Here is a 57,671-nt window from a genome sequence, read left to right on the forward strand (position 1 = left end):
CATCGGCCGCGCGAGCCGGTGCGCGCAAGACTCCGAGGACCATGAGGGTGGAGGAGGCAGTCGCCATGCCGGAGGCCGAGCGGGACGACGTCGACGCCGGAGTCGACGTGGATGATCTTGACCACGACGCCGAACACGAGGACGGCCAGTGGCGGCGCGTGCACAGTGACGACGCTCGTGCCGGCCGTCGCTACCGGCCCGGTCGCGGCGGGTTCGACCCGGAGGCCGCCGAGCTCGCGGCCCGCGCCAAGTACGTCCACCGGCAGCGCCTCGTGCTGGCGATGCTGCTGGGCGCGGTGGTGACCGCGATCGTCGCCGTCGTCGCGTGGACCCCCGCGTGGTGGATCCACGGTGCCATCGACGTCGGGCTCGTCGGTTACCTGACCTACCTGCGTCGTCAGGTCCGCATCGAGGAAGAAGTCCGGCACCGCCGGCTGGCGCGGCTCAACGGCGGCCGCGCGGACGAGCGGGGCGACCTCGACGGCGAATGGGAGGACCGCGAGCTCGAGGACGAAGCCTTCGCCGAGGAGGAGCTGGTCCGCGACCGCTTCTCCCGGGACGAGTTCGTCGAAGAGGACTTCGCCGAGTTCGACGACGAGAGCGCGGGTGGATCGCGGAGGGATCGGCGTCCACAGGGCTACCCGCACCCCACCCGTGCCGAGGTCGTCGAGCTCGACGACGAGGACCCCATGTTCGACGAGCTCGACGAGCGCACCTGGGCGCCGTACCGGAAGGCTTCGGGCGAGTAGACCCCCGGACTGAGGGGGCGTGCTGAGTGCGTCGGAGCGGTTGCTACGCTTGTCACGTACTCAGCAAGGGGCTGTGGCGCAGTTGGTAGCGCATCTCGTTCGCAACGAGAGGGTCAGGGGTTCGAGTCCCCTCAGCTCCACCGAGGACCGTGGAGAACATATTCATCCGAAGCCCTGACCAGCGATTGTCGCTGGTCAGGGACTATTTGGTGTCTCCCGGCCCGGGTGTGCGTCCGCCCGTCGACAAGCCTCCGCACGTCACGTCGCTGGTGCCGAGTCAGGCGGCGAGCCGGTCGGCGATCCAGACATTGATGATCGACTGCCGAGTCGCTTCGCCTCGCGGTCCGGCGACTCGAGCATCCACGCCGGGAAGTCCACAATCGCTGCCCGGGGCCCTCGACAGAGTCAGGGGCCGAGGTGGCCCAGGGAGACGACGTTCACGCCGTCGTCCCGCGTATAGCTGGTGCTACCCGCAGTGAGAACGTTGAGGGACGCCAGTTGCTCCGAACGCTGCTGGGACACCTTCTCCGCGAGTGTGCGTAGGTGGTCGGCGGCCGTGTCGATGTTCTTGCTGCCACCGATCTTGACCTCGAACGCGGCCCACCTGCCGTCGTTGAGTTCGACGATCGCGTCGATCTCGAGACCGCTGCCGTCCCGGTAGTGATAGATCGAGCCGCCGAGTGGTTGTGCCAGGACACGCAGATCACGTATGCACAGGGACTCGAACAACAGGCCCAGGGTATTGAGGTCGTCGAGCAGCGCACGAGGACCCGCAGCAAGCGCGGCGGCAGCGAGCGACGGGTCGATGAAGTGCCACTTGGGCTGCGCGCGCAACCGGGCCTTGGATCGCAAGTGCGGCGCCCAAGCAGGCTGTTCCTCGATCACGAACACTCGAGTCAGCGCGTCGATGTATTTGCGGACCGTCTGGGCCGACACCTCGGTTCCGGATTCGTCGATCTCGGCTTCCCGGCTCAGTTTCGACGCGGAGATCTCGGTCGCGGTGTTGCGTGCCAGCGCCCGGATAAGGGCCCGCACGCGGAGCGGGTCGGTGCGGAATTCGGCGCCTGGGAGGTCCACCCGCGCGATGTCGTCCAGGTAGCTCCCCAGGTAGTCCTGTGGCGAGCGATTCGGCTGCGCCACCAGGGCGGGCCATCCGCCGCGGACCAGCGCGAACGCATAATCCTGAACTGTGGGCCCGCCGATTCCGGCAACGGTTTCCCCCGAGAAGAGTCCGCCGAAACTTACTGTCCCGGTGGTCTCGCCGCTCTCGCTCAAGGTCATCGGGCGTAGCGTGACCCTGCGAAAACGACCGGCGCCGCTGTGCCGGGTGATGTCGTCGGGCGGGGTCGCGGAACCGGTGAGGACGAACTGTCCCGGCTCGGCTCGCTCGTCGACTTCGTGCCGAACTGCGTTCCACAAGGTGGGTGCGAGTTGCCACTCATCGATGAGACGGGGGGTGGCGCCGGACAGTACGAGACCGGGAGACGCTTCCGCTATCGACGGCAGGTGTGGGTCGGAGTCCAATCGGACGGAGCTTTCTGAAACCTGTAGACCGGTCGTGGTCTTCCCGGAAGCACGGGGTCCCTGGATGATCACGGCGCCGAACGTGGTCAGGGAGTCACGGACAAGATCATCGACGACGCGATCACGATAGGTTCTCACCAGGCCATTATAACTTATGCAGGGATTTCAGTATCGCATCTGCATGAATCCGAGTATCACTCTTGCAGGGGCCCGTAGCTCCCCTGCTGAGCACCACGCACCTGGCGATCGCGATCTACGAGGAGCGGCCGGGCGCCTCTCGCTCGTGACCGTGACTTGACCAGCCCGTCCGCCTACTCCTGCTCGGCTCCCTTACGGGTCGTGAACGGCAGCACGAGTCGGGACTGGTGAGTGGCGTCGCGGTAGATCTTGTGGGCGACGGGGCGACCGACCGGAAGGTGGAAGGCGTCCGGTGGCAGCAGCGAGTTGTGCTTGTCGGCCAGCGGTTCGTTGTTCGACAGCTCCACCTTGAGGCGGTGGCCGGGCTTGAACGTCGCCGCGAACGGGTACAGCCGCAGCACGTATTCCTCGATCTTTCCGGGTTCCACCGGCACGGCGCGGGTGTGTGGATGGTGCGGGTTGCCCTCGGTGGTGCGGTCGTCGAGCTCGCGATGTGAAGCCTTGAGGTAGCCGCTGGTGATCAGCTGGTGCGAGCCGTCCGGCCCTTCGTCCCAGAGACGCAGGATGAAGTTCGTGTCCTCTTGGTCGATCTCGGCGAACAGGTGGGCCGCGCCCGTGCCGATCAGCTCCGTGTCCCGCTCGAACGGCGCGGTGTTCCAGCTGAGGATCTCCACGGTGTCGGTCACCGTGAGCGGCGCTTGGTAGAAGCCGTCCGGGGCGGCGTGTGCCGCGTCCAATCCTTCGGGCTCGAAGGAGAGCGTGTGGCGCGGGCGCAGGTACAGCGACCGGTACTCCACGTCCTTCGGCGGCCACTGGCTGCCGGTCGCCCACTCACGCGAGCCCTCGACGAAAGTCGTGACCTCCGGCTCGTCCATCACACCGTTGTCGATGCCCTTGAGCCAGTAGTCGTACCACCGGAACATCTTGTCGTGTTCCTCGACGAACGGGCGCGACTGCATCGGCGGGTACGGGCCGATGTCCAGCTTTTTCGGACCCCGCACCGTGTTGAACAGTTCGATCGTGCCGTCGATCGTCCAGCCCCGTCCTTGGTCGATCTGCAGGTAGACGGGAATGTCGATGTTCGGGGCCAGGCTGATGGGGTTGCGCTCCTCGTACCACTCCCCGTCGAGGTTGTTCATCACGATGTCGAACCAGAACTCACGGTTCTTCGGGTACTTCAGCACGTGCACCAAGTTCGGCCATGCGGCCACGTCCGGGTCTTGCAGGCGTGCCTCGACCAGCTTGTCGAGCTCTTCGGCGGCGTACAGCTCCTGCATCCGGGACTTGACGTTGGTGTGCGCGATACCCGAGTCACCGCCGCGTCCCTCGCGGGCTGCACGCGGCATGAACCACATGATGCCGCCGTGGTAAGTGGTCTCGTAGAAGTCGAAGTGGCCGCCGCTGACGAAGATCGCCTTGAGCTGCGGCGGGCGCTCGGCGGCGGCGAGAACCTGCATGGAACCGAAGTACGAAATGCCGATCATGCCGACATTGCCGTCACACCAGGGTTGCTCGGCGACCCATTCGATGAAGTCGTAGGCATCCTGGCCCAGCGGGACACCGCCCGCGTTGTAGTTGCCGACCATCTCGCCGCCGGAACCGCCGGAGCCCCGCAGGTCGCCGATCACGTGGACGTAGTCCTCCGCGACGACGCGCGAGATGTCCCCCGCCTCGATGCAGCCGTCCCACAACGGACTGGGACGGCGCTGCGGCGGCATGGTGAGGGCGAAGGCCTGCAGGTCCTTGCCGTACGGGCTCAGTGCTACCAACGCGGGACGCGGCTTGTCCGTCGTGCCGTGGTAGGCGTCGGCGACGAGTGTGACTCCGTCCCGCGTCGGCACCTGAAGATCGGTGCGGACGGCGATGGTGTTCCCACCGGCGTCCAGCGTCGAGTAGCCGGTCATGGGCTCGTAGCTCCTCTCGTCACGGGTTCCGGTCGAACTGCTCGCGATAGCCGTGCATCGTCGTGAAGAACGGTGACGGTTCGAGCGTGGGGTCCCCCTGGTAACCGAGTTCCTCGGCGACCGGGGCGAACGGCGAGTACACCGAGTCCGTCTCCCGCAGACCCTCGTGCAGGTACCGGTGGGCGGTGGCGCTGATGCGGGCCTCGATGTCCAGGCTTTCCTCAAGCGCCAGTTGAGACTGCTCGCTGTCGAGCTCGACGCCGTGAGGTGTCCCGTCGGCCGTGCGGTACGGATGGCCGAGGTACAGGTTCCTGGGGCGGATCTCGTCGCGCAGGTACCGCAGGCTCGATCGGTACGCGGCCGGGTCCTCGTAGCCGGGGAAACCATTGGCCGCCCCGTGGATCTGGGCGGCGTCGCCGACGAAGACGGACCGCTGCCCGTCCACGGCGTAGGCGACGGATCCGGTCGTGTGGCCCGGAATGTGGTGCACGGAGACGGAGACGTCCCCGCCGAGCGAGAGGTTTTCGCCGCCTTTGAGTAGCACGGTCGGCTCCATCTCTCCTGAGATGACCGCCTCCGCCGCTTCCGTCTGCTTCTCCACGCCGTTCGGGTCGTGCAGGTATTGCTCGCGCACCTGCACGTACTGGTCCACGTGGGCGCGCCGCGAGCGCAACAGGTGCGCGTCGGCCTCATGGATCACGACCCGAGCGCGCCGGCCGGTGAGTTCCCACAGGGCGTGCGCGCCGCCGAGATGGTCGATGTGGCCGTGGGTGAGCAGGATCCAGCGGACGTCGGCGATGTCGCGGCCGAGGCTCTCGAGCGCCGGGGCCATCCCGTCGGCGGGTGACGAGGCGATCCCGGTGTCGACGATCGCCGGCTCGGGTGCGTCGATGAAGAAGGTGTAGAGACCGAATCGGCCCCAGGGCGAGACCAGGGGATGGATACTCACTTCGTGGGTCATGACTCTCCTTCTCGGGAACAACGCGTTCACGAGGTCCGTGTCATCGCTGGTTCAGGAACTCGCTCGTTTCCTTGAAAACCCGGTGATACTCCGGAATCCAGGCGAAGTTGACGACGAACCCGTGGTTGGCACCCGCATAGCGACTGACCGTGGTGCGCACACCCGCTTCGTGCAGCCGACGACCGTAGAGTTCGCCCTCGTCGCGCAGCGGGTCGTATTCGGCAGTGATGATCAGAGCGGGAGGCAACCCGGCGAGGTCCTCGCGTTTGATGGAGGAGACGAGGGGATCCGACGGGTCCGCGCCGCTGTCGAGGTAGAACGAGTTGAAGGGCTTCAGGCCAGGCGTTTCGAGGCCGTACCCCTGGGCGTTCTCCCGCAGCGACGTATAGCGGTCGACGTCGAAGTCCAGGTCGACGGAGGGGTAGAACAGGATCTGGTGCGTGACGCGGTCGAACCCGTCGTCGTGAGCCATCGCCGCGACGGCGGCCACGAAGTTGCCGCCCGAGCTGTCACCGGCGACGGCGAGGTTCCCGCCGTCCCACTTCAGGAACTCGCCCTGCTCTGCGGCCCACCGCACCACCGCGTAGCAGTCCTGCAGGCCCGCCGGGTATGCGGCCTCCGGGGCCAGCCGGTAGCCGACCGAGACGACCTTGTGCCCCGTCTCCTTGGCCAGTGACCGCGCGACGCCGTCGTGAGTGTCCAGACTTCCGGAGAAGAACGCGCCGCCGTGGAAGTACACGAGCAGGCCGTAGGAGTCTGCCGCTACGGGCGTGTAGATCCGCACGGGTACGCCCGGCGCGGTGGCGTCCTCGACGGCGTGCAGAGGCAGGCGATCTTCGAGCGGCGGGACTTGCTCCGCCTCGGCCGCGCGCATCGCCTGCGGGTCCGGCGGTGCGCTGTGGTCCGGCGCGGGGAGAGTGGCGAGCACCTTGGCGATCTCCGGATGCACGGTCATGTCCCTTGTCGTCCTTTCTGCGTGTCGTCCTGAAACTGGCGGGCGACCCCCTCGGGGTCTCGGGTCGCCCGCCGGTATGCGCCCCCGAGGGACTCAGAGCGCATTTAGAACTGGCGTTTGTGCCCGTAGGGCACGGTCATACGTGACCAGCCTCGGCAGGGTGAGGGGCTCCGGCGTTCCAGTTCGTGCCTCGCAAGGCTGGGGTTCTCGCCGCGTACGTGTGGTACTCAAGAGGACCCCAACGCCGCGAGGCGCGAACTGGGGCGCCGGTCCTGGACCACCCACCCCAGTTTCCAGATGCACTCCTTAGTCGATGGATTCCTTCTCGGGGAAGGCTGTCTTCAGGCCCTCCTTGGAGTCCCATTCCTGTCGGGAGACGTGCTGGAGTGCGTCAGTGGTGGGCTTGCGTCGTGATTCGTAGAGCGCCAGCGCGTTCTTCACGGAGTCGGCCTCCTGCAGGGCTTCGGCGAGGGCACTGGAGTCCTGGATCGTCTGGTTCGCCCCCTGTCCCTGGTGGTGCAGCATGGCGTGGGCCGCGTCCCCGATGAGCACCACCGAGTCCGTGTGCCACCTGTCGAGGGAGTCGATGTCGTACACACCGCGGCTCGTGACCGCGGCCGGGTTCAGGTTCCGCGCGATTTTCTGCAGGCGCTCGTCGAAGCCGGTCAGCAACCCGGCGATCTCGTCGACGGTCACCTCCGGGCGCCAGCTGTCGTCGTCCGAGGGCGCCGTGATGTCGAAGGACACCTGGTCGCGGTGACGCAGTGGCAGGAAGTAGACGAGGGAACCGTTGTCTCCCTGATACATCCGGAAGTTGTCATCCGCGACCAGCCCGTACGTGTCGTCCGCGGAGATGACCGCGCGGTGTGCGTGGGCATGGGCGAACACCGGCTCGACGTCGGCGAACAGCTGCGCCCGCACCGCCGAGCGGATGCCCTCCGCACCGACCACCAGGTCGGCGGTCTCCTTCCCGCCGTCCTCGAAGGTCACCGTCGAGCGGTGTCCGTGGTCCTGAATGGACACCACCTTGTGGCCTAGGTGGAGCCGATCCGCGGGGATGTGTTCGACGAAGGTGTCGATGAAATCGCTGCGGTGAATCAGGCGGGTCTTGTTCTGCTGCTCGTACTCGTGGGTCTTGGGCCATTCCTCGCGCAGGACGACCTCACCCCGGCCGGTGAGGATCTCGAAGTAGTCGCTCGCCGAACTCACGGACGCCATCGCGTCGAAGATCCCCCACCTGCGGAAGACCTCCACCGTCGGTGGACGCATGCCGATACCGGCGCCGACCTCCCGGATGGCGGTCGCCTGTTCGTAGAGGTGGACGTCCACGCCCAGCTTGTCGAGGAACACCGTCGCGGCGGCGCCGCCGAATCCGCCACCGATGACGGCGACCTTCAGGCCCTCGAGCTCCGCAGTCTTCATGTCGCTTTCGCTTTCTCATGTCCAGCGCGCGTCCGCGCGGTCGGTTGACTGGATGGCGATCGGTCCGCCGGTCAGGTGCGCATCGTGAGGAAATCTGCGGGATTGTCCTCGAACAGTGTCGTGATGCTCGCTTCGTCCATTCCGGCGTCACGCAGGTCGGGGACGAGGTCTTCGAACAGGTAGTTCACCGTGTGCCCCTTCACTCCCGGCCAGCCGAGCGGGCTGCAGTTCGCATCGGCCGAGACCAGGAGCTGGTCGAGATACCCTTTGTGCACGAGGTTGATGAAGTGTTCGAGGCGCTCCTGGCGCGGGCGGGCCCAGAAGGGCGGGTCCTCGATCTCCGTCTCGTAGCCGAACGTGTCGAAGCCGATGCGGCCGCCTTGCCCGAAAATCCACTCGTGCGGCGTGTTCGGCGCGTTCGGACCGTCGTCGGCGTGCCCGAACAGCACGCGATTCAGCGGCAGCCCCTCCTCGGCGAAGATGTCGACCGCCGGCTGGGGATCGATCGCGAGGTGGGTCAGGATCGGCACCCCGGTCGTCACGGCCGCGCGGGCCGCCGCGCGGTAGATGCGTTTGTCCAGCTCGGTCATGCGCCCACCACGACTCACGCCCACCTTGATGACTCCCGCGCGGCTGCCGGTGTCGCCGATGCCCTCGGTGATCTCGTGGACGAACTGCCGCCTCAGGTAGTCGACGCTCGCCCGGGCGAAGAACGGCAGGGCGGTGTCACCGCCGACGAAACCGGTGCAGGCGACGATGTTGACGCCGGTCTTCGCGGACAGGGACTTGTAGTAGTCGACGTCGCGGCCGTTGCAGATGCCGGTCACGTCGACGAACGTCCCGCCGCCGTACTCGCGGAACCGGCGCAGCTTCGGGACGGTCGCTTCGTAGTGCTCCTCGGGCGTCTTCCACCACTGGGTGTCGAGTTCCGAGCCGGGCATGCCGTACCCGATGTGTTCGTGGACGGCGACGATCCCCAGCTCCTCAGGGGAAATCGCACCCAGGACGGTGTTGACCTTGGACATGGTTCTCACTCCCAAACTCACAGGGACGGGCCGTCGCCTCAGCGCAGCGTCAGCAGCTCGCGCGGGTTGTCGACGAGGATGCGGCGGGTGTCTGTGTCACTGAGACCGAGCGATGTCGCCAGGGGAACGAACGTCGAGCAGACGTAGCTGTACGGAATGTCGTATGCGGGTTCGCCCTTCGCGACGCCGATCGCGTTGCACGACAACAGGATCCGGTCGCCGTATCCGGCCTCGACGAGATCGAGCACCAAGGCCGCGCGCTCGCGGTCACTGACGTGGGAGTCGTCTTCCAGTCCCACGTGGTCCACGGCGACAAAGGCTCCACGGCGGGCGAGGGCGAGCGCTGAGTCGTCCGCGATCGCGTCCTTGCGATCGAGCCCGCCGACGACGACGCGGTCGGCCGGGAGGTTCTCATTCAGGACGACGTCGAGATCGCGGAGGGCGTCCTCGCCGTACCGGATGGAGATCGGCACGCCCGTGGTCAAAGCGGTCCTGGCCGCCCCACGGAAAAGGCTCTCCTCGGTGGCGGTCATGCCGTGGCGATCGGCCGCGGTGGCCACAAGGCCGGCGGCGCCCCGCCGCTGCACGCGTGGGACCACCATGCCGTCGGTGATCTCCCTGCTGAAGAGATCGGCGAACTTCTCGGCAGGCCACGGCGTCGGCGGGTTGGTCTGCGGCGTCAGGAAGTAACCGCCGAGCATCTCCTCCGGCCCCATGCCGGTGGACGCGACGATGTGCACCCCGGTGGAGCGCGAGAGCGCCTCGTAGAGCTTCACGTCGCGGCCGTGGAACATGCCCGTGCTGTCCACAATGGTCTTGCCGCCGTGGTCGCGGAAGTCGGTGAGCTTGTTCGCCAGGATCTCGAAGATCTCGGCACGGTCCATGGTGACGTCGAAGGCGTGTTCGGCGCCTGGGACCACGGAGAGCAGCGCCTCATGGATCGCGACGACTCCCAGGTCGCCCGCCGGAACGGGACCGAGGACCGTCGTGACGGTGTTGCTCCCGGCGCTCTTCGTTCCCGTCATCGGCACTTCCTTCCGTCGCAAGGCTCGTGATGCCCGCCGGGCGGACGAGGGTGGCTAGAGCACGGTGAACCGTGTCATTTCAGTTTACACGATGTCAAACAAAAAATCGCCATGTATAGTTTCGGCCCAAGGCGGTCGATCAGGTGCTGATGGGGGAGAGTTGAGGTCGTGGCGAGCCTTCGTGAAGCACAGAAGAAGATGACCCGGCGTCTGCTGCTCGACGCCGGGCTCGAGCTGTTCACGGCCAAGGGGTACGCCGCGACGACCGTGGACGAGATCGCCAAGGCGGCCGGAACGACCCGCGTCACCTTCTACGCCTACTTCCCCTCGCGCAGCGACCTGATGAAGGCCCTGATCGACGAGCAGCTCAACGAACGCCTGGAGCGGATCCGCTCGGACCGGCACGGCTCCACGGCCTTGGACCTCGTCGCGGCGGTCAGTGACGGTGGCCGCGAGGCGATCCGGCACTGGCTCGCGGACAGTGTCGAGCGCTGGCCCTCGATCCGCGTGATCATCCGGATCGGCCGGGACGCGGCTGCGGTCGATCCGGAACTCCGCGACTTCGTCGAGCGCTGGTTGGACGAGTCGATCAGTGACATCGCGGACGGACTGGCCCGGGCGGGCCGGTTCGAGCCGCACCAGCGCCATTTTCGCGGGGTGCTGGCGATGGCGCAGCTCGACTACGTTGCCCAGCACTGGGACGACGTCGACTGGAAGCTCACCGAGGAGCAGATGCTCGACGAGCTCACCGACAGCTGGTTCGAACTCCTAGGCCGTCCCTGAGAAACGCGCAGCGCGATCGTTCCCGTGGCGGATCCCGCGCCTGCGTCGGCCCTGCGAGGCGGGGCGTGAGTCTTTTTGGTGGTCATAGCAACCAAAAAGACTCACGCGCCCGCGTACCTGTCCGCAGGGTGGGGCGTTGAACCGTAGTACCTGCGAACAACCTGAGCCAGGAGGCCTCCCGTGCGACGAACCGTTCCCGCGATCGCCGCGCTGAGCCTCACGGCCGCGCTCCTGGTCCCGGTTCCGGCACTTGCCGTCCCCGCGAACGACGATCTGCGCGAAGTCATGCTCGTCGGCAACAACTGGGAGGGCACCGCCGACGTCATCGAATCGACCGAGCCGTATTCCAAGATCGGCCGGATCGACATGATCCCGGACGAGGACGAGCGGCTCCACGAGATCTACAGCGATCCGGTGAAACTGGGCTATTACCTGGGAGTTCGACACACCGCCGGCGAGGGGAACGACCAACTCGTCGACGACTTGTACTCCACTCCGGACGGGCGATCCGTCGTCGCCTCGCGTCCCAGTTTCGCCGACGTCGTCTCGATCGACGTCGTCACCAACGAGGTCAACTGGCGCTTCCCTGTAGCCGGGCACCGCGCCGACCACATGGCGGTGTCGCCGGACGGGGAGCGGGTCGCGGTCTCGGCCTCCACCGGCAACACCGTGCACGTACTCGACATCCGCACCGGTGAGGAGCTCGGTTCGTTCCCGACCGGCGACAAGCCGCACGAGAACGTCTTCACCGACGGTGGGCGCTACATCTGGAACATGGCCATCGGCGACGTCTTCACGCCCACCGATCATCCCTCGCTGGATTTCACCAAGGGCGACCGCAAGATCACCATCGCCGACACCGAGACGCACGAGGTCGTTCGCGAGATCGACATGCGGGAACGCCTCGACGCGATCGGACTCGAGGACTTCTCGGACTCGGTGCGTCCGGTCTCGTTCACGCCGGACGAGTCGACACTGTACTTCCAGGTGTCCTTCTTCAACGGGTTCCTGGAGTACGACGTGGACAGTGACCGCATCACCAGGGTCAAGGAACTGCCCAAGAACCCTGAGACGGACGAGAACCGCACCACCTGGGTCAACGACTCGCGACACCACGGTATGTCGATGAGCCCGGACGGCAGCAAGCTCTGCATCGCGGGCACCGTGGACGATTACGCGACCACAGTGGACACTGAAACGTTGGAAGAGGGGCCGCTCGTGTTCGCCGGAAAACCTTACTGGGCCACCGTGAACGGCGACGGCACGCAGTGCGTTCTGTCCGAGAGCGAGCGTGACTCGGTCTCCATGATCGACTTCGAGAGCGGCCGCAAGGTCGCCTCCGTCCCGGTGGGCGACCATCCGCAGCGGATCAGGGTCGGCCACGTCCCGGAGGCCTGGACGGGACCAACCTCGTAGCCGACGACGTGGCCTGCCGCGGCCGGACAGGCCACGTCGTCGACGTCAGTCTCAGCCTGTCTTGATCGCGGAGACTTCGAGCTCCAGGGTGACCTTGTCGCTGACGAGCACGCCGCCCGTCTCCAGTGCGGCGTTCCAGGTGATACCGAAGTCCTTGCGGTTGATCACGAGCGCGCCGTCGAAGCCCACGCGGACGTTGCCGAAGGGGTCGGTGGCCTGGCCTTCGAAGCTGAACGGCACGGTGACCGACTGTGTCACGCCCTTGATCGTGAGGTCTCCGGTGACGTCGAAGTTGTCCTCCCCGGTGGGGGCGATCCCGGTGGTCCGGAACGTGATCTCCGGGTAATCCTCCATCGCCAGGAAGTCGTTGCTGCGCAGGTGGCCGTCCCGGTCGTCGTTGCGGGTGTCGATGCTGGCCGCCTGGATGGTGAGCTCGGCCGAGGACCGGCTCGGGTCCTCGCCGTCGAGAGTGGCGGTGCCTTCGAACTCGTTGAAGGAGCCGCGCACCTTGGTGACCATGGCGTGCCGAGCGACGAAGCCGATGCGGGTGTGGGCCGGGTCGAGCGTGTACTTGCCGGTCAGCTCGGTGCGGTTGGTCGGGGTGGACATGAGGTGAACCTCCATTTCGTTGATGCGTCAACTAGATAATGCTCCAACATTGGTGACGTGTCAACTATTCCGTTACGCTGTGGGCGTGACGGAACCACGGTGGCTCGACGAGCGCGAGCGGAACGCTTGGCGCGGCTTCCTCGACATGCACGCCCAGCTCAGTGCACGACTGCACCGACAACTGCAGGAGGAGGCCGGGCTCTCGCTGGCCGACTTCGAGGTGCTGGTCCACCTCACCGACCAGCCCGAACCGCGCATGCGCATCGGCGAACTCGCCACGGCCATGCAGTGGGAGAAGAGCCGACTGTCCCATCACATCGGGCGCATGCAACGCCGTGAACTGGTGGCGCGCGAAGACTGCCCGAGCGACGCGCGGGGCGCGTTCATCGCGCTGACCGAACAGGGCAGGGCCGTGATCGAGCGCGCGGCGCCCGCGCACGTGACCGCCGTGCGGGAGTGGGTTTTCGATCAGCTCTCGAGCGAGCAGGTCGCCGCGTTGGCCGCGATCTCCGAGAACGTCGTGCGTCGCCTGAACGGACGAGACTGACGCCCGCTCAGTCGGGGTCGGGATCGTCGGCTCGGTCTGATTCCCGGCTGCGCTTGTACTCCTGGTAGAGCGGTGCGTACGTGTCGGTCGTGGCGTCCATCTGATCGGCCAGCGCCGCCGTGGCGCCCGTGAGTTGCCCGAGGACGTCGTTGATCAAGGCGTCGGTCCGCGGGTCGCCGGTGTTGATCGCGGCGGCGTGGTGTGCGCCGTCCTCGGCCTGCATACGCAGGCGTGTCGCGCTCAACCGGAGCTCGTCGAACGAGTGCTCCATCCGATCCTGCCCGTCGTACGAGACGTCGTCCCGATCCATCCGCCGCTCCCTTCGACGGACCCAGCCTAGCCCGACGATCCGACCGGGTGCTCCGGATCACCGAGCCAAATTGCCGGATGCGGTGAATCCGGGCGACGAGGTCTCGTCGAGTCGGAACATCGGGTAGTCGCCCCCGAACCGGTTGTCCAGCACCGTTGCGTCTTCGGACTCGTCACGGATGCTGATCCCGAGGCGGCTCTGCGACGCGCGGAAGTCGTTGCCGGTGACCTCGACGTGCGGGAACCACCGGATGAGTACGGCCGGGGAACCCGCCGTCGCGCAGACGTTGTTGTGGAACCGAAGCGTGTGCGAGCGGCCGACGGCCCCCAGCGAGCCCGCGTCCTCGGCCGAGGCGGCCAGGCACTGGTGGTCCACGTTGACACAGCGGTTGTTCGTGATCTCGACGTCGACCGTCGGCGGCCGCTCCCGGTCGTCGGTCCAGAAGCAGGTCGTCCGAGGTGGACGCGGGTACCCGTCGTCCTTGATGTCGCGCACCGTGTTGCCGCTCAGGACGTGGTCGGAGCCGAAGAAGTGGATGCCGTCGGCGTAGCCTCCCTCGCGAGCCACGATCGTGTTGATCTCGTTGTTCCGCACCGCGATTCGTTCACCGTCGATGCTGATCCCGACGCCTCCGGCGCGGGCGACCGCATTGCGTTCCAACAGTGAGTCCGTGCAGCGAGTGCAACTGATGCCCTCGTCGGCCGCGTCCAGGACCGTGTTCCCTCGGGCGGTGAGCCCGTCTCCTTCGAGGACGAGTCCGTCGCCTGCTCGCGTCGTGAACCCGTCGACCGTGACGTGATCGGCGGCCACCGCCACCGACTGCACGACCGTCGTGTTGCCGAGCAGAGTGATCGGCTGCTGCGGAGTACCGGAGTTCTGCAACGTCAGGTCGGTCTCGGCGAGTTCTGCGCCGCCGAAACACACGGTGCTGCCGGGTTCGGCGGTGGTCAGCGCGGCCGTCGCCTCGTCGGGCGTCGTTGCCCACGCGGTGCACTGGTCCGGACCGGGCTCGGCCGCGCGGCGGTCCGCCTCACGCAGCGGCGACGGGGCCTGGACGGCGGCAGGTGGAGGCGGGGCGAGTTCGGCGCCGCCCGTGCACGCGGTGAGCACAACGACCGCGGCGACCGCCGAAAACCCTCCTCCCCATGCGCGCATGGCCTCTCCCCTCGGGGTGATCAGCCTCCCGGCTCAGGTTAGGGCGCCTCTCCCGAGACCGCTGCGTGAGCCTTTTTGGTGGTTATAGGCACCAAAAAGACTCACGCCTGTGTCGCCCCGATAGCCCAAGGAAGATTTCCGGTTGAACAGGTAATATACGAAAGAACCTTGATACTGAGTCCGAATCTGATGTAGCAAATACGTCGACCAGGGGGTCACGGTCACCACCGTGGCCAGGGAGACGCCGGGAGGCCGCACATGACCGCTCAGCACGAGACCGCAGCCCGCACCCACGGGGTCGGCGCCCGAAACGCCGTCGACGCGCTCCGCACGCAGGTGACCGGGGACCTCATGGACATCGTCGTCGACCTCGACTCGGGCAACGGCTGCCGGTTGCGCGACCTGCGGGACGGCACCGAGTACCTCGACATGACCATGTTCTTCAGCTCCGCGCCGCTGGGACACAGCCATCCGGGCCTACACACCGCTGAGTTCGAGGCGTCGCTCGTGCGCGCCTCGCGCGTCCGCCCGTCCAACCCGGACTTCGCCACCGTCGAGCAGGCGGACTTCGCCGCCACCCTCACCCGCGTGTACGGCGACCCCGCACTGCCGTTGCTGTTCTTCATCGACGGCGGCGGCCTCGCCGTCGAGAACGCCCTCAAGGTCGCCTTCGACTGGAAGACCAAGCACAACGCGGCGCGCGGTATCCCGATGCGCGGCTCCCGCGTCCTGCATCTGGAGCGCGCGTTCCACGGGCGCACCGGCTACACCATGTCGCTGACCAACACCGACCCGAACAAGGTCCGCGACTATCCGATGTTCGACTGGCCGCGCATCCCGAGCCCCGCCGTCGACCCGGGAACCGACTGGGACCGCGACGAGCTGCTGCCTGCCGAACTCGCCGCACTCGACGCCGCGCGCCAGGCCTTGTACCGCCACGGCGCCGAGGTCGCGTGTTTCGTCTACGAGCCCGTGCAGGGCGAAGGCGGCGACCGGCACCTGCGTCCGCAGTTCCTCAAGGCGATGCAGCAGCTGTGCCACGAGCACGACGTGCTCACCGTCGCCGACGAGGTGCAGACCGGCGGCGGCCTCACCGGCCACGCCTGGGCGTATCAGGGCCTCGGTCTCGAACCGGACCTCGTCGCCTTCGGCAAGCGCGTCCAGGTGTGCGGTGTCATGGGAGGGCGCCGCGTGCTCGACATCCCCGAGAACGCGTTCCGGGAGCCCAGCCGCATCAGCTCCACCTGGGGCGGTTCGCTGGTCGACATGGTCCGTGCGACCCGGATCCTCGAGATCGTCGAGGACGAGAACCTGCTCGACCACGCCCGCGCCATGGGCGACCAGCTGCTCGCCGAACTCACCGACCTCGCAGTGGAGTTCCCGCAGCTCGTCGGCAAGGCGCGTGGGCGCGGTCTGATGTGTGCGATCGATTTCCACGACCCGGCGATGCGTGCCGAGGCACTCCGGGTCGCCCGCGAGCAGCACCGCACGTTGTTCCTGCCGTCCGGTACGCACACGCTGCGCTTCCGGCCGCCGATGTCGGTGCGCGCCGACGAACTCAACGAGGCGCTCGCCGCCTTCCGCAAGACCCTCACGGCCCTCGCCTGAACCCGATCGTGTGGAGCGAACGGCACTTTCGCCTCGTGTGGTGGGGCGAGAGTGCCGTTCGCTCCGGTGTCGCGGTGACCGTCACCGCCAGGACGGCAGCCACATCTGGGCCTGCCAGTGCGCCTCGGTGATCGGATCGGCGTTGAGGATCGGCCACAGCCACACGAAGTTCGCCACCACCAGGCCGAGATACAACGCCACCGCCAGCAGGCCGGTCCGGCGCCGCTCGAACCCGCCGCGCGTGGAGCCGAGGATCTCGCCGAGCACCAGCACGATCCCGAGAACCAGGAACGGCGCCAGCGGCGTCGCGTAGAAGTAGTACATCTGCCGGTCCAGGTTCGTGAACCACGGCAGGAACCCGGCGCCGTAGCCGACCAGCACGGCGGCGTAGCGCCAGTCCATGCGGCTCGTCGCGCGCCACACGGCCCACCCCGCGACCGGCAGGGCGAGCCACCACATCGCGGGCGTGCCGAGCAGCATCGTCGCCTCGACACAGGTTTCCCGCCCGCAGCCGGGCACATCCGACTCGTAGTAGTAGAGCATCGGCCGCATCCCCATCGGCCACGACCACGGCTTCGACTCCCACGGGTGGGGGTCGTTGGCCGGCGTCGACAGTCCGGTGTGGAAGTCGAGCACGTTGAGGTGGTAGTAGAACAGGGACCGCAGCGCGTCTGGCAGGAAGGCCATGCCGACGTCGGACTCCGTGAGCGCCGCGTGTCTGTCGGTGGCGGTCTCGCTGGCGAACCAGTTGAACCACGTGGCGAAGTAGACCGTGATCGGCAGCGCCACCAGCGACGCCAACGCGGGCCTGGTGTCCCGGACGAGTGCTCCGACCCACGGGCGCCGGACTCCGGCGGTGCGTCGGGCGAGCACATCCCAGAACACGCTGAGCAGCCCGAAGGCCACGATGTAGTAGAGACCGTTCCACTTCACCCCGCAGGCCAGCCCCAGCAGCAGCCCCGCGGAGAACCGCCACCACCGGAACCCGAGCCTCGGCCCCCACGTCGACACCTCGGCTCTGCCCTCGGCGACGACCGTCGCGAGCCGGCCGCGGACCTGGTCGCGATCCACCAGCAGACACGCGAAGGCCGCGAGCACGAACGCGGCCTGGAAGATGTCGAGCATCCCCACCCGGGACTGCACGTGGCTCAGCCCGTCACAGATCAGCAGTACCCCGGCGAACGCGCCGAGCATCGTGGACCGGGTCATGCGGCGCCCGATGCGGACGATCAGCAACACCATCAACGTGCCCGCCAGCGCGGAGGCGATCCGCCAGCCCCACGGGTTGTACCCCAGCGCCCACTCGCCGAGAGCGATCAGTTGTTTGCCGACCGGCGGGTGCGCGACCAGCTCGTAGCCGGGGTTGTCCTCGTAGCCGCCGTTGCGCAGCATCTGCCACGCCTGCGGCACGTAGTGCTTCTCGTCGAAGACTGGGGTGCCGTCGTCGGTCGGACTGCCGAGTTCCCACAGCCGCACCAGCGCGGCCACGGCGGTCAGGGCCAGCGTGACCAGCCAGCTCCACAGCCGGTCGGCAGGCATCGCCGGGGTGAGCAGCCGCACCCGGTCGTCCTCGCCCGGGCGGCGCGCCGCGGGGACGGAGCCGATGGCGACTGGGTCGTCGTCGGCCGTCCGGCGGCCGCGCGGCGCGAGGACACTCACGCCCGAATCGTATGCGACCCGCCGGAACGCGCCGCTGCCCTCCGCACCAGCCCGCGCATTCGCGGCCGTTCGGGGCGGGAACGGGGTCGATAGGGTCGACGGGTGGACGTTGCTACTGATCCGGGGCGGCTAGTGCTCGCCGCGACACCGCTCGGCGACGCACGGGACGCCTCGGCGCGGCTCGTCGAGGCGCTCGGTTCCGCCGACGTCGTCGCCGCCGAGGACACCCGCCGAGTCCGCTCGCTGGCCACGGCGCTGGGCGTCACTCCCGGCGGCCGAGTCGTCAGCTACTACGACGCCGTCGAACAGGCCCGGAGCCCGATGCTCCTCGGCGCCCTCCGCGAAGGGCGGACGGTGCTGCTGGTGACCGACGCCGGGATGCCGAGCGTGTCCGACCCCGGCTACCGGCTCGTCTCGGCGTGTGCGGCCGAAGGGCTGATCGTGACCTGCCTGCCCGGTCCTTCCGCCGTGACCACGGCGATCGCGGTGTCCGGGCTCGCGTCGGACCGCTTCTGTTTCGAGGGGTTCCCACCGCGCAAGTCGGGCGAGCGGCGCCGCTTCCTCGGCAGACTCGTCGCCGAGGAACGGACCAGCGTGTTCTTCGAGGCGCCGCACCGCCTCGCCGACACGCTCGCCGACGCGGCGCACGTGCTCGGCGAGTCCCGGGAGGCCGTCGTGTGCCGCGAACTCACGAAAACCTACGAGGAAGTCCGCCGAGGCACGGTGGGCGAACTCGCGGCGTGGGCGGCGGAGGGAGTGCGCGGTGAGATCACCGTTGTCCTCGCCGGTGCCACCGCGCAGGCTCCCGACGACCCCGACCAACTCGCTCCGCTGGTCGAGCAGCGCGTCGAGGACGGTATGCGGGTCAAGGACGCTGTCGCGGAGGTCGCCGAACTCGCCGGGGTCCGCAAGCGCGCGCTCTACGACGCCGTGATGGCCGCTCGCCGAAGCTGAGCCCCTCGGAGGTCGGTCAGGCACGGTGCGGCGACGGGTTTCCGCTGCCTACGCAACTCGGCCACTGGCGCGCCGAGGTTCCGCTACGCACCCTTCCACGCAGATCACTCCGCGCAACCACAGTGCTCAGCCCCGGAGCAGCGTGAGCAGCGGCGCCGCCTTCGTGAGGCACTCGTGCCATTCGGCGACCGGGTCCGAATCCGCGACGATGCCGCCGCCGACCCCGAGGTGCATCGCACCGTCCGCGTACTCCAACGTGCGGATCGCGACGTTGAGTTCCATGCCCGCGACCGGCGAGATCATGCCGACCGTGCCGCAGTAGACGTCCCGTGGCCGCGCCTCCAGTTCCGAGATGAGTTCCAGCGCCCGCACCTTCGGGGTGCCCGTGATCGAGGCGGGCGGGAACGTCGCTGCCAGCACTTCCGCGTGCGTCACCGACTCGGGCACCCTCGCGTGCACGTCCGACACGAGATGCCAGACGCCGGGATGGGGTTGCACGTCGAGCAGCTTCGGCACCGTCACCGTTCCCGGGGTCGCCACCCGGCCGAGGTCGTTCCGGGCCATGTCGACGATCATCACGTTCTCGGCGACGTCCTTCTCGGAGGCGCGGAGCAGCCGGGCGTTCTCGTCGTCCTGCGCGCCGCGTCGCGGCAGCGTGCCCTTGATCGGGCTGGTGTGGACCTCGCCCCCGCGTCGCCGCAGGAACAGCTCCGGCGACAGTGACGCGACCGCGCCCCAGCCGCCCGCGACGTAGGCCGCGCGGGCCGGGCGCAGCGACTCGCTGCCCGCCGCGAACACCTCCAGCGGGTCACCCTCGAACGGGAGGGAGAACCGGCTGCAGATGTTCGCCTGGAAGATCTCGCCCGCCGCGATCTCCTCGATGCAGCTGCGCACCGCCTTGCAGTGCTCGTCCGGGTCCGGGGTGGCCACCGGGCCCGCCGTCCACGTGCCGCGCGCGTCGCCGCCGTCGGTGACGTGGTCCAGCGACGCGCACACCGCGCGCATCCGCTCGTCGTCGTGCAGTGCCTCGAACCACCACTGGCCGGTCGAGTCCCGCCGCAGGACATGGTCGGCCCAGCCCCACGCCGCGGGCGGCAGCACCCTCGGCGCGCTCCACATTCCGGGGTCGGTGAGCCCGTAGCCGAGGTAGCCGATCCAACCGCCACCCACGACGCCACTCGCGGCGTCGTCGACGCGAGGCAGGTCGTCGAGCGTGCCGAAGGCGTCCTCGCGCGGCGCCACCACCACCGACGGCGCGAGTACGGCGCTGTGGCCGAACCACTCGCCGGTGAGCGCAGCGGGCGGCGCGAGGCCCTCTCGGTGCGCGCGCGCCGACAGCCGTCGCAGCACCTGTTCGGCGCTTGCCGAGCCGCCGAGCGGCCGGACGAGGAGTCCCATTCGCCCAGTGTCGCAAACCCGATGGATCACTCTGCGTCCTTGTGTGCTGCGTCGATGCGGCAGCGAGGTGCGATGATCCGTACCGTGACGCGCATGGTGACCGTCACCGGTGCGACGCGACTCACTCGGATCACGGGGGAGGAGTCCTGCAATCGCACCGCCGCCCGGTTCGACGTCCACGCCACGGATCTCGGCATCCTGTGGGACGACGGTCGCGGTGGAGTGGTCGCCGCCTTCGGCGACACCTACGGCGCGGGCTGGGGCGGACACGGCGCGGGACCTCCGCGCGCCGACTGGCGCGCCAACGTCCTCGCGCGGTCGACGAACACGGACCTCGACCGGGGGCTGCTGTTCGATTCGGTAGTGGAGCGGGCGTCCGGCGGGGCGGGGCAGATTCTCAGCGGCGACACCCGAGCCCGCGAACACACCGTGATTCCCACGGCGGGAATCGCGATCGGTGAACGCAACTTTCTGCACTACATGTCAGTACGGCACTGGGGGATGCCCGGCGTGTGGCACACGAACTACGCGGGCGTGGCCTACTCCGACGACGGCGGCCGGACCTGGACGAAACCCGCGAGCGCGGTGTGGCCGAACCACGGCCAGCGTTGGTACCGACGCTTTCGGCGCCGTGACCAGGGCGGTCACCCGTTCCAGATGATCGGCTACGCGGGCGTCGTCGACGGATACCTGTACCTCCTCGGCACGCCGAGCGGGCGGTTCGGGGCGGCGCGCCTCGCGCGAGTGCGCACGGCCGACGTGCTCTCGGCGGAAGCCTACGAGTACTGGTCGGACGGAACCTGGCAGGACGACCCGTTCGCGGCCGAGCCCGTCCTCGCGCCGCCGGTCGCCGAGATCTCGGTCCAGTTCCACCGGCATCTCGGGCTGTGGTGCGCCACGTACCTCGACGAGCATCGTGCGGCGCTCGTGTTGCGGACCGCCCCGGAACTCACCGGGCCGTGGTCGGCCGCCCAGGTCGTCGTCGCCGGACGGCAGTACCCGGCCCTCTACGGCGGATACCAGCACCCGTGGGGCGTCGACGGCCCGTCCGTGTACTTCACGCTCACTCGATGGGGGCCTTACAACGTCGACTTCTTCCGCGCCGACCTCACCTGAAACGAGGCGAACGGCACTTCCGCCTCGTCCTCCGGGGCGAAAGTGCCGTTCGCCCCTTCCGTCGGTGGCGGAGCGACCGCCCTGCGCGGAAACGAAGTGGTCCGCGACAGTAGGCTGAGGGCATGACCGATTCCGTGTTGACCGCTGTGGCCTGGCCCTACGCCAACGGCCCTCGGCACATCGGCCACGTCTCCGGCTTCGGTGTGCCTTCGGACGTTTTCTCCCGCTACCAGCGGATGGCCGGCCGCAACGTCCTCATGGTCTCGGGCACCGACGAACACGGAACGCCGATCTCGGTGCAGGCCGACAAGGAAGGCCTCACGCCACGGCAGCTCGCCGACAAGTACAACCGGCTCATCACCGAGGACCTGCAGGGCCTGGGCCTGTCCTACGACCTGTTCACCCGGACGACCACCAGCAACCACTACAGGGTCGTCCAGGACCTGTTCCTCGCCCTGCACCGCAACGGTTACATCCAGCCCCGCACCACGACCGGCGCGGTCAGCCCGTCCACCGGACGGACCCTGCCGGACCGCTACATCGAGGGCACCTGCCCGATCTGCTCGTACGACGGGGCTCGCGGCGACCAGTGCGACAACTGCGGCAACCAGCTCGACCCCACCGAGTTGATCAGCCCCGTCTCCCGCGTCAACGGCGAGACGCCGAAGTTCATCGAGACCGAGCATCTGTTCCTCGACCTGCCCGCGTTCAGCGACGCGCTCGGCACGTGGTTGTCGACCAGGACCGACTGGCGGCCCAACGTCCTCAAGTTCGCCCTGAACCTCGCCGAGGACATGCGGCAACGCCCGATCAGCCGGGACCTGGACTGGGGTGTGCCGATTCCACTGGACGGGTGGCGTGACCAGCCGATGAAGCGGCTGTACGTGTGGTTCGACGCGGTGATCGGCTACCTGTCCGCGAGCATCGAGTGGGCGCAGCGCATCGGCGAGCCGGACGCGTGGCAGCAGTTCTGGACCGACCCCTCGGCCCGCGGCTACTACTTCATGGGCAAGGACAACATCACCTTCCACGCCCAGATCTGGCCGACCCTGCTGATGGGGCACAACGGCCACGGAGACAAGGGCGGGGAGCAGGGCCCGTTCGGCGCGCTCAACCTGCCGGACGAGATCGTCTCCAGCGAGTTCCTCACCATGAGCGGCTCGAAGTTCTCGACCTCGCGCGGCACCGTCATCTACGTCCGCGACTTCCTCGAGGAATTCGGTCCGGACACCCTGCGCTACTTCATCTCGGTCGCCGGTCCCGAGAACCAGGACACCGACTTCACCTGGGACGAGTTCGTGCGGCGCACCAACTTCGAGCTCGCCAACGAGTGGGGCAACCTCGTCAACCGTGCGGTGTCGATGGCCGCGAAGAACAACGGCGCCGTCCCCGCACCCACCCGGCCGGACCCGGCGGACGCCGAACTGACCAGCCTGTCCAAGGCCGCGTTCGACACCGTCGGCCGTAACCTCGAGCACTCCCGGTTCCGTGCCGCGTCACAGGAAGCGATGCGGGTGGTCTCGGCGGCCAACAAGTACCTCTCGGACCAGGAACCGTGGAAGCTCAAGGACGACCCGGACCGCCGCGACGCGGTGCTGCACACGGCACTGCAGGTCGTCTCCGACGCGAACACGCTGCTCACGCCGTTCCTGCCGCATTCGGCGCAGAAGGTGCACGAGCTGCTCGGCGGGTCGGGAACGTGGGCGGCGCAGCCGGAGATCCACGAGGTGTCCGATTCGGACACCGGGAACGCCTACCCGGTGCTCATGGGCGAGTACGCCGCCGAGCAGGCACGGTGGGAGTCGCGCGCCGTCGAGGTCGGCACCCCGTTGGCGAAGCCGACGCCGTTGTTCGCGAAGCTCGATTCCGCACTCGGCGAGACCGGGCCTGCCTGGGCGCCGATCCGTAGCGAGGCCTGAAATGGGTTCGCGCGAGAAGCGGGAGCGCCCGCCCGTTCCCGAGGCCCTGCCCGTGCCTGCCGTCGACGCCCACACCCATCTCGACGCGTGCGGCGCGACGACGCCCGAGCAGGTCGTCGAGGTCGTGGACCGTGCCGCGACAGCCGGGGTGACCCGGGTCGTCACCGTTGCCGACGACCTCGAGTCCGCGGCCTGGGCGGTGCAGGCGGCGAGCTGGGACGAGCGGGTTTTCGCCGCGGTGGCCCTGCACCCGACCCGCACCACGGGTTTCGGGGACGCCGAACAGCGTGAGGTCGAACGTCTCGCGCAGCAGCAGCGCGTCGTGGCGGTGGGCGAGACCGGGCTCGACTACTACTGGGACTACGCACCCGCCGCAGATCAGCAGGAGGCGTTCCGCTGGCACATCGACCTCGCCAAGCGGATCGGCAAGCCGCTGATGATCCACGACCGGAACGCCCACGAGGACATCCTGCGCATTCTCGGTGAGGAGGGCGCGCCGGAGACGGTGGTGTTCCATTGTTTCTCCGGGGACGAGGACTTCGCACGGCGCTGCGCCGACCAGGGATTCGTCCTGTCCTTCGCCGGAACCGCCACGTTCCGCAACGCGAACGCGCGCGGCCTGCGCGCCGCGGCACAGCAGGCTCCCGCTGATCAGGTCCTGGTCGAGACGGACGCTCCGTTCCTCGCGCCACACCCGTACCGCGGGCGGCCGAACGAGCCGTACTGCGCGAACTACACACTCCGGGACTTGGCCGAACTCCGTGGCGTGACAGCGGAAGAACTCGCGGTGACGACTTCGGCGAACGCCGCGCGGGTGTTCCCATTCCATCAGGTGGTCGCAGGCTGAACCGCCGTCACCGACGGTTCTCCTGCCGGGGCGCGCCGAACCGGGTCCGGTTGCGTGGCTCTGCTGTCCGAATACGGTCCACTGTGGAAGCCGGGATGGGGAGAACGCGGCGGAAAAGCGCTGGTCATCGCCTGTTGTCCGGTGTGGTTCGCGGTGCCGGAGTGACGATGCTCCGGTCCGGAACAGCCCCAGGCGTCTGATGAGTCCTCTGCCCGGAGCGACAACAGTCAGGACGGTCATGGCACTCGAGCACAGTGCAGCACTCCGGACCGCAGGGATCGCCGTACTCGTCGCGCTCGTCACGGTGGGTGGCGCTCCGATCGCGGCGGCTGCCGAGGCACCGCGTGCGAAAGTCGCAGGCAGCGTGTGGGACCGGCTCGCGTGGTGCGAGTCGACCGGGAACTGGTCCATCGACACCGGAAACGGCTACTACGGCGGCCTGCAGTTCAGCCTGCCCACATGGCGCGACTACGGCGGTCCCGAGTACGCGTCGTACCCGCATCGCGCGTCCAAGGCGCAGCAGATCGACGTCGCCACGAAGGTTCGCGACGACCGTGGCGGGTTTTCCGCCTGGCCCGCCTGCGCGAGCACGCTCGGCCTTCCGACCTGAGCCACTGTGGTCAGTGCACACCGGACACTCTCGCGGCGAGAGTGTCCGGCCGAGGCAGGCTCCGGCGTGTCGGATCGGCAGTACTCGGTTGTGATCCTGGTAATTCTGACGTGGTCGGCGAGGCCACGGTCGGTGTGCTTTCCCATCGCGTGTTTCCCGGTATGAGAATCGTGCCGCGGGACGTCTTCGCGGTAACCTCATGTGCGCGTTGCAGGTCAAGTAAAGTCCACCGAGGACAGATCGCCGAACGTTGATGTTACTGCCAAGGCGAAATGTGACCGGTTGCTCACTCCGGTGATCACCGGGTCGTCACGCACCGTCGCGGCCGGCTCGGCATTGCGGTGTAACCCAGGTCACACCGAGGAGATCGGCTCTTGGCTCCGCCTTCGGGATCACGCTACAGTCACGGCCTCGTAACCCCATGGCAGGAGCCGGCGGGTTGCACCCGCTAGTCGCCGCCGGAACTTCGTCGGGGAGGTCGGGCTGTGGTCGCGAGACCCACAGCGCGGCTCAACGGCGCGGACTACGGGGATCGGATGCAAACGAAGCACGAAGGTCGTGCCTGGACGGTGTGTGAGGAGTTCGTGAGCGACATGGGATCGTTCGGCGAACGCTTGGACATGCCGACGGGACACCGACCTTCGGCCTTCCGGAGGTAACGAACCCTGTGAACGGACGCGGCACGCCCGAGAGCCCTACGCACGGCTATTGGGCCGATTCCTTCGACTCGGCGACGGACTGGTTCTCCCCGGTCGCCCACCCCGACACTCCGACCGCTGTCGGTGTCATGGAGCCCACCTTCTCGGGCCACGACCTCGACGCGGCTTTCACCCGGGAAGCGCACCCGGTGACCGGCCACTCGGGCGTCCCGGCCGATGCGCTCGACATCACCGAGGCCGACGTCCTCGAAGCGCTCGGCCCGGACGCCGACGAGCTACTCGCCAGCGCCGACGTCGACGTCGCCGAACTCATCCGGCTCATCAACGCCGAGACGGTCGTCCTGCCGCCGCTCGTGCTCCCGGAGTTCGAGTCCGACGAGGACGAAGCCCCGCAGTTCGCCGCGGCCGTCAGCACCTGGAAGCGGCGCTTCCTCAAGGGTGCCGTCGCCGCCGTGATCCTCTCGCTCACCGGCGGGGGCGGCGCCGCCGCCGCGATGGACAAGTCCGTCACCGTCGAGATCGACGGCGAGACCCGTCAGGTCAACACCTTCGACTCCACCGTCGGGGAGGTCCTCCAGGACGAGGGCGTCACCGTCGGCAAGCACGACGCGGTGAGCCCGTCGCCGCAGTCGGAGATCCAGCACGGCGACACGATCACCCTGGATCAGGGCCGCCTGCTGAAGATGACCGTCGACGGCGAACCCCGCGAGGAGTGGGTCCGCTCGGTCACCGTCGGCCAGGCACTGCGCCAGCTCGGCATCCCGGACCAGGGTGCGTGGACCTCGGCGGACCGCTCGATGGCGGTTCCCGAGAACGGCATGAACCTGGCCGTCAAGACACAGAAGAACATCACGATCACCGACGGCGGAGGCGCGCCGCGCGAGCTCAGCACCAATGCCGTCACGGTGGACGAGCTGGTCAAGGAGCAGAACCTCGCGCTGGGCGCCGAGGACTCGATCAGCCCCGGCGGCGGCGAGAAGGTCGTCGACGGCGCTGCGATCCAGATCGACCGGCTCACCAGCTCCGTGGTCAACGTGACGACCCCGATCGAGCCGCCCGTCAAGGAGATCGAGGACGACTCGATGCTCAAGGGCGAAGAGAAGGTCCAGGAGCAGGGCACTCCCGGCGAGAAGATCGTCTTCACCCGCGTGTCGGAGCGCAACGGGGAGGAGACCGGCCGCGAGATCGTCGGCGAGAAGGTCGTCCGCGAGGCCAGCGAGCGCGTCGTGCTGGTCGGCACCAAGACCCCGCCGGTGAGCAGCGGCGGCGGTGCCGGCGGCAACACCGTCTGGGACAAGCTCGCGCAGTGCGAGTCCACCGGGAACTGGTCCGCCAATTCCGGTAACGGCTATTACGGCGGTCTCCAGTTCGACCAGCAGACCTGGAGTTCCTTCGGCGGCGATCAGTACGCCGCGTACCCGCACCAGGCGAGCCGTGAGCAGCAGATCGAGATCGCGACGAAGGTCCGAGACTCCCGCGGTGGCTACGGTGCCTGGCCGTCGTGCTCGTCCAAGCTCGGCCTGAGCTGACTCGCGAGCTTCCGGTCCGGTCCCCGGCAGTGTCAGGGACCGGGCCGGTTATTGTTCTCGGGTGCAGTCGGCGGAGAAAGTGCGGTTGCTCGGCCCGGCCGATGTGCGCCGGCTCGCCGGGGAACTCGGCATGCGCCCGACGAAGAAGCTGGGGCAGAACTTCGTCCACGACGCGAACACGGTGCGCCGGATCGTGACGGCCTCCGGAGTTCGGCCCGAGGATGTCGCGCTCGAAGTCGGTCCGGGACTCGGGTCGTTGACTCTCGCACTGCTGCCTGCCGCGCGGTCGGTCACCGCGGTGGAGGTCGACCCGACCCTCGCCGGGCGGCTGCCGACCACGGTCCACGAACACGCGCCCTCGCTCGCCGACCGCCTGCACGTGGTCGAGGCGGACGCGATGCGGGTGCGCGCGAAGGAACTCGGCCCGGCGGCGCCGACGGTGTTGGTGGCGAACCTGCCGTACAACGTCGCGGTACCGGTCGTGCTGCACCTGCTGGCCGAGTTGCCGTCGCTGCGGTGCGGGCTCGTCATGGTGCAGCAGGAGGTCGCCGAACGGATGTCGGCGGGCCCCGGCGGCCGCACGTACGGCGTGCCGAGCGTGAAAGCCGCGTGGTTCGCCGAGGTGCAGCGGGTCGGGCCGGTGTCGCGTTCGGTGTTCTGGCCCGTCCCCAACGTGGATTCCGGCCTGGTGTCGTTCACGCGGACGTCGCCGCCGTCGACGACGGTGTCCCGCGCGGAGGTGTTCCGGGTGGTCGACGCCGCGTTCGCCCAGCGACGCAAGACGTTGCGGTCGGCGCTGTCGAGCTGGGCGGGCTCCGGGGCGGAAGCGGAGCGGCTCCTGCTCGCGGCAGACGTCGACCCACGTGCTCGCGGTGAACAGCTCCGCGTGTCCGACTTCACCCGCATCGCCGAAGCAGCCGCCACCCCCTGACCTGCCGGGTGGCAAATTCGCGCGAATTTGCCACCCCTCCATCCACAGGTGACGGAGTTGTCCACAACCCGGCGTGGTCACTCGATGGAGTCCGAGACGCGGGACGCGGTGCTCCCAGCACTGTTCACAGTCTTTGTGGTTCGGCCGGGGCGAGCCCACGGGCCTCCCGCGACTCAGTGCCACTGCTGGCAAATTCGCGCGAATTTGCCACCTCGCTGTCCACAGGGGGTCTGGGGTGTCCCCACCTGGTTGGGGGGTCGGGGTGCGGGGAATGGAGAACGCATACGTGTGGTTGTTCGTCAAGGTCCCTGGGTGACGGCCGAGGAGCGGCGGGTCCGGTGGGGCTGGCCAGGAGAGATCGATAGTTACTGAGGGTTGTCGCACGGGGCCTCGAACGAGGCTCTTGCCGGGTGTGACGTGCAGAACAACCTCGGAACGTGACAAGGATCAACTTGCGTCGCCGACGTCGAGTGGGGTCTACTATTCGAGAAATCCATCCCGAGCGGCCGAGAGATCTGGCTCGTCGACGCCGCAGCAACCACCCGTTCGCGGGTAGGTGCTACCGCCAGGACCGATGGAGTGAGCGGTGTTGATGAACGTGAGCGCGAGCGAATCCCCGACCCGGTGGGCGTTGCGCGAGACGCAGTCCCTGATCGGATTCGACCTCACCGAACGCCGCGTGATCGACCACGGACGACGGACCACGTCCGGCTGTCGCTGAGACGAGCCCGATCGCGCTGCCATCGTGGCCGCGTTTCCCTTCTTCCCTTGCTAGAGCCATTCCCCGGCCCGGGCGCCTCAGCGGGCGCCTGCGACCGCACGAACTGATGCGGAGCCGATTGTGATCACAGTCGAGAACATCACCAAGTCCTTCACACAGAACGGCGAGACCGTCGTCGCGCTCGACGACGTCTCGATGGAGGTGTCGGCGGGCGCCGTGTGCGGGGTCGTCGGCCCGAGCGGAGCGGGAAAATCCACACTCGCGCGCAGCATCGCGCTGCTGGACAAGCCGGACCGGGGTTCGATCAGGGTCGACGGCGTCGACCTCCTGTCCCTCGACGGCAAGCAGCTCCGTGCGGCGCGCCGCCAGATCGGGGTGGTGCCGCAGGGCGACTCGCTGCTGCGGCAGCGCACCGCTGCGGGCAACGTGGCGCTCCCACTGGAGGCCGCGAACCTCTCCCCACAGGACCGCCGCAGCCGCGTCGGTGAGCTGCTCGACCTCGTCGGTCTCACCGACAAGGCCACCGTCTACCCGGACCAGCTCTCCGGTGGGCAGCGGCAGCGCGTCGCGGTCGCCAGGGCGCTGGCGGCCAAGCCCTCGGTGCTGCTGGCCGACGAGCCCACCTCCGCGCTCGACCCGCAGACGACCGACTCGGTGCTCACCGTTCTCGACCGTGCCCGTTCGGAGCTGGGTGTGACGGTGCTCGTCGTCACCCACGACATGACCGTGGTGCGCCGGATCGCCGACGATGTGGCGGTGCTCGACGGGGGACGCGTGGTGGAACACGGCAACGTCGTCGACTTGGTGTCGGAACCGGGCAGCTACGTCGGCAGCACGCTGCTGCCGCAGACCGACCAGGCTGAGCAGCTCAAGCCGTCGGTGAGCGGCCACGACGTCGTCGCCGAGGTGGTCCTCGTCGGCTTCGCCGCCGTGGGCGCCCTGCTGCCGGAGGCGTCGAACCGGTTCGGCATCGACCTGTCCATCCTCGGCGGCGGACTGACCCGTCTCGGCGACACGCCGGTCGCGAAGTTCCGGGTGGGCCTGACCGGTGAGGGCTCCGAGTCGGCGTTGAAGTGGATGATCGAGCGGGACGCGCACGTGCGCCGCGCGCCGGCGAAGGTCGAGGTCGCCGCGTGAGCGACTCCACTCCGTGGCTCGAAGTTCTCGAAATGATCGGCCCGGCCACCGGTGAAACGGTGTACATGGTGGTCGTGTCGACGATCCTGGCGGTGCTCGGCGGTCTTCCGCTGGGGGTGCTGCTGCACCTGACCTCGCCGTTCGGGCTGGAGCCGCGCCCGGTGCTCAACCGGGTGCTCGGTGTCGTGGTCGACGTGACGCGCTCCGTGCCGTTCGTCGTCCTGCTGGTGGTGCTGGCCTCGTTCACCCGGCTGCTCGTCGGCACGTCCATCGGTAGCACGGCGGTGATCGTGCCGCTGACGATCGGCGCGATCCCGTTCTTCGCGCGGTTGACGCAGAACGCTCTGCGGGAGGTCGGGTTCACCGTCGTCGAGGCCGCGATCACCACCGGCTCGAGCCGGTGGCGGATCGTGTGGACCGTACTGCTCGGTGAGGCGCGGGCGGCGCTGGTCGGTGCCGTCGGCGTCACGGCGGTGGCGTTGATCGGCTACGCCGCGATGGCCGGTGCGATCGGCGGCGGCGGGCTCGGCACGACCGCGATCCAGGACGGCTACCAGGGCTACGACGACCGCGTGCTCTACAGCTCGGTGGTCGCGCTCGGTGCGCTCGCCTGGGGCATGCAGTTGCTGTCCGACTTCGCTGCCCGAACCGTCGACCGCCGGCGCGCCGCCACAACGTAGTGGTTACTCGGATCGAGGCTGCGGTCGGGCTCACTGCGCCCACGGTTTTCCTGCCGGTCTACGCAGACCGGGCACCGGCGGGTTCTCACCTCGCGACTGGCGGGGACAGCGTCGACGTGATGTCGACGATCCCGCAGCCGGCCGCGAGGTGAGGGTCCGCCACTGAACCCCCAAACCCTCCACGCCTTCGTCTTCCCTGTTCCCCCTCACTCCGCGCCGCGACCGCGATGCGGAGTCCGCTCGACGTGCCCGGGACCCGGGCGTGTCTTCACGAAAGGACGCGCGAAACCATGCGCTTTCGGATCGCAGCAGCGCTGCTGACCACGGCCGCGATCGGGCTCGCCGGGTGCTCCACCGGCGCTCAGGCTTCCGACCCCAACGGGCCGTTGCGGGTGGCGGTGAGTCCGCAGCCGCACGGCGAGATCCTCGAGTTCGTCGACGAGGAACTCGCCGAGCGGGCCGGACTCGACCTGGAGATCGAGACGTTCAGCGACTACAACCGCCCGAACGAGGCCCTGACGCAGGGCGAGCTGGAGGCGAACTACTACCAGCACCAGCCCTTCCTGGACGAGTACCGGACCGAGAAGGGTGGCGAGTTCGCGTGGGTGCAGCCGGTGCACCTGGAGCCCCTCGCGGTGTACTCGAAGGAGCACCGGTCGCTGCAGGACCTGCCGCAGGGCGCGAAGGTCACGCTCTCGAACGATCCGGCGAACCGGTTGCGCGGCTTGAAGCTGTTGGCGGACAACGGGGTTCTGAGGTTGAAGCCCGAGGTCTCGGAGAGCGCGCGGGTCGAGGAGGCCGTGGCGGAGAACCCGAAGAATCTGGAGCTCTCGACGCTGTCCCCGGACCAGCTGCCCCGGACCGTCGAAGAGGCCGACGCCGCGATCGTCAACGGGAACTACGCGTTGAAGGCGAACTTGAAGAACCCGGTCGCGATCGAGTCCGCGGAGGGGAGCCCGTACGTCAACGGGCTGGTCACGACGCCGCAGCTGAAGGACGACCCGCGGGTCGTCAAGCTCGCCGAGCTGCTGCGCTCTCCGGAGGTGGCGGAGTTCATCCGGCAGAACTACACGAAGGAGACGGTCGTCCCGGCTGCCTGACCGCTGCTCCCGCCGTCACGAACTCGCGCGAGAGCGCGCCCCACGTCCGCATTGTGTGCCGAGCTGTGCGCGGACGTGGGGCGCGGTAGCCGCGCGAGCGACGTGCCGTCGGACGAGGGAGGCACGGGACGCCGTAGGACACGTACTCTGGATGGGTGCTGTCCGTGGTCCCCACACCCATCACCGTTCGCGTCCCGGCCAAGGTGAACCTGCACCTCGCCGTCGGAGACAGCCGCCCGGACGGCTATCACGAGCTGGTGACGGTTTTCCAGGCGCTGTCGATGACCGACGACGTCACCGTCGTCTCCGCCGACGAGCCCGGCCTCGAGGTACACGGTGAGGGCGCCGAGTCGGTGCCGACCGGCCCGAGCAACCTCGCGTGGAAAGCGGTGCGCATTCTCGCCGAACACGCCGGGCGTGATCCGGAGGAGCCGGGCGTGCGGGTCACCCTCCACAAGGGCATTCCGGTCGCAGGCGGTATGGCCGGGGGGAGCGCGGACGCGGCGGGGGCGCTACTGGCGCTGAACACCCTGTGGAAGCTGGAACTCCCCCGTGACGAGCTCGCCGACGTCGCCGGGCGGCTCGGTAGCGACGTGCCGTTCGCGCTGCAGGGCGGGACCGCACTGGGCACCGGGCGCGGTGAACGGCTGGTACCGGTGCTGGCGCGGCACACTTACCACTGGGTGATCGCCCTGGACCGGGACGGCTTGGAGACACCCGCGGTCTACACCGAGCTCGATCGGCTGCGGGCGGAGCCGAAGGCCAACCAGGTCGGCGACGTCGAGCCGGTCCTGGAGGCGCTGGCGTCCGGGGATCCGCGCCAGCTCGCCCTGCTGCTGGGCAACGACCTGCAGTGTGCGGCGGTCTCGTTGCGCCCCGGCCTGCGCCGGACGTTGCGGGCCGGCGTGAACGCCGGTGCGCTCGCCGGCATCGTCTCCGGTTCGGGGCCGACCTGTGCGTTCCTGTGTACCGACGCGGATTCGGCGGTGAAGGTCGCGGCGGAGCTTTCCGGCGCCGGCGTGTGCCGCACGGTCCGCGTGGCCCAAGGGCCCGCTCCCGGTGCCCGGGTGCTCAGCGATGAGCGCGCCGACCGGCCCACGCCGCCTCAGGTGCACGCGTAAGAGGTTGCGCGGATTGAGGGGTGGCGTTCAGTCACCGTGCGACGTCCGGTTCTCCGCTGGCTGTGCGGACCCGCCACGGAACCACCAACCCAGATCACTCCGCGCACCTTCTCAAGGAATCTCCGTTCCGGCCTGCTCGTTCCCGGTGTGCGGCCGGTGCCGCGGCACGAGCCGAGTCCGAAAGGAATCATGAGCAACCTGATCAACCTGGAATCCGTGCACTTCAGCCACGGAGTGAAACCGCTGCTGGACGGCGTGTCCCTCGGCATCGCCGCGTCGGACCGGATCGGGGTCGTCGGCCTCAACGGGGGTGGGAAGACGACGCTGCTGGAGGTGCTCTCCGGAACCGAGAAGCCGGACGAGGGCCGCGTCAGCCAGTCCCGTGATCTGCGGCTGGCTGTCGTCACGCAGCGCACCGAGCTGCCGGAAGCCTCGACGGTCCGCAACGCCGTGCTCGACCCGCACGGTTTCGACGCCGAGCACGAGTGGGCGGCCGACCCGAAGGTGCGCTCGGTGCTGGGCGGGCTCGGCATGACCCGGCTGGGGCTGGACACGCCGGTGGAGAACTTCTCCGGTGGTGAGCGCCGTCGCGTGGCGCTCGCGGCGGCGCTGGTGCGGGAGCTGGACGTGCTCGTGCTCGACGAGCCGACGAACCACCTCGACGTCGAGGGCGTGCGGTGGCTGGCCGACCACCTGCTGGAACGCCGCTGCGCGTTGGTGATCGTCACCCACGACCGCTGGTTCCTGGACGCGGTCTGCAACCGCACGTGGGAGGTCGTCGACGGCCGCGTCGAGCAGTACGAAGGCGGTTACGCGGACTGGGTGTACGCGAGAGCCGAACGTGCCCGACTCGCTCAGCAGGCCGAGGAGAAGCGCCGCAACCTCGCCCGGAAGGAGCTGGCGTGGTTGCAGCGCGGCGCGAAGGCCCGCACGTCGAAGCCGCGCTACCGGGTGGAGGCGGCCGAGGCCCTCATCTCCGACGTCCCGCCCGCGAGGGACACCGTCGAGCTGGTCAGCTTCGCCCGGCGGCGTCTCGGCAAGACGGTGATCGAGCTGGAGGACGTCGACCTGAGCATCGGCGACCGCGCGCTGCTCAACGGTGTGACCTGGCGGATCGGCCCGGGTGACCGAGTGGGCGTGGTCGGCGTGAACGGCTCCGGGAAGACGACGCTGCTGAACCTGCTCGCCGGTGAGCGGGGACCGGACGCCGGACGCCGGATCGAGGGCAAGACGGTACGTCTCGCGCACCTGAGCCAGGAGCTGCACGATCTGCCGGGGAACTGGCGGGTGCTGGAGGCGATCGAGGACGTCGCCGAGCGGGTCACGTTGGGCAAGTACGAGCTGACGGCGTCCCAACTGGGGGAGAAGTTCGGGTTCGGCAAGGGCAGGCAATGGACGTCGGTCGCCGATCTCTCCGGTGGGGAGAAGCGGCGACTGCAGCTGGCGCGGCTGCTGATGGCCGAGCCGAACGTGCTGGTGCTCGACGAGCCCACGAACGACCTCGACATCGACACGTTGCAGCAGCTGGAAGACCTGCTGGACACCTGGCCGGGCACGCTCGTGGTCGTCTCGCACGACCGGTACCTGGTGGAGCGGGTGTGTGACACGGTGGTGGCGCTGTTCGGTGACGGCCGCGTGACGGATTTGCCCGGTGGGATCGACGAGTATCTGACGCGACGCCTGTCCCTGCTGGAAGCCGAGTCGGGTTCGCTCGGCAAGCAGGCGGGCGGGGTCGCTGCGAAGGCATCGGAGCAGGGCTTGTCCGGTGCTCAGGAACGGGCCGCTCGCAAGGAACTGTCCAAACTCGAACGGCAGCTCGACAAGATCGGCAAACGAGAGGACGACATGCACGTGCGTCTCGCGGAGGCGGCGACCGAACCGGAACGTCTCCAGGAGCTCAACGCGGATCTTCGCGCCTTGCAGAGCGAGAAGGACGACCTCGAGACGCGGTGGATGGAGCTCGCCGACCAGCTGGACTGACGGCTCGGCGCTTGGCTGGTGGAGTCCATCGAGGACTGAGAAAGCATTGTGGAACTGGCAGTTGTGCCCGTAGGGCACGCCTCTCACGTACTCAGCCTGAGCAGGGTGAAACGCTCCGACGCACCCGCCCCGCGGCCGTGAAATGTGACCCAGTGCACGTAGGCTGTGTGGGTGAGCCTTTTCGTGGACGCACTCGTCGCGGCGGCGCGGGACAACGAGGGAGCCGGAGCGCGCGGCCTGACCACCGGCGAGCCTGCCGAGCCGCGCCGACGCACGTGGGGACAGGTCCACGCCGAAGCTCGCGCGTTCGCGGGCGCTCTGCGCGACGGGCAGCCGCGGGTGCGTCCCGGCGACGCAGTCGCCGTTCTCGCCGCCGACCCCGCGTTGGTCGCCCCGGCCGTGCAGGCGGTGTGGCTGGCGGGAGGCAGCGTCACGATGCTGCACCAGCCCACGCCGCGCACCGACTTGAATCGCTGGGCCGCCGACACGCTGCGGGTGCTCGACATGGTCGACGCGCGGCTGGTGTTGCTCGGGCCGCCGTTCGACGACGTCGCGCCGGTCCTCGACGAACACGACGTCGCCTACCGGCAGCTCACCGAACTCGGCGGTGGCGAGCCGTTGCCCGTGCCTGTTCCCGCGGAGGCGGACACGACAGCGCTGCTCCAGCTCACCAGCGGTTCGACCGCGGAGCCGAAGGCGGTACACATCACCCACGGCAACCTGCACGCGAACATGCTCGCGATGGTCGAGGCGGCACGGTTGCGCCCCGAGGAGGACGTCCTCGTGTCGTGGCTGCCGCTGTTCCACGACATGGGGATGGTGGGCTGTCTGACCGTGCCGATGGCTACCGGCCTGGAGACGGTCAAGGTCACTCCCGCGGACTTCCTCGCCGCACCGACGCTGTGGATGGAACTCGTCAGCTCACACGGCGCCACCGTGACCGCCGCACCGAACTTCGCCTACGCGATCACCGGACGTCGACTGTCCTCGATGGACGACGGCTCCCTCGACCTGTCGCGGCTGCGGTTCGCGCTCAACGGCGCCGAACCGATCGACCCGAAGGCCGTCGCCACGTTCACCGACGCCGGGGTCCGGTTCGGGCTCGACCCGAGTTGTGTGGTGTGCGCGTTCGGCATGGCCGAGGCGACGCTGGCCGTTTCGTTCGCCGACCTCGATCGCGGACTCGAGGTCGACACCGTCGACGCGGAAGCGCTCGAACACCGGCGTGCGGCGGTCCCGGCCGAGCCCGGCTCGCGGTCCACCCGGCAGTTCCCGCTGCTCGGGAAAGGACTGCCCGGCATCGAGGTCTCCGCCGTCGACGACGAGGGCACGGTCCTGACCGAGCGGGAGGTGGGTGAACTGCGGATCCGGGGCGCGGCGGTGACTCCCGGCTACCTCACGGTGGACGGCCCGCTCGCCGCGCAGGACGACGAGGGCTGGCTGCTCACCGGCGACGACGGGTATCTCGCCGACGGGCAGGTCGTGATCTGCGGGCGCCGCAAGGACGTCATCATCATGGGCGGCCGGAACCTGTACCCGGTCGATGTCGAACGCGCCGCGGACGAGGTCGACGGTGTGCGGGCGGGCAACGCCGTGGCCGTCCGGATCGAGGCGGGCAGCAGGCGGGAGCGTTTCGCCGTGATCGTGGAATCCCGATCCGCTGGCGACGAGCAGGCCGATCGCGACCTTCGCAAGAACGTCGCCGCGAAGATCCTCGACGCGGTCGGGGCCCGGCCGTCGTCGGTGGTCGTGGTCGCGCCGGGCACGTTGCCGAAAACCCCGTCCGGCAAGCTCCAGCGCTCCGCCGCAGGAGACCTGCTCGACCGGTAGTCGGCCCCGGTCAGTGGAACCGGTTCTGCGCCGCCTCGAGCCCCTGCGCCGCCACCGCTTCCACGGCGTCCGCGCAGTGGTCGATGAACCAGCCCAACTCCTTGGACTCCGCCCGGGAGAAGTCCTTGAGCACGTAGTCTGCCGCGTCCATCCGGCCCGGCGGGCGGTCCACCCCGAACCGCACCCGCAGGTACTCCTTGGTTCCCAAGGACTTCGTCATCGAACGCAGGCCGTTGTGGCCGTTCTCGCCGCCGCCGCGCTTCAACCGCACGGTCCCGAACGGCAGATCCAGCTCGTCGTGCACCACGATCAGTTCCGTCGCGGGCACCTTGTAGAACTTCGCCACCGACGACACCGCGCCCCCGGAGAGGTTCATGAACGAGCGCGGCTTCGCCAACACCGCCCGGCACGGGCCGAGCCTGCCCTCCACGACCTCCGCACCCGACTTGTGCGCCTTGAACTTGCCGCCGACACGAGCGGCGAGCTCGTCGAGAACGAGAAACCCGATGTTGTGCCGGTTGCCCTCGTAACGGGGACCGGGATTGCCCAGGCCCACGATCAGTGCGGGCCCGGCAGATTCGACAGCATTCACGACGAAGGTTCCTTGAATGTCTGAACAAAAGGTCTTGCGTGGTGGGTTGGGTGGCGGAACCTCAGCGCGCTCCTCGCTGCGGGATCGATTTCTTGAGTAGCGGCCTACGCGGCGAAATCGCTGTCCTCGCGAGGAGAGCGCTGAGAACCCGCCGGTGGTCCGGCTGCGTACGTGGTGACGGCTCAGCGGCTCCGCCGCTGACAAGACACGAGTCTGCCCGGCGGCGTACGCAGGCCCGCCACTCCACCACCAACGCAGATCAACCTGGGTGTCCACCGAGATTTCCCCGGAGAGACGTACGGCGCGCCGCCCGTGTGGGGCGACGCGCCGCGGCAGGCTGTGCCCGACGTCGCGGGGTCAGGACTCCTCGGTCTCCCCGGCGGACTCGGTCTCCGAGTCGGACTCGTCCTCGACGACGCCGGCACCCTCGGTGTCGATCTCCGACTCCATCTCGGCCTCGGTCGGTGCCTCGGTGACGTTGACGACCAGCGCCTCCGGGTCCGCCTGCAGCTCGGTGCCGCGCGGCAGGACCACCTGGGAGGCGACGAACTGCGTACCCGACTCGGCACCGTCGATGGAGATCTCGACCTGCTCCGGGATGTGCAGCGCCTCGGCCTCGACCTGGATCTCGGTGAGCTCCTGGGTGACCAGGGTGCCGGGCGCGGCGTCGCCGTTGACGACGACCGGCACGTCGACCGTGACCTTCTCGCCGCGGCGGACCAGCAGCAGGTCGACGTGCTCGATGTAGTTCTTGATCGGGTGCGCGGTGACGGTCTTGGTCAGCGCGAGTTCCTTGCCGGAACCCGACACGTCCAGCGTCAAGACGGCGTTCTGGCCGTTCTCACGAAGCGCACGGGCGAACTCGACGGTCGGCAGCGACAGGTGCTTCGGGTCGGAACCGTGGCCGTACAGGACCGCGGGGATCTTGCCCGCGCGGCGGGTGCGGCGTGCGGCACCCTTTCCGAACTCGGTGCGCGGTTCGACGGAAAGACGTACCTCGGACACGGTGCTCTACTCCTCGTGACGGGCGAATACGTGGCTGGGCGGCTCGGCGAACGGCGGCGGGGCGCGACTGGTGAGAGCGACAGCGACGGTCGGCCAGGCCACGCGACACGAACGTGTCGCGGCGCCGACAGCAGTCGGCTGCACCTGCCGCCGCGTCGATCACGCCGGCTCCGCGAACCGGCCTCGCCGAGGCAACCCGAATAGTTTAGAGGGCGCGCGGATTGATCTGTGTTGGGGGTTGCGTGGCGGAACCTCACTCCACGGCTGGCCAGCATGCGCAGGCGGTGGACACGCCCTCGGGGCGGGATGCTCGACCGACCCCGGATGACGAGAGCCGAGCTGGGGTGCACCCGTCGTGCGCTCGGCGAACAATCACGGTTCGGTACCGCACCCTGGGCAGTGCGGATCACACCGGATTACCTTGTCGTGCATGTCGACGGACGTGACCTCCGCGCAAGACGCCCCGCGCCCGACCTGGCGGGCACGGGTGAGACAGATCGGCCCCGGGATCATGGCCGCCGCCACCGGTGTGGGCGCCGGCGACCTCGTGGCGACGATGGTCGCGGGATCGCGCTACGGGTACGCGCTGTTCTGGGCGGTCATCCTCGGGACCGTCTTCAAGCTCGCGCTCGGTGAGGCCGTCGGTCGATGGCACCTCGGTTCCAACCGCACGATGCTCTCCGGGTGGCGAACCATCGGCCGTTGGATCATGGCCTACTTCGGCCTCTACATCGTCGTCTGGGGCTTCATCTACGGCGCCACCGCGATGTCGGCCTCGGCGTTGCCGCTCAACGCGCTGTTCCCGGTACTCGGTGTCGAGTACTGGGGGATCCTCTGCGGGCTCGCCGGGTTCGGCATCGTCTGGTTCGGGCGCTACGGCGTGCTCGAGAAGATCATGACCGCGCTCGTCGGAGTCATGTTCGTGACCGTGGTCGGCACCGCGATCCTCGTCGGCCCGAACTTCGCCGCGCTCGGTGCCGGAATGGTGCCCACGCTGCCGGACGGCTCCGTGGCCTACGTACTCGGCTTGATGGGCGGCGTCGGCGGAACCATCACGATGGCCGCCTATGGGTACTGGACGTTCGCCAAGGGGTGGCGCGCGCCGTCGTGGATCCCGTTCATGCGCACCGACAACGCGGTCGGCTACATCACCACGGGCATCTTCGTCATCGCGATGCTCGTCGTCGGGTCCGAGATGCTGCGGGGGCAGGCCCTCGTCGAGGGCGACACCGGACTGCTCATGCTCGGCGACGGGCTGGCCGCCGACTACGGCGAGTGGGCGCGGATCCCGTTCCTCGTCGGGTTCTTCTCCGTCGCGTTCAGTTCCGTCATCGGCGTGTGGAACGGCGTGAGCCTGCTGTTCGCCGACTGGTGGCGCACGTGGAACCTGCCGAAGGACGCCCCGCCGGAGTCCGCGGGCGACTACGACCAGAAGGCCGGGCAGGCCAGCACCTCCTACCGGGTTTACCTGCTGTGGCTGACGTTCCCGCCGATGTTCCTGCTCTTCCTCGGCAAGCCGTTCCAGCTGACGATCGTCTACGGGGTGCTCGGGGCGCTGTTCATGCCGTTCCTGGCGGGAACCCTGCTCTACCTGCTCAACTCGAAGACGTTGATGCCCGCCGCGCACCGCTCACGGTGGCTGTCGAACACGCTGCTCGTGCTGTGCCTGGCGCTGTTCGTCTACGTCGCAGGCACCGAGATCGTGGACGCCGTCTCAGGCGACTGACCCGTTTGGGGCGAACGGCACCTTCGCCTCGTGAGACGGAGCGAACGGCACTTTCGCCTCGTGAGACGGGGCGAGAGTGCCGTTCGCTCCGTAAGAGCGTGTGGTGCGAACGGCACCTTCGCCTCGTCTGGTGGTGCGAGAGTGCCGTTCGCCTCAGGGGCAGGAATGACGAAGGGCCCAGGGATCTCCCTGGGCCCTTCGTCGTGAAGCTCGGTCAGGCTTGGCCGTCGAAGAGGCTCGTCACCGAGCCGTCCTCGAACACCTGCTGGACGGCCTGCGCGACCAGCGGCGCGATCGACAACACGTGCAGATTCGCGAACCGGTGCTCATCCGGGATCGGCAGCGTGTTGGTCAGCACGACCTCCTTGGCACCGCAGTTCTCCAACCGCTCCGCCGCGGGACCGGACAGCACCGCGTGCGTGGCCGCGATGATGACGTCCTTCGCACCCGCCTCGAGCAGCTGCTCGGTCGCCTTGGTGATCGTGCCGCCGGTGTCGATCATGTCGTCGACGAGGATGCACAGCCGTCCCTCGACGTCACCGACCACGCGGTTGGCGACGACCTGGTTCGGCTTGCTGGGGTCCCGGGTCTTGTGGATGAACGCCAGCGGCGTGCCCCCGAGATCGTCGGCCCACTTCTCGGCGACGCGCACCCGGCCGGAGTCCGGCGAGACCACGGTGATCCGCTCGTCCTCGTAGGTGTCCCGGATGTAGCCCGCCAGCATCTTCTGCGCGAACAGGTGGTCCACCGGGCCGTCGAAGAAACCCTGGATCTGGTCGGTGTGCAGGTCGATCGTCATGATCCGGTCCGCACCCGCCGTCTTGAACAGGTCGGCGATCAGCCGCGCCGAGATCGGCTCGCGGCCCTTGTGCTTCTTGTCCTGCCGAGCGTAGCCGTAGAACGGGAGAACGGCGGTGATCCGCTTGGCGCTGGCCCGCTTCAACGCGTCGATCATGACGAGCTGTTCCATGATCCCGTCGTTGAGCGGGGCACAGTGCGACTGCACGACGAAGGCGTCGCAGCCGCGCACGGACTCGTCGTAGCGCACGAAGATCTCGCCGTTGGCGAACTTGTAGGCCGCCTGCGGAGTGACGGTGACGTCGAGCTCCTTGGCGACTTCCTCGGCGAGTTCCGGGTGACTGGTACCCGAGAAGAGCTTGAGGCTCTTCTTCGGAGTCGCAGACATGGCGCTCACGGTCATCGTCCCTCCCGTTTGACGCCGGTCATCGGTCGTCACGCGTGTCGTTGCTGTTCTTGTCCTCACCAAGCGCACGTTGGGCGGCTTGGTCGGCGGCGGTTCCTGCGCGGCGCTTGGCCACCCAGCCTTCGATGGTGCGTTGCCTCCCGCGCGCGACCGCCATCGCGCCCGGGGGGACATCCTCGACGATGACCGAACCGGCTGCGGTGTAGGCACCGTCGCCAACCTCGACGGGTGCGACGAACATGTTGTCGGCTCCCGTTCTGGAGTGCGATCCGATCACCGTGTGATGCTTGGCGACCCCGTCGTAGTTGACGAACACCGACGAGGCACCGATGTTGCTGTGTTCGCCGATGGTCGCATCACCGACGTAGGTCAGATGCGGCACCTTCGTGCCGGTGCCGATGTCGGCGCTTTTCGTCTCGACGAACGTGCCGACCTTCGCCTCGCCGGCGAGGCGCGTGTTCGGCCGCAGGTAGGCGAACGGGCCGACGCTCGCGTTCTCGCCGATCACCGCGGAGTCGGCGTGGCTGCGCACCACGGAGGCGCCCGTGCCGACACGACATGCGGTCAGCGTGCTGTCCGGGCCGACGACGGCGCCCTCGCCGACGGTGGTGCCCGCCCGCAGCTGTACGCCCGGTTCGACGACTACGTCGCGCGCCAGCTCCACGTCGCAGTCCAGCCAGACCGATGCCGGGTCGACGAACGTCACGCCGGCACGCATGTGCGTCAGCAGCAGCCGCCGGTTCATCTCAGCACCGAGGCGCGCCAGCTGCACACGGTCGTTGACACCTTCCACCAGCCACGTGTCGGCGCACACCAGCGCACCGACCCGCCTGTCGTCGGCGCGGGCGATGGAGAGGACGTCGGTGAGATACAGCTCGCCCTGGGCGTTGTCCGTCGACAGGCGGCTGAGCGCGTTCTCGAGGACGGCCGCGTCGAAGGCGTACACACCGGAGTTGATCTCGGTGATCGTCGCCTGTTCCGGGGTGGCGTCCTTCTGTTCGACGATGCCCAGCACCGTGCCCGAATCGTCCCGTTCGAGACGGCCGTACCCCGTCGGGTCGTCAACGACGGCGGACAGGACGGTGACCGCGTTGCCGGAGTCGTGGTGCTCGGCCAGCAGCGCACGGAAGGTGTCGGCGTCGAGCAGCGGCACGTCGCCGTAGCTGACGAGCACGGTGCCCCGCCCCGCGTGGGAGAGCTCACTCGAACCGCACGCCACGGCGTGACCGGTGCCGTTCTGCTGCTCCTGGACGACGGTGCGGACCTTCCGGTCGAGGTCCTTCGCGACGGCGCTGAGGTGGTCGGTGACGGCGTCCCGCCCGTGCCCGACGACCACGACGAGGTCCTCCGGGTCGACGCCGGCGACGGCGCGCACCGCGTGTTCGACCAGCGAGCGACCGGCGATCGGGTGCAGCACCTTCGGGGTCGCGGAGCGCATCCGGGTGCCTTCTCCCGCGGCCAGCACGATCGCGCTGACCGGGGCGGACGCCTCGGTACTGGACGGGGCGGTCGCGCCCTGGAGCATCGATGCTCTCCCTCGGTCCGGTGCAGACTGCCGTGCGGAGCCTCGATCACGCTGTGGAGTGAGGCGTCCGAGCGGGTGAAGGGTAACCGGCCGGGTGACCCGGCCCGAGCGGCGCCCCGCCGAGGCCGCAGCTTCGTACGCGGGACGTCGGTGATGCTACGCCGCTGTCGGGGCGCTGACTGAGTGCCTGTCTGTGGTCTGGTCGCGATGTCCGTGAGGGCATGGTCTCGCGTGCTCGGCCCGTGCACGGTGGTAGGTGACCACCACCGCAGATCAAAGACAGTTCCGCACCCTGCTCCGGCTGAGACCGTGCCGTACGGGCACGAATGCCAGTTCCAGGATGCCCCCTCACAGCCGCTCCGGCGGCGTCCACGGGTCGTGGCTGTCCGCGGTCGCGCCGACTCCCGTCGTGAACGCGGAGACGCGGTTTCCGCCCTCGCGTTTCGCCTGGTACATCGCGGCGTCGGCGCGAGCGAGGACCTGCGGCGGCGATTCCTGCGGGCGCATGGACACCACGCCGATGGACAGCGTCACTCCGTGGGAGAGTGCGCGGGGCGTGTTCGCCACCGCGTCCACGGCGCGGGCCAGAGCCGCTTCCGCGGAGGCCAGCGTCGCGCCCGGCAGCAGCACCACGAACTCGTCACCGCCGTAGCGGGCCACCAGGTCGTCGGTACGCAGTGCGTCGCGCAGGGTGCCCGCGACGACGCGGAGCACGTCGTCGCCCTCGGCGTGCGAGCGCTCGTCGTTGACTTCCTTGAAACCGTCGAGGTCCACGAGCCCGACCGAGAGGGGATGAGCGGACGAGTCCTCCCGGAGCGCGTCGAGCTTGTCGTCCAGCGCGCGCCGGTTCGGCAGTCCGGTGAGGGGATCGTGCAACGCCTGCTGCGTGATCGCGTTGTGCCGCCGGGTGAGCCGGTGGTGCTCGAGCCGCGACTCGAGGGTGACTTCCCTGGTCTGCCGCATCGCCCCGAGCTCGGCCTCCAGCGCCTGCCCGTACGCTCGCAGCGCCTCCGCCCGCGTGTCCTCCGCAAGCCCGGGGACCTGGGCGTACTCGCGAAGCAACGAGATGCGCAGCGACGGTTCGGAGGTGTCCTCGGAGAACTCCTTGACGGTGCGCGCGAGCACACTCGCTGCTTCGTCCGCCCGCCCGGAGGCCACCAGACAGCGGCAGAGGGCGATCACCACGATGATCTTCTCGCGGGCGAGCCCGCCGGTGTCGAGGCCGCGCAGCAGGTCGAGGCGGTCGAGATGCTCGGCGTCCGGTTTCGTGAACGCGTGGGCGACGCCGAGCACCGGCATCTGCTCGGCGGCGGGGCGGTCCGCCGTCCGTGGGAACAGCGACTCGCGCCACGGGCCCTCGGCGGCGACGGCGATGGCGGATGCGGTGCGGAACCGCGCGGCGGCCTCGTCGTGCTGACCGGTGCGTTCCAGTCGTAGGCCCCAGCCGATCAGCATCCGGCAACGGTTGATCAGGTGCGCGGCGATCTCGTGCGGCCCGCCGCTCTCCCGGATGCGGTGATGGGCGCTGGCCATGACCTTGTCGGCCTCGCCGAAGACACCGATCTGCGCCAACACCAGCCCGATGTCGACGAGTGCGGTCGCCAACAGCCGCTCCCATGAGCGGCGTCCGAGGGTGGAGTCCGGGACCAGTTCGACGTCGAGCATCGCCAGAGCGCTGGCGATCTCGCTGAGCGCGGTGTCCTCGTTGCCGCCGAGCAGCGAGCGCCGGCCGCGCAGTGCGCGGGCGTCCGCCTCGAGCACCTGCAGGCCGTGCTTCTTGGTGTGTGCCAGCAGCTCGTCGAGCAGCGGGTCGGCCGTCTCGACGAGCTCGGGGATGGCCAGCCGCATCGTCGCGCAGTGCCGGACCAGTTGGGCGACGACGCGGGGTTCGCCGCGTCGCTGCGCCTCGGCGAGCAGTCCGTCGGCCTCGCGAAGGGTCGCGTGCTGGCGGTGCGGGTCGCTGTGCTGACCCATCGCGTTGAGTTCCCGGGCACGCCCCACCAGCCACGCGTCCGAGACCTCGTGGAGCGTGGTTTCCGGTTCCTTGCGCAGGTCGACCTCGTCCTCGCGCAGCGGCACACACCCCCTGTCGACGTCCTCGACGGTCAGCACGGCCGTGGTGACCAGAACGGCCGCCACGGCTGTCCACCTGTGGCTCCGGACAGCCGTGGCCGTCCGTTCTCATGACCGGGACGGCCAGCTCGCCCACTGGGCGGCCGGCCCGCCGGGGCCGATCGCTCCGCCGCCAGGATTCGAACCTGAACCTTCTGAACCAAAATCAGAGGTGCTGCCTTTACACCACGGCGGATCGCTCCGGACGCGAGATCCGGATCGCCTCGGTCGCCCAGTCTAGCGGGGGAAGTCGATCTCTTCTCCGCGCCGTCGGCCCGGAGTCATCGTGGCACGGGCGTCCAGCCGCACCGACGTCGGTGTGGCCGAACGAGTGTGAGACACGCCCGGCGTCCGTTCGGACACGCCGCGAGCTCCGGAGGTCAGGGGTGTCGATCCGACCCCGAACAACTTACGCTGGCGTAGGTTACGGTCCCGTAGGCTGACGACGGTGTGGACGGGTCGTTCCCCAGACAGCATCGCCCACCTTCCGACCCAGTTGAGGTACAGCATGACCGCAGCAGCAACCGACCGCGTTGCCGACGAAAGTACGGCGCGCGGCGGCCGGAAGCCGCTACTCGCCGAACCCCGAGGCTCGGGCCACCAGGTGCTCGTCTACCTCTTCCTGCTGATTCCGATGACCGCGCTCCTCGCCGCGATCCCGCTCGCCTGGGTCGAAGGTTGGCTGGGCTGGACCGACATCGCGCTCATGGTCGGGTTCTGGCTGATCAGCGGACTCGGTGTCACCGTCGGGTTCCACCGCCACTTCACCCACGGCTCGTTCAAGGCGAACCGTTTCCTGCGCGGGTTCCTCGCCGTCGCGGGCATGATGTCCGCGCAGGGGCCGGTGATCACCTGGGTCGCCGACCACCGCAGGCATCACGCGTTCTCCGACCGTGAGGGCGACCCGCACTCGCCGTGGCTGTTCGGTACCGGCCCGGCCGCGCTGATGAAGGGGTTCTGGCACTCCCACATGGGCTGGCTGCTCAACCGGGACCAGACCAACGAGGAGCGCTTCGCCCCCGACCTGCGCAAGGACCGGACGCTGGTCCGGCTCAACGCGCTGTTCCCGCTGTGGACCGTGCTGAGCTTCGCCCTTCCCGCCGCCATCGGCGGTCTCGTCACGATGTCCTGGTGGGGAGTGTTCACCGGATTCTTCTGGGGCGGTCTGGTGCGCGTGTCGTTCCTGCACCACATCACCTGGTCGGTGAACTCGATCTGCCACATGATCGGGGAGCGCCCGTTCAAGAGCAGGGACAAGGCGGCGAACTTCTGGCCGTTGGCGATCCTGTCCTTCGGCGAGTCCTGGCACAACCTGCACCACGCGGACCCGACCTGCGCCCGGCACGGTGTGCTCAAGGGTCAGATCGACATGTCCGCCCGCGTGATCTGGGCGTTCGAGAAGCTCGGCTGGGCGTGGAACGTGCGCTGGTCGAACCCGCAGCGGCTCGCCCGCATCACGCTCACCGAGAACAAGGCGTGATCTCCGGCGGAGCCGCCCGCGCTCGCCCGCGAGTGACCACTTAGGCTCGCGGGCGTGGTGGGACGGCGTCGAGGTCGCAACGCGACCGGAGGGGGTTCCGGGCGCCGCACGGATCCTGGTGCCCGTGTGCGCGTCCGGATGACCGGCAAGGAACGGCGCCAGCAACTGCTCGACGTGGCGCGGGAGCTCTTCGCGGAGAAGGGCTTCGACGGCGCCTCGATCGAGGAGATCGCCCACCGCGCCGAGGTGTCCAAACCGGTCGTCTACGAACACTTCGGTGGCAAGGAAGGCATCTACGCGGTCGTCGTGGACCGCGAGATGCAGCATCTGCTGGACACGATCGTGTCCGCGTTGTCGGCTGGTCACCCGCGCGCGCTGCTGGAGCAGGCCGCGTGCGCGCTGCTGGACTACATCGAGAGCTCCACCGACGGGTTCCGGATCCTCGTCCGGGACTCGCCGGTTCCGAGTACCACCGGCACCTTCTCCAGCCTGCTCAACGACATCGCCAGCCAGGTCGAGCACATCTTCGGTCTGCAGTTCAGTGCCAAGGGCTACGATCCGAAACTCGCCCCGCTCTACAGCCAGGCACTGGTCGGGCTGGTGGCGTTGACCGGCCAGTGGTGGCTGGAGGTGCGCAAGCCGAAGAAGGACGACGTCGCCGCGCACCTGGTCAATCTCGCGTGGAACGGCCTGTCCCATCTCGAGCACGAGCCCAAGCTGCACATTCGCTGAGAGCGCATTTGGGATCTTGGGTGGGTGGTCCGGTACCGCCGCCCCAGTTCGTGCCTCGCGGCGTTGGGGTCCTCTTGAGTACCAGGCGTACGCGGCGAGAACCCCTGCCTTGCGAGGCACGAACTGAAACGCCGGAGCTCCTCACCCTGCCGCGGCTGGTCACTTGCGACCGTGCCCTACGGGCACACAAGCGAGTTCCCAAAACGCCCTCTGAGGAAAACTCCGTTGGAAAGGGGTTTGCTCGCAGGGTCGGGTGGCGGAACCTCAGCGCCCTCCTCGCTGCGGGATCGGTTTCTTGAGTAGCGGCCTACGCTGCGAAACCGCTGTCCTCGCGAGGAGGGCGCTGAGAACCCGCCGGTGGTCCGGCTGCGTACGTGGTGAAAGTGCGCGGATTCGCCTGCGTCGCCATCCGCAACGCCGTGCACGGGGTCCTGGCCGAGCACTTCGACCGCGCGGACTGGTGGAACACTCCAGGCCTCGATGCGCGGGCGGTAAGCACGGCCCGTGATGAAGAGGACAAGCTCGCCGCCCGGCTGCCGAAGGTCACCGCGGACGACGTCGTCGCTGCGCTGTCGTTCGGGTTCTGGTCATCGATGCTGGGCGGCCCGAAAGGCGCGCTCGAGCAGAACCTGTACTGGCAACGATGCCTGCACCGGGCTTTCCCCGGATGGACCCACCGGCCGAACGACGCACGAGGACGCAAGGCGTTTCTCCGCCGCATCGAGCTCCTGCGGAAGTTCCGCAACCGGGTCGCACATCACGAGCCGATCCACGCGCGTGACCTGCGCAAAGACCACGACCGCATCCTTGATGTTGCCGCGCTGATCCACCCCGATCTCGCCTCGTTCTTGCGGGGGCACAGCCGTGTGCCGGACGTACTCGCCCGTCGCACTGCTGCCGTCGAGGATGGCGTGTGCCAGTTCTGAACCGGACCAACACCTGCGCCGGTTCTCGAGAGGGCGCAGGCTGGACCCTGTGAGGTCGCGTGCCCGGCGGCGGTGTGAGCACTGCCGCCGTTCTCTGGAGAGCGGGCGCCGGGCCGACGCCCGCTTCTGCGGCGACGTCTGCCGGGCGGCGCACCGGCGAGCTGAGCAGCTGTTCGTCGAACTGATCGCCGAGGGGAAGGCAACCCGGTTCGGCTCCCCGAAGCCACCAGGAGGGGGCCAGTGCGTGCGCTGCGGCCGCGCCTGGCCGGCGTATCGACATCGCCGCTCGGACGCCCTCTATTGCAGCGCGTCCTGCCGCACGTTGGCGTGGCGTGATCGCGCAGCCGGGCGCAGACCCGTCAACAGTTGACGGCTCGACGACCGGCTGGTGATCGACACCGGCAACCCTGGGAACCCTGGAAACCCAGTGGTTTACGTGGTGGGGTCTGAGTAGCAGCCGAACAGGATCCTCCGGTAACGCCCGCTGCTGAGATCGGTGGGCCGCGCAGTACTGAGCCCGCGCCGGGTTGGCGCGGGCTCTTTGGTGTGGCTAGTGCGGTTATTGCTGGTCGCTGATCCATGCGGTCGTCTCAGCGATCGAGTCCGCGAGACCGGATGGGTTGAGCACAGCGACGTTCAGTCTGGTGTGGCCATGGCCGCTTCGGTGGCGGGACCGTCCCCGCCGACGAACTCGGCCGCGATGTCGGCGTGCTCGGCGGCATCCCGCTCGGCGAGCCACCGCTCGGCGTCGATCGCCGCGGAGCAGCCGGAGCCGGCCGCGGTAACCGCCTGACGGTAGGTCTTGTCGACCAGGTCACCGGCGGCGAACACGCCGGGAACGCTGGTGTGGGTGGTGGGTTGGCGCACCTGCACGTAACCCTCCGAGTCGACCTCGAGCTGGTCGCGGACGAGCTGGCTGCGGGGGTCGTGGCCGATGGCCACGAACATCGCGTTCACCGGCAGGTCGGAGACCTCTCCGGTGAACGTGTCCCGCACCTTCAGTCCGGACACGGTGCCGTCGCCGACCACCTCGTCGACCACCGCGTTGGTGCGCCACTTGATCTTCTCGTTCGCGCGGGCGCGTTCGAGCATGATCTTGGAGGAGCGGAACTCGTCGCGGCGGTGCACGACGGTCACCGAGCTGGCGAACCGGGTCAGGAACGTCGCTTCCTCCATCGCCGAGTCACCACCGCCGACCACGGCGATGTCCTGCTCGCGGAAGAAGAACCCGTCGCAGGTCGCGCAGGAGGACACACCGCGGCCGAGGAACTCCTCCTCGCCGGGCACGCCCACGTATCGGGGTGCGGCCCCCATGGCCAGGACGACGGCCTTGGCGCGGTACTCGACACCGTTGACCGTGACGGTCTTGATGTCGCCGGTGAGCTGCATGGCCTCGACGTCCTCGGCCCGCAGCTCCGCACCGAATCGTTCGGCCTGGGAACGCATCTGCTCCATGAGCTCGGGGCCCATGATGCCTTCGCGGAACCCGGGGTAGTTCTCCACGTCAGTCGTGTTCATCAGCTCGCCACCGAACTGGCTGCCCTCGAACACGAGAGGTTCGAGCTCCGCCCGCGCGGCGTACACCGCGGCGGTGTAGCCGGCCGGGCCGGAGCCCACGATGATCAGGTTGCGGACATCGTCGGTCACCGCGCGGCCTCCGGCACGAGCTCGGCGAGCAGGTCACGCACGCGGCGGTCGATGTCCTCGCGAATGGGGCGGACCTCCTCGACAGGTTTGCCTGCGGGATCGTCGAGTTCCCAATCCAGGTAGCGCTTGCCGGGAAACACCGGGCAGGCGTCACCGCAACCCATGGTGATCACGACATCGGCGGCTTCCACCGCGTCGAAGCTCAGCTTCTTCGGGAACTCCTGGGAGAGGTCGATGCCGAGCTCATTCATGACCTCGACGACGGCGGGGTTGACGGTGTCGGCAGGAGTGGACCCGGCGGAGCGGACGGCGACCGTGCCTTGGGCGTGGTGGTGCAGCAGTGCGGCGGCCATCTGGGACCGGCCTGCGTTGTGCACGCAGACGAACAGCACTTCGGGGGTCGAGGGCACGAGGGCTCCTTGGTTCTTGGCGATCGAGGTGAGGCGTTCGCGAGCGAAACGCGTCGCGAGGGTGGCGAGGTGGGTGTGCACCCGTGCGGTGGCGTTGAGTTGCGCGTAGGTCTCCTCCACTACCGCTCGGATGGTTTCTGGACCGAAGATCCCCTGGAACTGGGGTTGTAGGTCAGCGGTAGCGCGGTCTAAGAGTTCGGTGATGTGCGGGTCGGTCAGCCGGTATTCCTCGGCGTTGTGGGGTGACCTGGACATGGTGGCCGCCTGAGGTCGGTACGGCGGATGTTGACTCACGAGAGTGCTCGGGATTTCGACTGACTCAAATCTCCTATCGAATACTGTTGATGGGACGTCGCAACTGGATCAGGCGCAGGGTCGACGTATGGCTTGGGCGTGGTGTGCCTGCGCGGTGAGGTTGGCGATGCCGACGGTGAGGATGCTCAGTGCTTCGGGGCGCAGACGGTAGTAGGTGTAGCGGCCGCGCGGCTCGGCGGCGACGAAGCCCGCTTCACGCAGAACGCGCAGGTGGTGGCTGATGGTGGACTGTCGTGCTCCGGTGTCGTCCACCAGGTGGCAGGTGCACATCTGCTCGCGTGCGAGCAGGCGCACGATCTCCGCGCGGAGCGGATCCCCGAAGAGCTTCACGGCGGCTTCGGCGAGGTCTGGTTGCGCATCCGCAGCGTGTCCGGGAGCGTCTTCGTCAGCCCCAGCAACAGGAGACATCAACATATTTCGATATAACCACCGACCGCAGCACTGCGTCAAGGGTCGATAGAAAAGACTATAGGCGCATATGAACTGGTATTTCGCTGTTCGATGCCACGAGGAGCACCAACCGAGAAATCGCTCACATCAGCTTGGTTTGATTCATCAGTGTGTGTCGATGTAGCGTCGGCTATGTCGTGCTTCCGAAGGGAAAGGGGCCTGTGATGGCGACTGTCGAGATCTACGACCCGGCGATGTGCTGTTCGACGGGGGTGTGTGGGCCCTCGGTGGATCCGGCGCTGGCGCAGTTCTCCGCTGATGTGGACTGGCTCGGGACCGCGGGTGTGGAGGTGCACCGGTTCGGGTTGTCGTCGGAGCCGGGCAAGTTCGTGGAGAACACCGAGGTCGGCGCGCTGCTGAAGGACAAGGGTGAGGAAGCCCTGCCTGCCGTGTTCGTCGACGGTGCGCTGCGCACCACTGGGCGGTACCCGACCCGACTGGAACTGGCCGAGTGGACGGGGGCCGAGACTGAGCGCCCCGGCCTGCCGGCAGCCGAGCAGGCCGAGTCCGGTGGTGGATGCTGCGCTCCGGGAGAGTGCTGAGCATGAGCCCGTCCACTGATCAGGTCCTGGGGGGTCTGCTCCGGGGGAGCACGCCGTTCTTGTTCTTCACCGGCAAGGGCGGCGTGGGCAAGACCTCCACGGCCGCGGCCACGGCGATCGGTATGGCCGATGCCGGGCACAGCGTGCTCGTGGTCAGCACCGACCCGGCCTCCAACCTCGATGAGGTCCTGCAGACCCGAGCTGGCCGGGACCCGCGGCCGGTGCCCGGGGTGGCCGGGTTGCACGTGATGAACATCGATCCCGGTGAGGCGGCGGCGCAGTATCGGGAGAAGGTCCTCGGCCCGTACCGGGACAGCTTGCCGACCTCGGCGGTGGAGCAGATCGAGGAGCAGCTCTCCGGTGCGTGCACGGTCGAGATCGCGGCGTTCAACGAGTTCGTCGCGCTGCTGACCGATCCGGCCATCCGCGAGCGGTTCGACCACGTGGTCTTCGACACCGCCCCGACCGGACACACGCTGCGGCTTTTGAGTTTGCCCAGTGCGTGGTCGGACTTTCTGGCCACCAACCCCGGCGGTGCCTCGTGTATTGGCCCCTTGGCCGAGCTGGGCGCGCAGCAGCAGCGCTACGGCGAGGCGATGGGAGCGCTGGCCGACGCGGGCCAGACCACGCTGGCCCTGGTGACCCGACCTGAGCAGGGAGCGTTGGCGGAAGCCGGACGGGCGTCGACCGAGTTGCGTGATCTCGGCATCGACAACCAGCGATTGATCGTCAACGGCGTGTTCTCAGCCATGCGCGAGGAGGACCCACTGGCGATGGCCTGGCAGCAGCGCGGGCAGGAGGCGCTGGAGCACATGCCCGAGTCGTTGGCCGAGATCACCGTCATCGAGTCCGTGCCGTTGCTGCCTGCGTTGCCGGTCGGTGTGTCCGGCCTGCGGGCCATGTTGGATCCGACCCCGGTGGCCGAGACCGCCGCGTCGGCCAGCACACCGCTGCAGGCGGGCCTCGACACGGACCTGCACGGGCTGGTCGACGAGGTCGCGGCCAGCGGCCGCGGACTGGTGATGACGATGGGCAAGGGCGGCGTCGGCAAGACCACGATCGCCGCGGCGGTGGCCACCGAACTCGCCCGACGAGGACATCCGGTCACCCTGACCACCACTGACCCGGCCGCACATGTCGACTCGGTCGTGGGCGAGACCTCGGGTGACCTGAAGGTCACGCGGATCGACCCAGCCGCCGTAACCGCAGCGCACACCGAATCGGTGCTGGCCGAGGCAGGAGCGCACCTGGACGAGCAAGGCCGGGACCTGCTGGTCGAGGACCTGCGGTCACCGTGCACCGAGGAGATCGCGGTATTCCACGCCTTTGCCCGCACCGTGGCGGCGGCCAGTGACCGGTTCGTAGTGGTCGACACCGCCCCAACCGGGCACACGCTGTTGCTGCTGGATGCCTCGCGCAGCTACCAGCAGCAGCTGTCCCAGCAAACCGGGCAGGCGCCCCCACCGGAAGCGGTGGCACTGCTCGACCGGCTGACCGACCCGGACTACACCCGCATTCTGCTGGTGAGCCTGCCGGAGGCCACCCCGGTACACGAAGCCGCCGCCCTGCAGGGCGATCTCGCTCGGGCAGGTATCAAGCCGTTCGCCTGGGTGATCAACCAGAGCTTGGCCGCAGCGTCCCCGAGTGACCCGTTGCTGCTGGCCCGAGCCGCCTCGGAGCGGCGCTACCTGACCGAGGTCGCCACCGAGCACGCCGACCGCACCGCCGTACTGCCCTGGCGGCCGGTAGTACCAGCCGGTGCCGAGCAACTAGCGCTGCTCGCCGGCGGCAACTAACCCGAGCGGTGGCCGGTCGCCATACCGGCACCGGCCGCCGGCTTCGACTCACTCACCACAGGAGAGACGACGACGCCATGACAGTGGCCGCAATCCTGATCTTCCTCGCCACGCTCACCCTGGTGATCTGGCAACCCAAGGGCCTGGGCATCGGCTGGAGCGCGCTCGGCGGCGCCGTGGTGGCCCTGGCCACCACGGTGGTGCATTTCTCCGACGTGCCCACGGTGGTGGGCATCGTCTGGAACGCCACGCTGGCCTTCGTCGCCGTGATCCTCATTTCCCTGATCCTCGATGAGTGCGGCTTCTTCGAGTGGTCCGCGCTGCATGTGGCCCGGTGGGGCCGCGGACACGGGCGGCTGCTGTTCGTGCTCATCGTGCTGCTCGGGGCCGCGATCGCCGCGGTGTTCGCCAACGACGGCGCCGCGCTGATCCTGACCCCGATCGTCATGCAGATCATGCTCGCTCTGCGCTTCTCCCCGACAGCCTCGCTCGGCTTCGTCATGGCCACCGGGTTCATCGCTGACACCGGCAGCCTGCCGCTGGTCGTGTCCAACCTCGTCAACATCGTCTCCGCCGACTTCTTCCACATCAGCTTCGCCCGCTACGCCGCGGTCATGGTCCCGGTCGGCCTCGTCTCCGTGGCCGCCAGCCTCGCCGTGCTCCTGCTGTACTTCCGCCGCTCCATTCCGAAGACCTATGACGTGACCGCCCTGCGCCAGCCGGCGGAGGCCATCAGCGACCAGCTGACCTTCCGCACCGGGTGGGTTGTGCTTGCGTTGCTGCTGATCGGCTACTTCAGCGCCGACCCGCTGGGCGTGCCCCTGTCGGTCGTGGCTGGAGCCGGGGCGCTCATCCTCATCGCCGTCGCCGCACGCCGCCCGGCCTTCCTGTTCGCCCAGGCCGTGCGGCACCCCCAGCCCGCGACCGTGGGCGCAGGCAGTGCCGAGACCGCAGCGGAGCACCCGGCAGGCGATCCGCGCAACACAACCGACGCAGGCGACCACGCGGCAATCCCGGCAGCACCCGGCGACGACCGTCCGAGCGGGCCGCGGCGGATTCCCGTCGGCAAGGTCATCCGAGAAGCACCCTGGCAGATCGTGCTGTTCTCCATCGGCATGTACCTGGTCGTCTACGGCCTGCGCAACCAGGGCCTGACCGGTGAACTGGCCAAGCTGTTCGGGTTCTTCGCCGACCACGGGGTGCTCACCGCCGCGCTCGGCACCGGAGTCGTCGTGGCCGTGCTCTCCTCGATCATGAACAACATGCCCACGGTGCTCATCGCCGCGCTGGCCATCGGCGCCGTCGGTGCGACCGGCCTGTCGCACGAAGCGATGGTCTACGCCAACGTCATCGGCTCCGACCTCGGCCCCAAGATCACTCCCATCGGCAGCCTGGCCACCCTGCTGTGGCTGCACGTGCTCGACCGCAAGGGGATGCACATCGGCTGGGGCCGCTACTTCCGCACCGGCATCGTGCTCACCATCCCCGTCCTGCTGATCACACTGCTCGCTCTCGCCGGTTGGCTCAGCATCATCGGCACCTAACCCGGGTGCGAGGCTTGTACATCCCGGGGTAGTACGAAAGGAGAATCGCCATGCACTGCTTCGACTGCGCCGAACAGAACACCGAACGGCCCGCCGTGGCGACCTGTTCGGACTGCAGCGCGGGAGTGTGCGCCCAGCACGCCTACGTCGACCGGCGCCCCGTGGCATGTCGTATGACCGCCGGCATGGTTCCCGTGCAGCAGCCGACACGGCAGACGGCCCGCATCCTGCGCTGCCCGTCCTGCGCCCAAATCCATGCCGCCGTCGCGACCTGCGAAGCACGGGCAGGCAGGGACTGCTAGTAGCCGGCTGCTTCCGCCGCCGAGCTCCTCCAGGCCGGTGCGCTCGGCGAAGCGTTCGGCACCCCAGTTAGCGCCGATGGCGTTCTTGATGTCGCTGGCGCGGCGGGGGGTAGCGGTAGCACACGCCGAAAAAACAACGGTTAGCTAGGTTTGGCCAGGTCAGAGACGTGGTTGAGCGGCTCTGTACTCGTCGACGTTGGGGTTACCCGGTCTCGGCGTGCTGTTCGTCTGTGGTGAGGATGTCGCTCGTCAGTGATCGTGTGGCGAGCGGAGTGGTCGGTGTCGACGCGGTTTTTCTCCGAGGATGAGATTCGGCGGTTGCGGTCGTGGCCGGAGGAGATCGGGCGGAATGAGCTGATCTCCTACTTCACGTTGGGCTCGGGTGATCGAGCGTGGATACAGCGGTCTGCGCGGGGCTCGGGCAACCGGTTGGGGCTGGCGGTGCAGCTGTGCGCGTTGCCGTGGTTGGGGTTTGTGCCCGATGACGTGCCTGCTGTGCCCAGGTCGGCGTCGAACCGTCTTGCGGTGCAGTTGGGGATTGCTGTGGCCGAGCTCGATGGGTATGGCGAGCGGGAGCAGACTCGGACCGAGCATCTGCGGCTGGCTGCGGCCCGGTTGGGGTGGCGCACGGCCGGCGCGGTGGAGTGGAAGGAGCTGGATGAGTTCCTGCTGGCGCGTGCGGTCGAGCATGATGCGCCCAGCGTGTTGTTTCGGCTGGGCTGCGAGTACTTGAGCTCGCAGAAGGTGGTCCGGCCCGGTGCGATCTCGTTGATGGAGCGCATTGCCACGGTTCGCAAGGACGCGGTCGCCGAGGTGTATGCGCGGGTCGAGCCGCTGTTGGATGAGCACCTGCGCGGTGAGCTGGACGGGCTGCTGGCCGTCGAGCAGGGCATGAGCATCTCGCGGTTGGCGTGGCTGCATCGCGGGGCGACGACGGCCTCGCCGATGGCGATCCGCGGGGAACTGGACAAGCTGCGCTACCTGCGCGGGATCGACGCTCACGCGCTGGACTTGTCGAGCCTGCCGGACGCGCGCCGTCGGCGGCTGGCTTCGGTGGGCCGGCGGGCGACGAATCAGGCTCTGGCCCGTCGGGATATCGACAAGCGGTATCCGGTGCTGCTGGCCACGGCCGCCGAATGCGCCGTGGAGGTGCTCGACGAGCTCGTTTCCATGTTCGACCAGGCCTTGTCCAATATGGAAAACCGGGCTCGCCGCAAGCTCGACGAACACCTGGCGCAGCGGGCGCGGGCCTCGGAAGGTCGGTTGACGCTGCTGGACGAGATGCTGGCCGTGGCCACCGACCTGGACAACGTGCCCGATGCCGCGGTCGGGGCGAAGTTGCGCAGCGGGATCGGAATGGAGCGGCTGCGCGCTGCCCGGCGGGATCCGAAAGACCGGCTACCGCGTGATCACGGGCATCTGGCCATGGTTGATGCCAGCTTCACCTATCTGCGCGAGTTCGCCCCGCACGTCATTGGCGCGCTGACCTTCGCCGCCTCGACCGAGGCCCAGTCCCTGGCCGAGGCGGTGACGATCCTGCGCGAGCTCTACGCCCGCGGTGGCCGCAAGGTCCCCGACGACGCGCCAACGGCCTTCGTGCCGACCCGATGGCGGGACTATCTCGACCGTGCGGCGAAGAGTGGGAACAGCACCGCATATCGGCATTACTGGGAGTTGGCCACCCTGTTGGGGCTGCGGGATGCTCTGCGCTCGGGCGATATCTGGGTGCCGGGCTCGCGCCGGTATGCCGACCCGACCACGCTGCTGCTGCCGGCCGAGCAGTGGCCCACGTGGCGCCACGAGTACTGCGCCCTGGTGCAGGCACCTGCTGAGGCCAACACCGCCTTGGAGCAGGCCGGGGAGCAGTTGCAGGCCACGCTGACGGAACTGGAGTCGGTCCTGGCCGCCGGGGACGGACCGGTGCGGATGAGCGAGACCGGCGAGCTGACCGTCAACCGGCTCTCGGCCGAGGCAGTCCCCGAGGAGGTGGAGAAACTCCGGTTGGACCTGGTGGAGCTGTTGCCGCGGCCGCAGCTGACCGAGCTGCTCATCGAGGTCGACCGGTGGTCGGCCTGGTCGGATCAGCTCACCCACGCCGGCGGTAAAACCCACCGCGAAGCCCAGCTGCGCCGCAACCTCTACGCCGCGATCCTGGCCCAGGCCTGCAATTTCGGACCGATCGCGATGGCCGAGGCCTCCGGGATCTCGGAGGAGACGCTGCGCTGGACCACCGAGTGGTACCTGCGCGAGGACACCCTGCGGGAGGCCAACGCGGCCATCGTGGGCCACCATCACGAGCTGCCGCTGGCCTCGGTGTGGGGTGGCGGCACCATGTCCTCCAGCGATGGGCAGCGGTTTCCGATGCGGGGCAAGTCGCTGACCGCGCGGGCGATGAGCCGCTACTTCGTCGACGAAGGCGTGGCCACCTACACCCACGTCTCCGATCAGCACACCACCTATGGCACCAAGGTCATCCCGGTCACCGACCGCGAAGCCGTCTACGTGCTCGACGAGATCCTCGGCAACACCACCGACCTGCCCATCACCGAACACGCCACCGACACCGCCGGGCAAACCCTGACGGTGTTCGCGCTATTCGCCTTGACCGGCTTCACCCTGTCCCCGCGCATCCGCGACCTGGGCGGCATTACCCTGCACCGGCTCGGCACCCGCAAAGAGACCACCAGCGCGTTTCCGAACGCGGGCAGTCTGCTGACCGGCACGATCGACACAGCGCTGATCCGTAGCCAGTGGGACGAGATGCTGCGGCTGGCCGCCAGCCTCAAATACGGCCACGCCACCGCCTCCCTCGCGGTGTCCAAGCTGCACGCTTCCTCGCGGCGCTCGGCGCTGGCCCAAGCACTGGTCGAGTACGGCAAGCTGCAACGCACGATCTATGCGCTGCGGTATCTGGCCGACGAGGCCTACCGGCGTCGGATCACCCGCCAGCTCAACAAGGGCGAGAGCCTGCACTCGCTGCGTCGGGATCTGTTCTTCGCCCACGAAGGCACCGTGCGGCGCCGCCATCACGAGCAGCAGAC

Annotated in this window: 47 protein-coding genes, 2 tRNA genes, 2 pseudogenes and 1 riboswitch (2 of these 52 running past the window's edge); of the genes and pseudogenes, 30 read left to right on the forward strand and 21 right to left on the reverse strand. The window is 68.5% G+C overall.

Translation table 11 applies throughout. The features are described 5' to 3' along the window. Nucleotides 1-749 carry the 3' portion of a divisome protein SepX/GlpR gene (gene sepX / locus GIY23_RS02995; RefSeq protein WP_154075268.1) on the forward strand. The gene continues 145 nt to the left of window position 1, outside the view, so 749 of the gene's 894 nt are visible here — the last part of the coding sequence; its start codon lies off the left edge, out of view; its stop codon occupies nt 747-749. 67 nt (nt 750-816) lie between these two features. After that, nucleotides 817-889: transfer RNA gene (locus GIY23_RS03000), tRNA-Ala, on the forward strand. 265 nt (nt 890-1,154) lie between these two features. Here GIY23_RS03000 and GIY23_RS03005 read toward each other — a convergent pair. From GIY23_RS03005 to GIY23_RS03035, 7 genes are all read right to left on the reverse strand, one after another. After that, nucleotides 1,155-2,411: an ATP-binding protein gene (locus tag GIY23_RS03005; RefSeq protein WP_154075269.1), complete on the reverse strand. Its 1,257-nt coding sequence runs from the start codon at nt 2,409-2,411 to the stop codon at nt 1,155-1,157. A 173-nt stretch (nt 2,412-2,584) separates the two neighbouring features. Next, nucleotides 2,585-4,315 carry a CocE/NonD family hydrolase gene (locus GIY23_RS03010; protein WP_154075270.1) on the reverse strand — a complete coding sequence of 577 codons (1,731 nt, stop codon included), beginning with the start codon at nt 4,313-4,315 and terminating at the stop codon, nt 2,585-2,587. A gap of 19 nt (nt 4,316-4,334) precedes the next feature. Beyond that, a complete protein-coding gene (locus GIY23_RS03015) occupies nt 4,335-5,276 on the reverse strand; it encodes an MBL fold metallo-hydrolase (protein ID WP_154075271.1) in 942 nt (313 codons plus the stop codon). A gap of 40 nt (nt 5,277-5,316) precedes the next feature. Next, a complete protein-coding gene (locus tag GIY23_RS03020; RefSeq protein ID WP_154075272.1) occupies nt 5,317-6,231 on the reverse strand; it encodes an alpha/beta hydrolase in 915 nt (304 codons plus the stop codon). A 306-nt stretch (nt 6,232-6,537) separates the two neighbouring features. Beyond that, nucleotides 6,538-7,653, reverse strand: a complete 1,116-nt coding sequence (locus GIY23_RS03025) for an FAD-dependent oxidoreductase (RefSeq protein ID WP_154075273.1) — start codon at nt 7,651-7,653, stop codon at nt 6,538-6,540. Nucleotides 7,654-7,724: 71 nt separating this feature from the next. Then, nucleotides 7,725-8,678 carry a phosphotriesterase family protein gene (locus tag GIY23_RS03030; RefSeq protein ID WP_154075274.1) on the reverse strand — a complete coding sequence of 318 codons (954 nt, stop codon included), beginning with the start codon at nt 8,676-8,678 and terminating at the stop codon, nt 7,725-7,727. Between the two features lie 38 nt (nt 8,679-8,716). Further along, the gene (locus tag GIY23_RS03035) at nt 8,717-9,703 is read right to left on the reverse strand and encodes a phosphotriesterase family protein (RefSeq protein WP_154075275.1); all 987 of its coding nucleotides are present in this window, start codon (nt 9,701-9,703) and stop codon (nt 8,717-8,719) included. 168 nt (nt 9,704-9,871) lie between these two features. Between GIY23_RS03035 and GIY23_RS03040 the strand changes: the two genes are divergently transcribed. Both GIY23_RS03040 and GIY23_RS03045 read left to right on the forward strand, forming a co-directional pair. Next, nucleotides 9,872-10,486, forward strand: coding sequence for a TetR/AcrR family transcriptional regulator (locus GIY23_RS03040; RefSeq protein ID WP_154075276.1), 615 nt, complete (start codon nt 9,872-9,874; stop codon nt 10,484-10,486). A 180-nt stretch (nt 10,487-10,666) separates the two neighbouring features. After that, complete coding sequence (locus GIY23_RS03045) at nt 10,667-11,902, forward strand: YncE family protein (RefSeq protein ID WP_154075277.1); 1,236 nt, start codon at nt 10,667-10,669, stop codon at nt 11,900-11,902. A gap of 51 nt (nt 11,903-11,953) precedes the next feature. On the opposite strand, the gene GIY23_RS03050 is transcribed toward GIY23_RS03045, so the two are convergent. Beyond that, the gene (locus GIY23_RS03050) at nt 11,954-12,511 is read right to left on the reverse strand and encodes a YceI family protein (RefSeq protein ID WP_154075278.1); all 558 of its coding nucleotides are present in this window, start codon (nt 12,509-12,511) and stop codon (nt 11,954-11,956) included. Nucleotides 12,512-12,656: 145 nt separating this feature from the next. On the opposite strand from GIY23_RS03050, the gene GIY23_RS03055 reads away from it, so the two are divergent. After that, a complete protein-coding gene (locus tag GIY23_RS03055) occupies nt 12,657-13,058 on the forward strand; it encodes a MarR family winged helix-turn-helix transcriptional regulator (RefSeq protein WP_228717674.1) in 402 nt (133 codons plus the stop codon). Between the two features lie 7 nt (nt 13,059-13,065). Here GIY23_RS03055 and GIY23_RS03060 read toward each other — a convergent pair whose 3' ends face one another. Then, a complete protein-coding gene (locus GIY23_RS03060) occupies nt 13,066-13,368 on the reverse strand; it encodes a hypothetical protein (protein WP_154075280.1) in 303 nt (100 codons plus the stop codon). A gap of 57 nt (nt 13,369-13,425) precedes the next feature. Further along, nucleotides 13,426-14,523 (reverse strand): right-handed parallel beta-helix repeat-containing protein, encoded by a 1,098-nt coding sequence (locus GIY23_RS03065; RefSeq protein WP_154075281.1) that lies wholly within the window; start codon nt 14,521-14,523, stop codon nt 13,426-13,428. A 258-nt stretch (nt 14,524-14,781) separates the two neighbouring features. Between GIY23_RS03065 and lat the strand changes: the two genes are divergently transcribed. Continuing rightward, nucleotides 14,782-16,131, forward strand: a complete 1,350-nt coding sequence (gene lat, locus GIY23_RS03070; protein WP_154075282.1) for an L-lysine 6-transaminase — start codon at nt 14,782-14,784, stop codon at nt 16,129-16,131. A gap of 81 nt (nt 16,132-16,212) precedes the next feature. Here the strand turns inward: lat and GIY23_RS03075 are convergent, their stop codons facing one another. Next, nucleotides 16,213-17,790 carry a dolichyl-phosphate-mannose--protein mannosyltransferase gene (locus GIY23_RS03075; RefSeq protein WP_407646825.1) on the reverse strand — a complete coding sequence of 526 codons (1,578 nt, stop codon included), beginning with the start codon at nt 17,788-17,790 and terminating at the stop codon, nt 16,213-16,215. A gap of 102 nt (nt 17,791-17,892) precedes the next feature. On the opposite strand from GIY23_RS03075, the gene rsmI reads away from it, so the two are divergent. After that, on the forward strand, nt 17,893-18,744 hold the full coding sequence (gene rsmI / locus GIY23_RS03080; RefSeq protein ID WP_154075283.1) for a 16S rRNA (cytidine(1402)-2'-O)-methyltransferase: 852 nt from the start codon (nt 17,893-17,895) through the stop codon (nt 18,742-18,744). Between the two features lie 126 nt (nt 18,745-18,870). Here the strand turns inward: rsmI and GIY23_RS03085 are convergent, their stop codons facing one another. After that, nucleotides 18,871-20,142, reverse strand: a complete 1,272-nt coding sequence (locus GIY23_RS03085) for an aminodeoxychorismate synthase component I (protein ID WP_154075284.1) — start codon at nt 20,140-20,142, stop codon at nt 18,871-18,873. Between the two features lie 93 nt (nt 20,143-20,235). Here GIY23_RS03085 and GIY23_RS03090 point away from each other — a divergent pair, with 93 nt between their 5' ends. The 14 genes and pseudogenes from GIY23_RS03090 to GIY23_RS03145 all read left to right on the forward strand — a co-directional run bounded on the left by GIY23_RS03090 (nt 20,236) and on the right by GIY23_RS03145 (nt 36,322). Beyond that, nucleotides 20,236-21,258 carry a DUF4185 domain-containing protein gene (locus GIY23_RS03090; RefSeq protein ID WP_154075285.1) on the forward strand — a complete coding sequence of 341 codons (1,023 nt, stop codon included), beginning with the start codon at nt 20,236-20,238 and terminating at the stop codon, nt 21,256-21,258. Between the two features lie 122 nt (nt 21,259-21,380). After that, nucleotides 21,381-23,177 (forward strand): methionine--tRNA ligase, encoded by a 1,797-nt coding sequence (gene metG / locus GIY23_RS03095; RefSeq protein WP_187352003.1) that lies wholly within the window; start codon nt 21,381-21,383, stop codon nt 23,175-23,177. Between the two features lies 1 nt (nt 23,178). Further along, the gene (locus GIY23_RS03100) at nt 23,179-24,024 is read left to right on the forward strand and encodes a TatD family hydrolase (protein ID WP_154075286.1); all 846 of its coding nucleotides are present in this window, start codon (nt 23,179-23,181) and stop codon (nt 24,022-24,024) included. Nucleotides 24,025-24,382: 358 nt separating this feature from the next. Continuing rightward, nucleotides 24,383-24,634 (forward strand): annotated as a pseudogene (locus GIY23_RS22900) (transglycosylase family protein); the annotation flags it as partial. Nucleotides 24,635-25,301: 667 nt separating this feature from the next. Further along, nucleotides 25,302-26,822, forward strand: a complete 1,521-nt coding sequence (locus GIY23_RS03110) for a resuscitation-promoting factor (RefSeq protein ID WP_228717516.1) — start codon at nt 25,302-25,304, stop codon at nt 26,820-26,822. A gap of 130 nt (nt 26,823-26,952) precedes the next feature. Further along, entirely contained in the window at nt 26,953-27,753 is an 801-nt protein-coding gene (gene rsmA / locus GIY23_RS03115) for a 16S rRNA (adenine(1518)-N(6)/adenine(1519)-N(6))-dimethyltransferase RsmA (RefSeq protein WP_222850306.1), read from the forward strand. A 490-nt stretch (nt 27,754-28,243) separates the two neighbouring features. After that, nucleotides 28,244-28,334, forward strand: a riboswitch (SAM riboswitch). A 5-nt stretch (nt 28,335-28,339) separates the two neighbouring features. After that, complete coding sequence (locus GIY23_RS23160) at nt 28,340-28,474, forward strand: hypothetical protein (RefSeq protein ID WP_267313231.1); 135 nt, start codon at nt 28,340-28,342, stop codon at nt 28,472-28,474. Between the two features lie 120 nt (nt 28,475-28,594). Continuing rightward, nucleotides 28,595-29,194: pseudogene (locus tag GIY23_RS23355) on the forward strand (methionine ABC transporter ATP-binding protein); the annotation flags it as partial. After that, entirely contained in the window at nt 29,195-29,611 is a 417-nt protein-coding gene (locus GIY23_RS23360; protein WP_407646860.1) for an NIL domain-containing protein, read from the forward strand. It begins immediately after the preceding pseudogene. Then, a complete protein-coding gene (locus GIY23_RS03125; protein ID WP_187352004.1) occupies nt 29,608-30,291 on the forward strand; it encodes a methionine ABC transporter permease in 684 nt (227 codons plus the stop codon). Before GIY23_RS23360 ends, GIY23_RS03125 begins: the two co-directional genes overlap by 4 nt. 290 nt (nt 30,292-30,581) lie before the next feature. After that, the gene (locus GIY23_RS03130; protein WP_154075289.1) at nt 30,582-31,391 is read left to right on the forward strand and encodes a MetQ/NlpA family ABC transporter substrate-binding protein; all 810 of its coding nucleotides are present in this window, start codon (nt 30,582-30,584) and stop codon (nt 31,389-31,391) included. A 164-nt stretch (nt 31,392-31,555) separates the two neighbouring features. Continuing rightward, nucleotides 31,556-32,512: a 4-(cytidine 5'-diphospho)-2-C-methyl-D-erythritol kinase gene (locus tag GIY23_RS03135; protein ID WP_187352121.1), complete on the forward strand. Its 957-nt coding sequence runs from the start codon at nt 31,556-31,558 to the stop codon at nt 32,510-32,512. A gap of 189 nt (nt 32,513-32,701) precedes the next feature. Beyond that, nucleotides 32,702-34,492, forward strand: a complete 1,791-nt coding sequence (locus GIY23_RS03140) for an ABC-F family ATP-binding cassette domain-containing protein (RefSeq protein ID WP_154075291.1) — start codon at nt 32,702-32,704, stop codon at nt 34,490-34,492. A gap of 171 nt (nt 34,493-34,663) precedes the next feature. Next, nucleotides 34,664-36,322, forward strand: a complete 1,659-nt coding sequence (locus tag GIY23_RS03145; protein WP_154075292.1) for a fatty acyl-AMP ligase — start codon at nt 34,664-34,666, stop codon at nt 36,320-36,322. Nucleotides 36,323-36,332: 10 nt separating this feature from the next. Here the strand turns inward: GIY23_RS03145 and pth are convergent, their stop codons facing one another. Together pth and GIY23_RS03155 are read right to left on the reverse strand one after the other, a co-directional pair. Then, complete coding sequence (gene pth / locus GIY23_RS03150) at nt 36,333-36,914, reverse strand: aminoacyl-tRNA hydrolase (protein ID WP_154075293.1); 582 nt, start codon at nt 36,912-36,914, stop codon at nt 36,333-36,335. 357 nt (nt 36,915-37,271) lie between these two features. Beyond that, the gene (locus tag GIY23_RS03155) at nt 37,272-37,919 is read right to left on the reverse strand and encodes a 50S ribosomal protein L25/general stress protein Ctc (RefSeq protein ID WP_154075294.1); all 648 of its coding nucleotides are present in this window, start codon (nt 37,917-37,919) and stop codon (nt 37,272-37,274) included. A gap of 430 nt (nt 37,920-38,349) precedes the next feature. Between GIY23_RS03155 and GIY23_RS03160 the strand changes: the two genes are divergently transcribed. After that, complete coding sequence (locus tag GIY23_RS03160; protein ID WP_154075295.1) at nt 38,350-39,645, forward strand: Nramp family divalent metal transporter; 1,296 nt, start codon at nt 38,350-38,352, stop codon at nt 39,643-39,645. Between the two features lie 214 nt (nt 39,646-39,859). Here the strand turns inward: GIY23_RS03160 and GIY23_RS03165 are convergent, their stop codons facing one another. The 4 genes from GIY23_RS03165 to GIY23_RS03180 all read right to left on the reverse strand — a co-directional run bounded on the left by GIY23_RS03165 (nt 39,860) and on the right by GIY23_RS03180 (nt 44,682). Beyond that, nucleotides 39,860-40,831, reverse strand: coding sequence for a ribose-phosphate diphosphokinase (locus tag GIY23_RS03165; protein WP_222850225.1), 972 nt, complete (start codon nt 40,829-40,831; stop codon nt 39,860-39,862). 37 nt (nt 40,832-40,868) lie between these two features. Further along, nucleotides 40,869-42,374 (reverse strand): bifunctional UDP-N-acetylglucosamine diphosphorylase/glucosamine-1-phosphate N-acetyltransferase GlmU, encoded by a 1,506-nt coding sequence (glmU, locus tag GIY23_RS03170; protein ID WP_154075297.1) that lies wholly within the window; start codon nt 42,372-42,374, stop codon nt 40,869-40,871. Between the two features lie 348 nt (nt 42,375-42,722). Then, entirely contained in the window at nt 42,723-44,513 is a 1,791-nt protein-coding gene (locus tag GIY23_RS03175) for a GGDEF domain-containing protein (protein WP_228717517.1), read from the reverse strand. Nucleotides 44,514-44,611: 98 nt separating this feature from the next. Continuing rightward, nucleotides 44,612-44,682 (reverse strand) — tRNA-Gln (locus GIY23_RS03180). Between the two features lie 312 nt (nt 44,683-44,994). Here GIY23_RS03180 and GIY23_RS03185 point away from each other — a divergent pair. The 3 genes from GIY23_RS03185 to GIY23_RS03195 all read left to right on the forward strand — a co-directional run bounded on the left by GIY23_RS03185 (nt 44,995) and on the right by GIY23_RS03195 (nt 47,624). Continuing rightward, complete coding sequence (locus GIY23_RS03185) at nt 44,995-45,966, forward strand: acyl-CoA desaturase (protein WP_154075298.1); 972 nt, start codon at nt 44,995-44,997, stop codon at nt 45,964-45,966. Nucleotides 45,967-46,104: 138 nt separating this feature from the next. Then, nucleotides 46,105-46,698 (forward strand): TetR/AcrR family transcriptional regulator, encoded by a 594-nt coding sequence (locus GIY23_RS03190; protein WP_154078572.1) that lies wholly within the window; start codon nt 46,105-46,107, stop codon nt 46,696-46,698. A 374-nt stretch (nt 46,699-47,072) separates the two neighbouring features. After that, nucleotides 47,073-47,624, forward strand: coding sequence for a hypothetical protein (locus tag GIY23_RS03195; RefSeq protein WP_154075299.1), 552 nt, complete (start codon nt 47,073-47,075; stop codon nt 47,622-47,624). A gap of 636 nt (nt 47,625-48,260) precedes the next feature. Here GIY23_RS03195 and trxB read toward each other — a convergent pair. The 3 genes from trxB to GIY23_RS03210 all read right to left on the reverse strand — a co-directional run bounded on the left by trxB (nt 48,261) and on the right by GIY23_RS03210 (nt 50,404). Beyond that, nucleotides 48,261-49,271, reverse strand: coding sequence for a thioredoxin-disulfide reductase (gene trxB / locus GIY23_RS03200; protein WP_154075300.1), 1,011 nt, complete (start codon nt 49,269-49,271; stop codon nt 48,261-48,263). Then, complete coding sequence (locus tag GIY23_RS22905) at nt 49,268-49,936, reverse strand: arsenate reductase ArsC (protein ID WP_154075301.1); 669 nt, start codon at nt 49,934-49,936, stop codon at nt 49,268-49,270. The genes trxB and GIY23_RS22905 overlap by 4 nt, the downstream gene beginning before the upstream one ends. A 108-nt stretch (nt 49,937-50,044) precedes the next feature. Continuing rightward, the gene (locus GIY23_RS03210; protein WP_228717518.1) at nt 50,045-50,404 is read right to left on the reverse strand and encodes an ArsR/SmtB family transcription factor; all 360 of its coding nucleotides are present in this window, start codon (nt 50,402-50,404) and stop codon (nt 50,045-50,047) included. 206 nt (nt 50,405-50,610) lie between these two features. On the opposite strand from GIY23_RS03210, the gene arsD reads away from it, so the two are divergent. From arsD to GIY23_RS03235, 5 genes are all read left to right on the forward strand, one after another. After that, nucleotides 50,611-50,988 carry an arsenite efflux transporter metallochaperone ArsD gene (gene arsD, locus GIY23_RS03215; protein ID WP_154075302.1) on the forward strand — a complete coding sequence of 126 codons (378 nt, stop codon included), beginning with the start codon at nt 50,611-50,613 and terminating at the stop codon, nt 50,986-50,988. Nucleotides 50,989-50,990: 2 nt separating this feature from the next. After that, nucleotides 50,991-52,784, forward strand: coding sequence for an arsenical pump-driving ATPase (arsA, locus tag GIY23_RS03220; RefSeq protein ID WP_154075303.1), 1,794 nt, complete (start codon nt 50,991-50,993; stop codon nt 52,782-52,784). Nucleotides 52,785-52,861: 77 nt separating this feature from the next. Beyond that, nucleotides 52,862-54,328, forward strand: a complete 1,467-nt coding sequence (locus GIY23_RS03225; RefSeq protein WP_154075304.1) for an arsenic transporter — start codon at nt 52,862-52,864, stop codon at nt 54,326-54,328. A 50-nt stretch (nt 54,329-54,378) separates the two neighbouring features. Further along, the gene (locus GIY23_RS03230) at nt 54,379-54,630 is read left to right on the forward strand and encodes a DUF2180 family protein (protein ID WP_154075305.1); all 252 of its coding nucleotides are present in this window, start codon (nt 54,379-54,381) and stop codon (nt 54,628-54,630) included. Between the two features lie 279 nt (nt 54,631-54,909). Beyond that, nucleotides 54,910-57,671, forward strand: partial view of a Tn3 family transposase gene (locus GIY23_RS03235; protein WP_154075306.1) — the 5' portion only. 244 nt of this gene lie beyond the right edge of the window; 2,762 of the gene's 3,006 nt are visible here — the first part of the coding sequence; the start codon lies at nt 54,910-54,912; its stop codon lies off the right edge, out of view.

Origin of the sequence: Allosaccharopolyspora coralli (genome assembly GCF_009664835.1) — a bacterium.
Lineage (GTDB): Bacteria > Actinomycetota > Actinomycetes > Mycobacteriales > Pseudonocardiaceae > Allosaccharopolyspora > Allosaccharopolyspora coralli.

Excerpts from the sequence above, each read along its gene's own strand:
- GIY23_RS03010 (WP_154075270.1), bottom strand. The coding sequence starts at position 4,315 with ATGACCGGCTACTCGACGCTGGACGCCGGTGGGAACACCATCGCCGTC.
- GIY23_RS03015 (WP_154075271.1), bottom strand. The coding sequence starts at position 5,276 with ATGACCCACGAAGTGAGTATCCATCCCCTGGTCTCGCCCTGGGGCCGA.
- GIY23_RS03020 (WP_154075272.1), bottom strand. The coding sequence starts at position 6,231 with ATGACCGTGCATCCGGAGATCGCCAAGGTGCTCGCCACTCTCCCCGCG.
- GIY23_RS03025 (WP_154075273.1), bottom strand. The coding sequence starts at position 7,653 with ATGAAGACTGCGGAGCTCGAGGGCCTGAAGGTCGCCGTCATCGGTGGC.
- GIY23_RS03030 (WP_154075274.1), bottom strand. The coding sequence starts at position 8,678 with ATGTCCAAGGTCAACACCGTCCTGGGTGCGATTTCCCCTGAGGAGCTG.
- GIY23_RS03035 (WP_154075275.1), bottom strand. The coding sequence starts at position 9,703 with ATGACGGGAACGAAGAGCGCCGGGAGCAACACCGTCACGACGGTCCTC.
- GIY23_RS03050 (WP_154075278.1), bottom strand. The coding sequence starts at position 12,511 with ATGTCCACCCCGACCAACCGCACCGAGCTGACCGGCAAGTACACGCTC.
- GIY23_RS03055 (WP_228717674.1), top strand. The coding sequence starts at position 12,657 with ATGCACGCCCAGCTCAGTGCACGACTGCACCGACAACTGCAGGAGGAG.
- GIY23_RS03060 (WP_154075280.1), bottom strand. The coding sequence starts at position 13,368 with ATGGATCGGGACGACGTCTCGTACGACGGGCAGGATCGGATGGAGCAC.
- GIY23_RS03065 (WP_154075281.1), bottom strand. The coding sequence starts at position 14,523 with ATGCGCGCATGGGGAGGAGGGTTTTCGGCGGTCGCCGCGGTCGTTGTG.
- lat (WP_154075282.1), top strand. The coding sequence starts at position 14,782 with ATGACCGCTCAGCACGAGACCGCAGCCCGCACCCACGGGGTCGGCGCC.
- GIY23_RS03085 (WP_154075284.1), bottom strand. The coding sequence starts at position 20,142 with ATGGGACTCCTCGTCCGGCCGCTCGGCGGCTCGGCAAGCGCCGAACAG.
- GIY23_RS03090 (WP_154075285.1), top strand. The coding sequence starts at position 20,236 with ATGGTGACCGTCACCGGTGCGACGCGACTCACTCGGATCACGGGGGAG.
- metG (WP_187352003.1), top strand. The coding sequence starts at position 21,381 with ATGACCGATTCCGTGTTGACCGCTGTGGCCTGGCCCTACGCCAACGGC.
- GIY23_RS03100 (WP_154075286.1), top strand. The coding sequence starts at position 23,179 with ATGGGTTCGCGCGAGAAGCGGGAGCGCCCGCCCGTTCCCGAGGCCCTG.
- rsmA (WP_222850306.1), top strand. The coding sequence starts at position 26,953 with ATGCGCCCGACGAAGAAGCTGGGGCAGAACTTCGTCCACGACGCGAAC.
- GIY23_RS23360 (WP_407646860.1), top strand. The coding sequence starts at position 29,195 with ATGACCGTGGTGCGCCGGATCGCCGACGATGTGGCGGTGCTCGACGGG.
- GIY23_RS03130 (WP_154075289.1), top strand. The coding sequence starts at position 30,582 with ATGCGCTTTCGGATCGCAGCAGCGCTGCTGACCACGGCCGCGATCGGG.
- GIY23_RS03140 (WP_154075291.1), top strand. The coding sequence starts at position 32,702 with ATGAGCAACCTGATCAACCTGGAATCCGTGCACTTCAGCCACGGAGTG.
- GIY23_RS03160 (WP_154075295.1), top strand. The coding sequence starts at position 38,350 with ATGTCGACGGACGTGACCTCCGCGCAAGACGCCCCGCGCCCGACCTGG.
- GIY23_RS03165 (WP_222850225.1), bottom strand. The coding sequence starts at position 40,831 with ATGTCTGCGACTCCGAAGAAGAGCCTCAAGCTCTTCTCGGGTACCAGT.
- glmU (WP_154075297.1), bottom strand. The coding sequence starts at position 42,374 with ATGCTCCAGGGCGCGACCGCCCCGTCCAGTACCGAGGCGTCCGCCCCG.
- GIY23_RS03185 (WP_154075298.1), top strand. The coding sequence starts at position 44,995 with ATGACCGCAGCAGCAACCGACCGCGTTGCCGACGAAAGTACGGCGCGC.
- GIY23_RS03190 (WP_154078572.1), top strand. The coding sequence starts at position 46,105 with ATGACCGGCAAGGAACGGCGCCAGCAACTGCTCGACGTGGCGCGGGAG.
- GIY23_RS22905 (WP_154075301.1), bottom strand. The coding sequence starts at position 49,936 with ATGTCCAGGTCACCCCACAACGCCGAGGAATACCGGCTGACCGACCCG.
- GIY23_RS03210 (WP_228717518.1), bottom strand. The coding sequence starts at position 50,404 with ATGTCTCCTGTTGCTGGGGCTGACGAAGACGCTCCCGGACACGCTGCG.
- arsD (WP_154075302.1), top strand. The coding sequence starts at position 50,611 with ATGGCGACTGTCGAGATCTACGACCCGGCGATGTGCTGTTCGACGGGG.
- arsA (WP_154075303.1), top strand. The coding sequence starts at position 50,991 with ATGAGCCCGTCCACTGATCAGGTCCTGGGGGGTCTGCTCCGGGGGAGC.
- GIY23_RS03225 (WP_154075304.1), top strand. The coding sequence starts at position 52,862 with ATGACAGTGGCCGCAATCCTGATCTTCCTCGCCACGCTCACCCTGGTG.
- GIY23_RS03230 (WP_154075305.1), top strand. The coding sequence starts at position 54,379 with ATGCACTGCTTCGACTGCGCCGAACAGAACACCGAACGGCCCGCCGTG.